Origin of the sequence: Leptospira ainlahdjerensis (assembly GCF_016919175.1) — a bacterium.
Classification (GTDB): Bacteria; Spirochaetota; Leptospiria; order Leptospirales; family Leptospiraceae; genus Leptospira; species Leptospira ainlahdjerensis.
In genome coordinates, this window is sequence record NZ_JAFFPU010000074.1 from 57,672 (window position 1) to 107,758 (window position 50,087).

General features: G+C 41.0%; 46 protein-coding genes, 3 tRNA genes and 1 pseudogene (1 of these 50 only partly in view). 30 read left to right on the forward strand and 20 right to left on the reverse strand.

What is annotated here, in order from left to right; all coding sequences use genetic code 11:
* The 4 genes from thpR to JWG45_RS18345 form a co-directional block, all read left to right on the forward strand.
* Positions 1 to 507, forward strand: partial view of an RNA 2',3'-cyclic phosphodiesterase gene (gene thpR, locus JWG45_RS18330; protein ID WP_205281070.1) — the 3' portion only. Its footprint begins 57 nt before the window's first position; 507 of the gene's 564 nt are visible here — the last part of the coding sequence; its start codon lies beyond the left edge, outside the window; its stop codon occupies positions 505 to 507.
* A complete protein-coding gene (gene aat, locus JWG45_RS18335) occupies positions 504 to 1,163 on the forward strand; it encodes a leucyl/phenylalanyl-tRNA--protein transferase (RefSeq protein WP_205281071.1) in 660 nt (219 codons plus the stop codon). Before thpR ends, aat begins: the two co-directional genes overlap by 4 nt.
* A gap of 77 nt (positions 1,164 to 1,240) precedes the next feature.
* Complete coding sequence (locus JWG45_RS18340) at positions 1,241 to 1,531, forward strand: hypothetical protein (RefSeq protein ID WP_205281072.1); 291 nt, start codon at positions 1,241 to 1,243, stop codon at positions 1,529 to 1,531.
* A gap of 181 nt (positions 1,532 to 1,712) precedes the next feature.
* Entirely contained in the window at positions 1,713 to 3,764 is a 2,052-nt protein-coding gene (locus tag JWG45_RS18345; protein WP_205281073.1) for an AMP-dependent synthetase/ligase, read from the forward strand.
* Positions 3,765 to 4,023: 259 nt separating this feature from the next.
* Here the strand turns inward: JWG45_RS18345 and JWG45_RS18350 are convergent, their stop codons facing one another.
* From JWG45_RS18350 to JWG45_RS18380, 7 genes are all read right to left on the reverse strand, one after another.
* On the reverse strand, positions 4,024 to 4,866 hold the full coding sequence (locus JWG45_RS18350; RefSeq protein ID WP_408611655.1) for an N-acyl homoserine lactonase family protein: 843 nt from the start codon (positions 4,864 to 4,866) through the stop codon (positions 4,024 to 4,026).
* An 11-nt stretch (positions 4,867 to 4,877) separates the two neighbouring features.
* On the reverse strand, positions 4,878 to 5,921 hold the full coding sequence (locus JWG45_RS18355; RefSeq protein WP_205281075.1) for an LIC_10091 family lipoprotein: 1,044 nt from the start codon (positions 5,919 to 5,921) through the stop codon (positions 4,878 to 4,880).
* 8 nt (positions 5,922 to 5,929) lie between these two features.
* Positions 5,930 to 7,477, reverse strand: a complete 1,548-nt coding sequence (locus JWG45_RS18360) for a HEAT repeat domain-containing protein (protein WP_205281076.1) — start codon at positions 7,475 to 7,477, stop codon at positions 5,930 to 5,932.
* A 48-nt stretch (positions 7,478 to 7,525) separates the two neighbouring features.
* Positions 7,526 to 8,212, reverse strand: coding sequence for a hypothetical protein (locus JWG45_RS18365; protein ID WP_205281077.1), 687 nt, complete (start codon positions 8,210 to 8,212; stop codon positions 7,526 to 7,528).
* A 90-nt stretch (positions 8,213 to 8,302) separates the two neighbouring features.
* The gene (locus JWG45_RS18370; RefSeq protein ID WP_205281078.1) at positions 8,303 to 9,574 is read right to left on the reverse strand and encodes a hypothetical protein; all 1,272 of its coding nucleotides are present in this window, start codon (positions 9,572 to 9,574) and stop codon (positions 8,303 to 8,305) included.
* Between the two features lie 670 nt (positions 9,575 to 10,244).
* Positions 10,245 to 10,847: a hypothetical protein gene (locus tag JWG45_RS18375; RefSeq protein ID WP_205281079.1), complete on the reverse strand. Its 603-nt coding sequence runs from the start codon at positions 10,845 to 10,847 to the stop codon at positions 10,245 to 10,247.
* Between the two features lie 91 nt (positions 10,848 to 10,938).
* Positions 10,939 to 12,216, reverse strand: a complete 1,278-nt coding sequence (locus JWG45_RS18380; RefSeq protein WP_205281080.1) for a class I SAM-dependent RNA methyltransferase — start codon at positions 12,214 to 12,216, stop codon at positions 10,939 to 10,941.
* Between the two features lie 103 nt (positions 12,217 to 12,319).
* Here JWG45_RS18380 and JWG45_RS18385 point away from each other — a divergent pair.
* The 5 genes from JWG45_RS18385 (at position 12,320) to JWG45_RS18405 (ending at position 13,441) form a co-directional block, all read left to right on the forward strand.
* Positions 12,320 to 12,403 (forward strand) — tRNA-Ser (locus tag JWG45_RS18385).
* Positions 12,404 to 12,414: 11 nt separating this feature from the next.
* A tRNA-Ser gene (locus tag JWG45_RS18390) sits at positions 12,415 to 12,501 on the forward strand.
* A 45-nt stretch (positions 12,502 to 12,546) separates the two neighbouring features.
* Positions 12,547 to 12,993: a hypothetical protein gene (locus JWG45_RS18395; protein WP_205281081.1), complete on the forward strand. Its 447-nt coding sequence runs from the start codon at positions 12,547 to 12,549 to the stop codon at positions 12,991 to 12,993.
* A complete protein-coding gene (locus tag JWG45_RS18400; RefSeq protein WP_205281082.1) occupies positions 12,947 to 13,357 on the forward strand; it encodes a hypothetical protein in 411 nt (136 codons plus the stop codon). The genes JWG45_RS18395 and JWG45_RS18400 overlap by 47 nt, the downstream gene beginning before the upstream one ends.
* A gap of 7 nt (positions 13,358 to 13,364) precedes the next feature.
* Positions 13,365 to 13,441, forward strand: a tRNA-Arg gene (locus JWG45_RS18405).
* Between the two features lie 203 nt (positions 13,442 to 13,644).
* Here the strand turns inward: JWG45_RS18405 and JWG45_RS18410 are convergent.
* On the reverse strand, positions 13,645 to 14,424 hold the full coding sequence (locus JWG45_RS18410) for a hypothetical protein (RefSeq protein WP_205281083.1): 780 nt from the start codon (positions 14,422 to 14,424) through the stop codon (positions 13,645 to 13,647).
* A 692-nt stretch (positions 14,425 to 15,116) separates the two neighbouring features.
* Between JWG45_RS18410 and JWG45_RS18415 the strand changes: the two genes are divergently transcribed.
* Together JWG45_RS18415 and JWG45_RS18420 are read left to right on the forward strand one after the other, a co-directional pair.
* The gene (locus JWG45_RS18415) at positions 15,117 to 15,659 is read left to right on the forward strand and encodes a WbuC family cupin fold metalloprotein (protein WP_205281084.1); all 543 of its coding nucleotides are present in this window, start codon (positions 15,117 to 15,119) and stop codon (positions 15,657 to 15,659) included.
* A gap of 111 nt (positions 15,660 to 15,770) precedes the next feature.
* Complete coding sequence (locus JWG45_RS18420; RefSeq protein ID WP_205281085.1) at positions 15,771 to 16,352, forward strand: slr1658 superfamily regulator; 582 nt, start codon at positions 15,771 to 15,773, stop codon at positions 16,350 to 16,352.
* Positions 16,353 to 16,356: 4 nt separating this feature from the next.
* On the opposite strand, the gene JWG45_RS18425 is transcribed toward JWG45_RS18420, so the two are convergent.
* Positions 16,357 to 16,704 carry a slr1659 superfamily regulator gene (locus JWG45_RS18425; RefSeq protein WP_205281086.1) on the reverse strand — a complete coding sequence of 116 codons (348 nt, stop codon included), beginning with the start codon at positions 16,702 to 16,704 and terminating at the stop codon, positions 16,357 to 16,359.
* Between the two features lie 607 nt (positions 16,705 to 17,311).
* On the opposite strand from JWG45_RS18425, the gene JWG45_RS18430 reads away from it, so the two are divergent.
* Complete coding sequence (locus tag JWG45_RS18430) at positions 17,312 to 17,602, forward strand: hypothetical protein (protein ID WP_205281087.1); 291 nt, start codon at positions 17,312 to 17,314, stop codon at positions 17,600 to 17,602.
* Between the two features lie 39 nt (positions 17,603 to 17,641).
* Entirely contained in the window at positions 17,642 to 18,346 is a 705-nt protein-coding gene (locus tag JWG45_RS18435) for a lysophospholipid acyltransferase family protein (RefSeq protein ID WP_205281088.1), read from the forward strand.
* A gap of 28 nt (positions 18,347 to 18,374) precedes the next feature.
* Here JWG45_RS18435 and dapF read toward each other — a convergent pair whose 3' ends face one another.
* Entirely contained in the window at positions 18,375 to 19,220 is an 846-nt protein-coding gene (gene dapF, locus JWG45_RS18440) for a diaminopimelate epimerase (protein ID WP_205281115.1), read from the reverse strand.
* 149 nt (positions 19,221 to 19,369) lie between these two features.
* Between dapF and JWG45_RS18445 the strand changes: the two genes are divergently transcribed.
* Positions 19,370 to 20,221, forward strand: a complete 852-nt coding sequence (locus JWG45_RS18445; protein ID WP_205281089.1) for a class I SAM-dependent methyltransferase — start codon at positions 19,370 to 19,372, stop codon at positions 20,219 to 20,221.
* Here the strand turns inward: JWG45_RS18445 and JWG45_RS18450 are convergent.
* A complete protein-coding gene (locus JWG45_RS18450) occupies positions 20,210 to 20,959 on the reverse strand; it encodes an HAD family hydrolase (protein WP_205281116.1) in 750 nt (249 codons plus the stop codon). The two genes, JWG45_RS18445 and JWG45_RS18450, sit on opposite strands and share 12 nt — an antisense overlap.
* Positions 20,960 to 21,053: 94 nt before the next feature.
* Here JWG45_RS18450 and JWG45_RS18455 point away from each other — a divergent pair, with 94 nt between their 5' ends.
* The 3 genes from JWG45_RS18455 (at position 21,054) to JWG45_RS18465 (ending at position 24,260) form a co-directional block, all read left to right on the forward strand.
* The gene (locus JWG45_RS18455; RefSeq protein WP_205281090.1) at positions 21,054 to 22,694 is read left to right on the forward strand and encodes an NAD(P)-binding protein; all 1,641 of its coding nucleotides are present in this window, start codon (positions 21,054 to 21,056) and stop codon (positions 22,692 to 22,694) included.
* Complete coding sequence (locus JWG45_RS18460) at positions 22,691 to 23,776, forward strand: hypothetical protein (protein ID WP_205281091.1); 1,086 nt, start codon at positions 22,691 to 22,693, stop codon at positions 23,774 to 23,776. Before JWG45_RS18455 ends, JWG45_RS18460 begins: the two co-directional genes overlap by 4 nt.
* 115 nt (positions 23,777 to 23,891) lie before the next feature.
* Entirely contained in the window at positions 23,892 to 24,260 is a 369-nt protein-coding gene (locus tag JWG45_RS18465; RefSeq protein WP_205281092.1) for a VOC family protein, read from the forward strand.
* Positions 24,261 to 24,346: 86 nt separating this feature from the next.
* Here JWG45_RS18465 and JWG45_RS18470 read toward each other — a convergent pair whose 3' ends face one another.
* Together JWG45_RS18470 and JWG45_RS18475 are read right to left on the reverse strand one after the other, a co-directional pair.
* Complete coding sequence (locus tag JWG45_RS18470) at positions 24,347 to 24,556, reverse strand: hypothetical protein (RefSeq protein ID WP_003004233.1); 210 nt, start codon at positions 24,554 to 24,556, stop codon at positions 24,347 to 24,349.
* A gap of 53 nt (positions 24,557 to 24,609) precedes the next feature.
* On the reverse strand, positions 24,610 to 25,335 hold the full coding sequence (locus JWG45_RS18475; RefSeq protein ID WP_205281093.1) for an LIC10067 family putative lipoprotein: 726 nt from the start codon (positions 25,333 to 25,335) through the stop codon (positions 24,610 to 24,612).
* Positions 25,336 to 25,432: 97 nt separating this feature from the next.
* Between JWG45_RS18475 and JWG45_RS18480 the strand changes: the two genes are divergently transcribed.
* The 3 genes from JWG45_RS18480 (at position 25,433) to JWG45_RS18490 (ending at position 27,285) form a co-directional block, all read left to right on the forward strand.
* Positions 25,433 to 26,215 (forward strand): enoyl-CoA hydratase/isomerase family protein, encoded by a 783-nt coding sequence (locus JWG45_RS18480; protein ID WP_205281094.1) that lies wholly within the window; start codon positions 25,433 to 25,435, stop codon positions 26,213 to 26,215.
* The gene (gene dcd / locus JWG45_RS18485) at positions 26,216 to 26,737 is read left to right on the forward strand and encodes a dCTP deaminase (protein WP_205281095.1); all 522 of its coding nucleotides are present in this window, start codon (positions 26,216 to 26,218) and stop codon (positions 26,735 to 26,737) included. It abuts the gene before it with no gap.
* A gap of 77 nt (positions 26,738 to 26,814) precedes the next feature.
* Positions 26,815 to 27,285 (forward strand): DUF2147 domain-containing protein, encoded by a 471-nt coding sequence (locus tag JWG45_RS18490; protein WP_205281096.1) that lies wholly within the window; start codon positions 26,815 to 26,817, stop codon positions 27,283 to 27,285.
* A gap of 103 nt (positions 27,286 to 27,388) precedes the next feature.
* Here the strand turns inward: JWG45_RS18490 and JWG45_RS18495 are convergent, their stop codons facing one another.
* The 3 genes from JWG45_RS18495 to JWG45_RS18505 all read right to left on the reverse strand — a co-directional run bounded on the left by JWG45_RS18495 (position 27,389) and on the right by JWG45_RS18505 (position 34,841).
* Positions 27,389 to 30,589: a SpoIIE family protein phosphatase gene (locus JWG45_RS18495; protein ID WP_205281097.1), complete on the reverse strand. Its 3,201-nt coding sequence runs from the start codon at positions 30,587 to 30,589 to the stop codon at positions 27,389 to 27,391.
* A gap of 186 nt (positions 30,590 to 30,775) precedes the next feature.
* On the reverse strand, positions 30,776 to 31,666 hold the full coding sequence (locus JWG45_RS18500) for a gluzincin family metallopeptidase (protein WP_205281098.1): 891 nt from the start codon (positions 31,664 to 31,666) through the stop codon (positions 30,776 to 30,778).
* Positions 31,659 to 34,841: a SpoIIE family protein phosphatase gene (locus JWG45_RS18505; protein WP_205281099.1), complete on the reverse strand. Its 3,183-nt coding sequence runs from the start codon at positions 34,839 to 34,841 to the stop codon at positions 31,659 to 31,661. The genes JWG45_RS18500 and JWG45_RS18505 overlap by 8 nt, the downstream gene beginning before the upstream one ends.
* Positions 34,842 to 34,981: 140 nt before the next feature.
* Between JWG45_RS18505 and JWG45_RS18510 the strand changes: the two genes are divergently transcribed.
* Both JWG45_RS18510 and JWG45_RS18515 read left to right on the forward strand, forming a co-directional pair.
* Positions 34,982 to 36,265, forward strand: coding sequence for a dicarboxylate/amino acid:cation symporter (locus JWG45_RS18510; protein ID WP_205281100.1), 1,284 nt, complete (start codon positions 34,982 to 34,984; stop codon positions 36,263 to 36,265).
* Positions 36,266 to 37,606 carry an MATE family efflux transporter gene (locus JWG45_RS18515; RefSeq protein ID WP_205281101.1) on the forward strand — a complete coding sequence of 447 codons (1,341 nt, stop codon included), beginning with the start codon at positions 36,266 to 36,268 and terminating at the stop codon, positions 37,604 to 37,606.
* A 41-nt stretch (positions 37,607 to 37,647) separates the two neighbouring features.
* On the opposite strand, the gene JWG45_RS18520 is transcribed toward JWG45_RS18515, so the two are convergent.
* Positions 37,648 to 39,063: a Vgb family protein gene (locus JWG45_RS18520; protein ID WP_205281102.1), complete on the reverse strand. Its 1,416-nt coding sequence runs from the start codon at positions 39,061 to 39,063 to the stop codon at positions 37,648 to 37,650.
* Positions 39,027 to 39,920, reverse strand: a complete 894-nt coding sequence (locus JWG45_RS18525; protein WP_205281117.1) for a site-2 protease family protein — start codon at positions 39,918 to 39,920, stop codon at positions 39,027 to 39,029. Before JWG45_RS18525 ends, JWG45_RS18520 begins: the two co-directional genes overlap by 37 nt.
* A gap of 122 nt (positions 39,921 to 40,042) precedes the next feature.
* Between JWG45_RS18525 and cysE the strand changes: the two genes are divergently transcribed.
* Complete coding sequence (cysE, locus tag JWG45_RS18530; RefSeq protein ID WP_205281103.1) at positions 40,043 to 40,759, forward strand: serine O-acetyltransferase; 717 nt, start codon at positions 40,043 to 40,045, stop codon at positions 40,757 to 40,759.
* A 204-nt stretch (positions 40,760 to 40,963) separates the two neighbouring features.
* Complete coding sequence (locus JWG45_RS18535; RefSeq protein WP_232380764.1) at positions 40,964 to 41,134, forward strand: hypothetical protein; 171 nt, start codon at positions 40,964 to 40,966, stop codon at positions 41,132 to 41,134.
* 62 nt (positions 41,135 to 41,196) lie between these two features.
* Here JWG45_RS18535 and mpl36 read toward each other — a convergent pair whose 3' ends face one another.
* The gene (gene mpl36, locus JWG45_RS18540) at positions 41,197 to 42,123 is read right to left on the reverse strand and encodes an RlpA family plasminogen-binding lipoprotein MPL36 (RefSeq protein ID WP_205281105.1); all 927 of its coding nucleotides are present in this window, start codon (positions 42,121 to 42,123) and stop codon (positions 41,197 to 41,199) included.
* 106 nt (positions 42,124 to 42,229) lie between these two features.
* Here mpl36 and JWG45_RS18545 point away from each other — a divergent pair, with 106 nt between their 5' ends.
* Together JWG45_RS18545 and JWG45_RS18550 are read left to right on the forward strand one after the other, a co-directional pair.
* A complete protein-coding gene (locus JWG45_RS18545; RefSeq protein ID WP_205281106.1) occupies positions 42,230 to 43,138 on the forward strand; it encodes a tetratricopeptide repeat protein in 909 nt (302 codons plus the stop codon).
* A gap of 91 nt (positions 43,139 to 43,229) precedes the next feature.
* A complete protein-coding gene (locus JWG45_RS18550; protein WP_205281118.1) occupies positions 43,230 to 44,213 on the forward strand; it encodes a tetratricopeptide repeat protein in 984 nt (327 codons plus the stop codon).
* 3 nt (positions 44,214 to 44,216) lie between these two features.
* Here the strand turns inward: JWG45_RS18550 and folP are convergent, their stop codons facing one another.
* Positions 44,217 to 45,062, reverse strand: a complete 846-nt coding sequence (folP, locus tag JWG45_RS18555) for a dihydropteroate synthase (RefSeq protein WP_205281107.1) — start codon at positions 45,060 to 45,062, stop codon at positions 44,217 to 44,219.
* 93 nt (positions 45,063 to 45,155) lie between these two features.
* Here folP and JWG45_RS18560 point away from each other — a divergent pair, with 93 nt between their 5' ends.
* From JWG45_RS18560 to JWG45_RS18575, 4 genes and pseudogenes are all read left to right on the forward strand, one after another.
* Positions 45,156 to 47,231: an OmpA family protein gene (locus JWG45_RS18560; RefSeq protein ID WP_205281108.1), complete on the forward strand. Its 2,076-nt coding sequence runs from the start codon at positions 45,156 to 45,158 to the stop codon at positions 47,229 to 47,231.
* A gap of 9 nt (positions 47,232 to 47,240) precedes the next feature.
* Positions 47,241 to 48,389, forward strand: coding sequence for a DUF1577 domain-containing protein (locus tag JWG45_RS18565; protein WP_205281109.1), 1,149 nt, complete (start codon positions 47,241 to 47,243; stop codon positions 48,387 to 48,389).
* 6 nt (positions 48,390 to 48,395) lie between these two features.
* A complete protein-coding gene (gene hisS / locus JWG45_RS18570) occupies positions 48,396 to 49,715 on the forward strand; it encodes a histidine--tRNA ligase (protein ID WP_205281110.1) in 1,320 nt (439 codons plus the stop codon).
* Positions 49,712 to 50,087: pseudogene (locus JWG45_RS18575) on the forward strand (hypothetical protein); the annotation flags it as partial. The gene hisS and the pseudogene JWG45_RS18575, both read left to right, overlap by 4 nt.

Here is a 50,087-nt window from a genome sequence, read left to right on the forward strand (position 1 = left end):
ATCTGTTACGGATTGCCCGATATCAAGTGGGTGCGGGAAGAGAATTTTCATATTACCTTGGTTTTTTTAGGGGAACAAGGTTCCGATGATATCGATCGCATCTCGGAATTCTGTTCCAGGATTTCACTTCCGGACTTCGACTTGAGGCTTCAGTCCGTGGGTTTTTTCGGAAAACAAAAATCGCCTTCGATTCTTTTTGCAAACGTGGAAAAAAACTCGAACTTACTCCAATTACAGAAAACTCTGGATTCCGGTCTTCGAAAACGAGGTTTTAACCCGGAACGTCAAGAATACCATCCCCACGTTACGATTGGGAGATTCAAAAATGCGAACGGAGAACGAATATCTCTTTACTTGGAAGAATTCACCGGCTTTTCCTCTTCGCGTTTTCCTGTTTTAGAATTTCATATCTACTCCTCCAAATCGTCCTCGGACGGACCGATTTATACGATTGAAGAATCCTTTTCACTTCTTCCGTCTTACAGGGATTATGGGAAAACACTTTGAAAGACTTTTCCGACTTTTTTAGAAATCCACACGTCTGGGACCGTGAGATCGTCGCGGTCGGTGGCGATCTTTCCCCCGAAAGACTTCTTTATGCTTATAAGAATGGAATCTTTCCTTGGTCCGATCAGCCTATCCTTTGGTATTGTCTGGATCCTCGCGGAATTTTTGATCTCAATCAATTGCATATTTCAAAACGTGTAAAACGTAAAATCAACCAGAAGAAATATACGATTACTTTCAACAGAGCATTCGAACAAGTTATGCGTTGTTGCGCCTATCGACCGGGTGAAGAAACCTGGATTACCGAACTTTTTATCAAAGGTTACAACGAGTTTCACAAACTCGGCTACGCGCATTCAGTCGAAGTCTGGGATGAGAACGGGAAACTCGGAGGCGGAGTCTACGGAGTTGCCATCGGCAACTTTTTTGCAGGCGAGTCGATGTTCTCCTTCGTGCCGGATTTCGGAAAAATCGGATTGTATCATTTATTTGAGGCGCTCAAAAAAGATGGGTTTTTTCTTTTCGATACTCAGCAGCTAAACATCGTTACTCTGGGACTCGGTGCGTATCAAATTCCAAAAAAAGAATATCTCCGAAGACTGGAACCCGCCGTTGCTTCGGGAAAAAAATGGTCCCCTCCTCATTCCATTCTTTAAAAAAAACGTATTTACTTTTTTCGGAAGGATGTTGCACTTCTCAGAATCAATCATTCTATTCAATAGGAAACTTTAAAATGACCCTTTTTAAGAAAATTCTTGCCCAACTTTTGATCGCTTCAATGGCGCTAACTGGATTTGCAGGACTCGTTGCAGAAGAACCTGCCGCTGAAACACCGACTACTCAGACTGAAACTCCGAAAGAAACTAAGTCTGAAAAGAAAGGAAAAAAAGCTAAGAAATCCAAAAAGGCGAAAAAGGCAAAGAAATCTAAGAAAAAATCCAAGAAGGAAAAAGCAGAAACTAAAAAAGAAGAATCTGCCCCAGCAACTGAATCCTCTTCTACTCCTGCAGGAGAAGAGCAATAATCACTGCTTCCCGTCTATCTCTTCCGAGGTAGACGGTCCTTTCTTTTCCTCGTTTTTGCACTGCACCCTCTCCTCTCTCACCTGAAAATTTGGTTGACTCATTCCTTTTTTCTCTTAGCTTTATTCAGCCTTTAACCTACCGGAAATCATTCCGGTAAAACTCATTAAAGAGGAATTGGAAATGTATAAAAACCTCGCGGATATGTTAATACAATCCACCGAGAAATTTGGAGATCGACCCGTATTTTGGAGCAAAGGAGAGGATAAAGAATTCCATCCTACTTCTTACAAACAGCTTTATGATATGGGAATTGCACTCGCTGAAGCTTTGATCCATTTAGGATTGAAGGCGAGAGAGCACGTTGCCGTATTAGCGGACAACCGACTCGAATGGATGGTCGCGGATTATGCCGTTCAGTTTTCCGGTGCAGCTAACGTACCGAGAGGAACTGATGTTACTGAATCTGAATTGGAATATATTCTAAACCATTCGGAGGCAAAAATCGTTTTTATCGAAAACGATAAGATGCTCGAAAAGTTTAACAAGGTTAAATCCAAAATTCCTAAAATTGAATCGATCATAATTATGGATAAAGCCTCCACTGCAAAAGGAAAGAATATCCATAAGATTTACGACTTGATCGAAGAAGGAAAAGAACTCAGAGCGAAAGGCGGAAGAAAAGCTGAAAAAAGAATCGAGGAAATTAAACCCGACGATCTTTTTACCCTTATCTATACATCCGGAACCACTGGAATGCCGAAAGGTGTGATGCTCATGCACTCCAACATGATTCACCAAATGATTTATGTTGTTCCGATGCTTTTGACGGATATCAAACCTTCAGACAGTATGCTTTCTATATTACCGATTTGGCATATATTCGAAAGAGTAAACGAATATGGTGCTATTTCGAGCGGAATTCAGACTTATTACACCAAAGTATCGGATCTGAAAAACGATCTAGCAAAAGCAAAACCGTCTTTTATGGCTTCCGCTCCTCGTGTTTGGGAAAGTGTTTACACTGGAATTTACAACAAAGTAAACGATCCAAAACAAACACCTCCCGTAAGAAGAGCCTTGTTCAAGTTGGCGTATTTCTTTTCAAAACATTACAACGCTTCTCTCAGATTCTTAAAAGGACTAGAAGTGGATTATGAAAACAGAAATATTTTCAAATCCTTAGCGATTGGAATCAAATCCCTGATTCTCGTGCTTCTGATGGGTCCGTTTACCGTAAGTGCGATGGCAATTTTGGCGTATTTGACACTGCCGGCCTACGGAGTTCAAGTGCCAAGTGGGCTCTTGTTTACGATCGCCGGTCTTGGTTTGATCTTTAACGCAAAAACTTTGGATGCGATCGTCCTTTCCAAGATCCGCGCCGCTACCGGCGGAAGACTGAAAGGATCTATGTCGGGCGGGGGCGCTCTGCAATCGCACGTGGATAACTTCTTCAACGACATTGGAATGCTCGTTCTCGAGGGTTATGGAATGACGGAAACTTCTCCCGTAATTTCCGTTCGCCCTTTCGTGAAGCCGATCATTGGATCCGTTGGTTTCTTGGTGCCCAAATCGGAATTGATGATCAAAGATGATAATGGACATGTTCTAACTCACATCAACGACAAGTACGAAGTCCTTGCCGGAAAGTTAGGACAGAAAGGAGTTGTCTTTGTAAAAGGGCCTCAGGTAATGAAAGGTTATTTTAAGAATCCTGAAGTTACCAAGAAGACCATTGTAGACGGCTGGATGAACACCGGAGATATCGGGTTTATCAACTACAAGAAGACTCTCACGCTGACGGGAAGAGCAAAAGACACCGTAGTTCTTCTTGGGGGAGAAAACGTGGAACCGGTTCCAATCGAGAATAAAATGGACGAATCACCTTTTATTAAACAATCGATGGTAATCGGTCAGGACCAGAAAGTTCTTGGTGCAATCATCGTGCCGGACGTGGATCAGTTGACCGAATGGTGCAAGGAAAATGGAATCGATGTTTCCCAAGTGGAAGAATTGATCAAACATCCTAAGGTTATAGACTTCTACAAAAAGGAAGTTCGTAGCTATAACAGCACAAAAACCGGATTCAAATCTTTTGAGCAGGTTCAACACGTGATTCTCACTAAAAAACCTTTTGAAGTGGGAGACGAATTGACCAACCTTCTCAAAATGAAACGTCACGTGATCACGGAAAAATACAGCAAAGAAATCAAAAAGGTCTACGACAAAGACTGATTTTAAAATTCTCTTTCTTATAAAAAAGCCTGAAGTAAAACTTTGCTTCAGGCTTTTTTTGTCAGGACAGCCGATCAAGGTAGAATTCTATACAAGTCAAACCCATTACTAAAAAGTATTTAAAACACGCTCCCCTTATGTTTTGTAAATATAGCTAACTTTCGATCGATCTGCAATCGACTTTATCGAGAACGTCGAGTCGAACGCAAAATTCTTATCAAAGGAGGTCTTACAAAAACGAGAAATTCTAATTCTCCTTCTAAAGTGAAAATAGAATTCGAACTCCTGAAAAAATCTCTTCCCCTTCTTCTAAAATAGCCGGATCATGCAATGTCAAAATTTTCGTTCCTTTGCGGTTTAGGATCTGAACGTATTCGAGAAAGTCCCGATTCCTTTTGATTGAAAACGCGGCGACTTTGGGAAGTCCGATTCCATTTTTACATTCTTGAATGAGATAACATTCGTCGCCGGTTATCAAAAACTGATTTTCGGAAGAAGCGATCCATTCTAACGCTTGAGAACCGGGAGTATGTCCGCCGGTAAATAAAAGCCTCATTCCAGGAACAACCGAATAGGGTCCGTTAAAGGAATGAAGCCGGTTTTGATTTTTTAATCCGCTTAGATAGGCAGATTGTTTCGGAAAATAAGACTGCTTTTCCAAAATATCAAAATCATGATTTTGAATATGAATTCTTGCCGATTGGAAAAGAGAAATTGCACCAGCGTGATCAAAATGAAAATGCGTGAGAACGATATCCGAAATATCTTTCGGATCGATACCACATCTTTTCAATAGATCTTCGGGGCTCTCAAAGGAAACAAAGCCGAATTTTTTTCTGTAAGAATCGTTCACAAATCCCGAATCCACAAGGATGTTCTTTCCGGGAATTCTTATCAGATAGAACAAAAAGACGATCTCTCGACTCCCGTCGCCCTCTTCCACGTTTAAAAATTGATTCGGATATGAACTTCGTCCATAAGAGAAAACATAAAGGCCGTAACTCGACTTACAGTTTTTTGAAAATGTCCGAGAGGAAAAATCCCGATTCTGATCTCCGGCACCGACACAAAAAACGGAAAAACAAAAAAGAAAAAAAACGATCCAAGTTCCTTTCATTTGAGAATTTCGGAAGGACTACTTTTGATTTCCGAAAAACCTTTTTGTAATTGAGTTCTAAATTGCATTAGAATTCCCTTATGAAGATGTCCCGGCAAAAGCATCCATTGCTGAAGATTCTTTAAAGACTGAACGTTGTAGTGCAATGGATAATCCACGGGAATTTTTTCTCCGTCCGGAGATCCGTATTCTTCTTTGGTTCCGTTTTGCATCGTTCTTAAAACGATTCCTTTGTCGTCCGTAGGTAAGCTTAAAAGATTATCTCGAAAACCCGGAGTGTAAGAAAAGTAATCTTCGATGTTAGAAAGATAAACAACTCGAATCGGAACATTCAAACGTGATGCTCTTTCTGAAACTGATCTCATACTTTTGTCAGCGTTGATGTCCCCCTTTAAGATTTGGATTCTTCCTTGAAGAACCATGTTTCGGATGTAGTTATATTCTTCTTTGGAATGAATAAACGTCTTAAGTCCGAATTTTTGAGAAGTCCGATCCAGTTCATTCCATCTTTGCGGAATATCCGATTTTCCTCGGTGCGCGACTTCCCAAGCCTCTCGAATGAGATTCCATTCAGGATCATTACCCCATTCTTTTTTTAATAATTCATAGGAAGAATTTTTATTCTTCCGAGACCAAAGCTCTCGGTAAGAATCCGGATCTAACGCCAACTTAAAAAATAGTAAATGAATTCGATTGATGATGCAAATCGTGTAATCAAAATCCATGAGCCAAGCATATTTGCTTTTGGCCCAAATGATAAACGTAAAGTTTTGATCAGTTCCCGCTCCGAGATAGCCGCCTTCTACGTTTTCAATATACGGTTTAAAAAGATCGATCCTCAGCTCGTTCGAAGCCGGATAGTGCCTGCCGCCAAGGTCCTTAGAATCAAAATCGTCGGTGATCAAAGGAACGAGAAAAAATTTTTCTTTCTCGTTCAAAGGAGGTACATCCCAAGGATCTCTGGGAGGGGGAGCTTTGCAGAATGAAGTAAAGACGAGCAATCCCGATAAAAACATCGGGATTATTTTATTATGAAACATAAACCTGGTTACTTTGAATTGAGTTTATACCAGTTCAACCATTCGTTCCGAGAGTAAAAGTTCTTTCCTGTAATTGAAGACAAGGAGGCAATTAAAAGTTTTGAGCTCGCTGCTTGGTTTTCTTCTAATATTTGAATTAAGGCGGGAATACTTGCGGACTCCTTTCTTTTCCCCAATTCAGAAATTGCCACTTGTTGAAGGGCGACGTTCTCCTTTTTCGCAAATGTCTCGAGGATTTTACGGGATTCTTCTCCGGGGATAGACGCGATCGCCGGAATCACAATCGAAGCGGAGTTCGGTTTATTTTCGGCCAAACTTATCAAGGTAGGAAGCGCTTTAGGAGAACGAAGTAATCCCAAGGATTCGACAGCCAAAGCTGAAAGTTTCGGATCGGTTGAGTTGGATGCCGATATTAAAGCTTCGAGCGCTTCCGTTGCTTGTAGAACTCCTAAAGACCAAGCCGCGCCGTAACGACCTTCTCCACTTGACTCCTTGAGAACATTCAATAAAGCCGGAATGCTTTTTTTATCGCCCATATAACCGAGGGATTGTCCGATCACTTCGCGATCCGGAATTTTAGAATCCGATAACCTTTGCTCGATCAGAGCTCTCGCGGAAATAAAATGAATTCTACCCAAGACAAGAGAGGCCGGAGCGGAAGATTCAGGCTCGTTCTCTTCGAGTATTTTTAATGTCAAAGGCCCTGTTTCCGAAGATGGAATTTCGGAAAGTACGTTAACCGCCCGAAAACGAATTTCACGATTCTTATTTTTTAGAATCGGAACTACTGGCTTAATCGAAGAAGAATCTTTTACTTCGATCAAAGCGAGCATCGAATTTTCGCTTCCCTTATCGAATTCGCTCGCTAACCCTTGGATCAGAAGCGGAATCGCATTCTTACTCGAAATTCTTCCCAATGCCAAGTAAGCGGCGGCTAAAGTCGGAGACGGTTCGGTGGTTTTCGCTAGTTCTATAAGATATGGTTCCGCGTTCCGTACTTTCAATTTTCCTAATGCCATCGCGTATGTTTTGGAAAACTCGGGGTCCTTGTTTTTTTTCGCCAAACTGAGAATCGATTCTCCGGAAGAACGCGCGCCGATTCTTACCAAAGTATCAACCGCGATCAAACGAAGTGTAGAATCCTCCGATTGCAAAAAAGGAATGACTGCGGATGCGGAAGAGGGATTTTCCATTCTGGACAGAGCTTCCATAACGATATCAGGAGTTACTCCCGATTCCGGTTTAAAAAGTTGAATCACTTCGGAAAGCGAAGAATTATCCTTCCAGGTTCCGAGTGCTATCGCCGCAGTCCCTTTTACTGCAGGATTAGAATCTTTTTTGAGTAATTCACGAATTGTATTCAAGGAAGCCCTGTGGTTTCTATTAGAAAGTTCTAAAATAGCCTGAGCTCTCAATTGAGGGTTTTCAGACTTTAGTTCGCTTAAAATTTGTTCTAAAGGAATTTCCTTTCTTTCATCCGCAATCGGTAGTAAGTCCGGTCTTGGCGGTCCACCGCAACTCAGAATAAAAATAAGAACGATCAAAAATAACGGCATGTTTTCTCCTTTGTTTTAAGTGACTTTTTGCAATGGGTCGATAGCGAACTAAGAACGAGGAATCATACTCTGAACTTGCTTTAAATCTGCGAGTTCCTTTTTCCATACTGCGATGTCCTGGTTCGCAGTTCCGACCTGGGAAGGGTCCAGCTTTCCCTGCTGGATCGTATATTCAATCAGTTGAATTCTAGATTCCAATTCTTCAATTTTATAGTTCACATAGGCCAACTGTTCTTTGGGATTTACGCTTGCCTCCGAAGGGGGTTTCGGTTCCTTACCGGGTTCCGCATATTTGCTCAGGGATCTAGAGACTGCGTTCATGGCTTCTACGCTCCCGATACTGTCCAATCTATCTCTTGCTTCCTTCTCTTCGGCTTCCGTCAAAGCGGGCTTAAACTCGGAGGGAATGTAGATATTCTTAGGATATCGCGCGACAAAATCGGACCATTCTTTTCGAATCTGTTCTTTTTCTTCGGGAGTTTTTTTAGGACGAAACGCTTCCGGCCAAAGCCTTTTTGCCTGGCCTTCCAATTCCGGATCCTCGTTGAAAGGATGGGGTGCATCGGGAAAATAAGGATCCATCTCGGAATAGTATTTAGTTTTTAGCACGGCCTCACTTTCTTCCACAATGGAAATTGAATTCTTCTTTCGATCTTCCGGCCAAAAAATAATAAACAAAATTAGGATGAATGCAAATACAAATGCGGCTAAAATATATATCTTTCTAAGTTCCATAAAACTCGCTTTAAATAAAAAACGCCGCCTTAAATAGGCGACGTTCCAAATTTGCTGTCTTCTTCCTCAAAAATCGAGGAGGAATTTTTGTTAAACGAAAATTCCGATTACCCAAGAAATGAACTGTCCGAAAATTGTATCGGTCAGGAATTTCTTCAAGTCGATCGGATTTCTGTTTAGAGTGTCGTAGTACCAAGCGGTATATTCGCTTACTTGAGCCAGATTTAAGCCATAACGCGCGTTGATGACTTTGATCAGTTCGTTCGCGAATACCGAGTGTCCGAACATGTTCGGGTGTACTCCGTCTAAACCAAAAACTCCCGGTTGGTTCGGTAAAGGCCAGTTTGCACGTGCGTAACCAGGACTCCAACCGGACGGGCTTTTTACAATACGTCCGTTTTCTTTGATGTCATCAAAGACAACTTTCAGATCAGCCACGGCAAATCCCATCGCCGCACCTTGCGCTTTGACTTCGTTGTTCAACATCGCCAAAAAGTTGGTGATAGTCGCGACTTCACTCGCGTCTAAAACTTGATTCGGATCTGATACCGAGTTTCTGAAGAATGCTTTCAGGCCGGAGTAGTTAGCTCTTCCTTGAGGATCCTTATATGGTTCCAAAAAGGCAATCGCAGTCACGTTAGGAATAGTAAAGAGAACACCTCCCTTCAAACTTCCCATCGCAGCCAGTCTTCTCATTACTTCACGAATATCTCTTTTGTATCGAGCCTCGTCCAAACAAGCTGTTGTTGTAGAAAGCGCAGTACAAAGAACGTGGTTCGCCGCTACAGTTCCGAAAAGGAAAGAGGGTCTGACTTTTTCCATAATTTCAATCTGAGTTCCGGAACTCCGAAGACCAAATTGGTGAAACTTATCAGGTTCTTTACAATCTTGAACTTGTACCCAACGGTAAGTATACCAGTACCACTTTGCCCAATACCACTCTTTGTCCCACTTAGTTGCGGTAACGTCTTCGCATTTTCCGGAAGTTCTCAAAACGGAAGTATATTCCGCTCCTGTAATTCCCGCATGAGTAGGAAGGCTCACCGTAGAGCCGTTACCACCGATGATAGAACCAGCGATGCAGAAAACACCACAATCCCCTTTCAGAACGTCTTCCAAGTTGATAAACGGTCCTTTCAGAACGTTATACGAAACGGAAGATCCGGCTTGTTTGCTGACCAGAACCGGATAAGCCCAATCCTGAGTTTTTTTCTCTACTGTCGCTCCGAAGAAACCATGACTCAAAGAGTCCCCAATTACCCCAGGCTTTGCAAAAAGTTGAGCCTGAGTCTGCGCAGACAAAGATCCTACGCCGAAACCGAGCACGAACAGAAGAGTCGCAATCCAATTAGCTTTTTTCATCTTTCACTATTCTCCATTTTCATTTATGGCCCTGGAGAACGACATATCCTATAAGGAATCCCACCTCTCGTTCTTCTGCCGGCCCGGGATTTAACCCAGAACAATCGTAAGGTTGTAACGAACAGTCAGTCAACTTGAATTAAGAAATAATGACTAACGCGGAAAATTTTTTTATCGTTTTACATAACGTTCGATATAAAAAATTCCGGCACCCGTCCATCGAAAACGCGTAAATATTCAATTTGATATCTAATGGCTGAGGGAAAATCAGATTGGCCTTATTCCGAAACATTTATAAACCGATATAAATTTTTTATGAAACCGAGAAATCCCTAAATTTTTAAGAGTGGGGATTATTTTTCAGAGGAGAAGAAGGCGTTCTGGGAGAGTCCTGCCCAAAAATCGAGTCAATCCGATCCACTTTCATTCGAACAAAAGGTGAAACCCAGAGAAAACCTCGGATGAGAAGAAAAAAGAAACGGAGAGAAATTGCATTAGAAATTTCTAAAGTAGAAAGATGAGGAAAGATAACAATTCTAAATTTCCAAAACTTTTCTACCTTCGCAATTTCAGTAAGTCAAAAAGAGAAATTTTTTGATGAAAGTTTAAGAAAAAACCGGAGAGTTGTTCTCCGGTTTTGAGATTTGAAAAATGAGAAACGATCAAAAGATCAGTCCTTATCTTTTTTCTTCTTCTTTTTGGATTTTTTATCGGACTTGTCGTCGTCTTTATCTTTCTTTTTCTTAGATTTCTTTTCCTCTTTATCGTCATCGTCCTTTTCTTTTTTCTTGGACTTCTTCTCTTTCTTTACTTCATCACCGTCGTCTTCTTTATCTTTCTTTTTCTTTTTGGATTTTTTAGAATCATCGTCTTTATCAGACTCCTCTTCGTCCTTATCCTTATCCTTTTTCTTTTTACGTTTTGACTTTTCGTCTTCGTCGCCCGCGTCATCGCCTTTGTCCTTTTTCTTCTTAGATTTCTTTTCTTTTACGGAAGAATCTTCATCGTCGTCTTTATCTTTGCTTTTTTTAACCGGTTTACGATCTCCATCATCGCTTCCTTTTCCGGGTTTCGCTCTGCAATAATCATCAACGGAAACCCCGTCTTGTCTCGTGTAACCGCTTACCCAAGTACAATCATCGTTTGACTTGCAAGAAGAAGCAGAAAGACCCTGACACGCGCTATCTGCAGAAACAGGGGTAAAGATAAAAAAACCGAGAGTTAGGGCAATCGAGATCACCAAAACACGGCGAAAAATAAGTTTCGTCAGCATAATATCTCCTAAGAACTTTTTGTTTTATAAATTCAAAGAGATACTTTATCTTATACTTAGCTTAATCAATAAATTTTCGATTGTTCTTACTTTAATTTTTGGAAAAGGAGGAAGAGGTGTTTCTTTTTTCTATTTTAGCGATAACTTCGAAGTGTTTGGTTCTTGGAAAAAAATCCAAGAGAACTACGTTTGTAATCCAATACGAATCTCCGCATAATTCGGCTAAGTCCCTTGCTAAAGTTGTGTGGTTACAACTCGAATATAAAAATCCGCTCGGTTTATTCTTTTGAAAGGACTGAACAACCTTTTTAGACAATCCGGCCCTTGGTGGATTCGCAATCCAAAAAGTAGAATTCAGATCTTCCATCGGAATCGATTCCGTTTCTAAATTTAATGATTTGAAATCACGAGCAGATAAACCGTTTGTCGAAAGATTTTTCTTAGCTTGTTTTACGGAATCGTTGGAAAGTTCATATCCGATCCAATTCTTGCTTTTATCATGAAGAGCGATCGAAATCAATCCGGATCCACAATATAATTCTAATATAGAATCCTGACCTTCCGGAACAAGTTCATATATTTTTTCCAACCAGAGAGGAACGAGGAAACGATTGATTTGTGAGAAACCGCCGCGTGGAATTTCCCAAACGATCTCTTTCGGTTTCGGGATTCTTATAGTCTCGCGAAAAACCACGGTTTCTTGTTTATAAGGAACGACTCTTTCGCCGTCCAGACGATACGAAAGAGTTTTTGCTTTTGAAATCGGAGCTGAACCGGTTTTTTCTTTTTGAAAGAATTCTAAAAAGGCAAGATTCATTTCGTTCGGAAGATTTTTACAACCGTAGCTGGGAAGAGGCACGATGGAATGTGAAAATTCTTCGTAAAAACCCGCGATTCTTTTAGAACCCGCAAAGCCCAACTGAATCTGTGCGGTGTTTCTGTAGCCGATTGGGTCTCTACTCAAGATTTCAATTTCAGGAATTTGAATATGATTTTTTAAAAAAGAACGTTCTAAGGTTTCCTGGAGAAGAAATTTTTTTACTTCCAATTCTTTCTCGTAAGAAATGTGTCGATACGAACAACCACCGCATTTTGGAAAAGAGGAACAATCCGAAACAATTCTCTCAGGAGAATATTTGATAATTTCGGAGGCGACTCCCCAAAAAAGGGAACCGGACTTTTTAAGCGGAAACGCGCTGACGGCTTCACCTGGAATTGCATTTTTTAAAAAGAAGGTTCCTTCTTTTGAATTAGCAATTGAGTAACCAAGGTTGACCCAAGCCCTCGGCTCGAGTAAGATTTTTTCGGAGGATCTTTTCTCATCCCCTTTTTTGGGACTCCCATTCTGCCCCTCAGATTCGGTTTTCATCCTACTCTAACACCTCCCTCCAGGAAAAACAAAGAACCGAGAGCGCAAAGAACAATTCACCTTGACACAGGGGGGTTTTCTCACGGTAAAGTAATTCTCGTCGGGAGAAGTGGCTGAGTGGTCTAAAGCAGCGGTCTTGAAAACCGTCGTGGTAATCCCACCGTGGGTTCGAATCCTACCTTCTCCGCGACATCCTTTGGAGACGTGCCTGAGTGGCCGAAAGGAGCAGTTTGCTAAACTGTCGTACGGGTAACTGTACCCAGGGTTCGAATCCCTGCGTCTCCGGTATTTTTGTTTTCATTCTACCCATTAACCGGAATCCTCGCCTCTATGTCCTCTGAGCGGTTTAAAACCCAGGAATTTATTCAGGAAACTCTGAGAATTTTAAAGAGCGAAGAATTTCCCGGTTCCATCGCCGGACTTTCTTACGTTCCATTCTTCGGTTGGCTTTTCGTCTGGGTATTTCGGAAAGCACAAGATTTTGCATCTTTCCACATCGTTCAAGCGATGAAATTGAATATCGCCTTCATCGCGATTTATTCTTTCGTTTGGTTCTTAAGAGAATTTCCGGTCATAAGCTGGCTTTTATCTTTGATTCGAGTGAATCCGATCGTTACCGATTTTATCAGTTATGTTTCCTGGATCGCTTTTTTAGGTTATAGTGCGCTCGGCGCTTTCAAAGCGTACCAGGAAAAAAAATTCGTCCTGCCTTTTTTTCCGGAGTTAGAGAATGAAATTCAAAGAATATTTAAAAAAATACGAACCGGTTCTCCGTAATCTTCCCGAGACGACCAATCGATTTCTCAGGTCCGAAAGGTTTCTCGTGTATTTAGTCTCCTTGCCTTTTTTCGGAACCTGGCTGGTGGGATTTACTTTCTATTGGGAAAATCAAACGGTTCGAAAGTATTCAGGACTTTCCTTTGTCAATTTTCTCTACTTCCTTTTCTTCCTTTTGATCAGCGTTCCCGTGTCTTGGATTCCCATTGTCGGTCCTTGGCTCGGGCATCTGGTACATCTCTCTGGGATTTTGATTTATCTCGGAATCTCCGGATTACTGCTATACAATTACACAAGTGGAAAAAACATTGCACTCAGGATTCCTGAGGAACACCTTTCTCGATTGGAATCTTATATTCATTAAACGACACGCGCCCATAGCTCAGCTGGATAGAGCGTCTGACTACGGATCAGAAGGTCGGAGGTTCGACTCCTTCTGGGCGCACCACTTTTTCCCCAGTCAATCAGTAGAAAAGAATTCGGTCGATTCCGACCGAATCGATTTTTGAAAACGAATTCTAGATTTTATCTTTCGGAAACCGTGACAAACATAGAATCGATTCTAGAATGATCCCGAATCGCTTTGTTAGCGAAGGAAGGAACTCTATTCTTCCGGCTCTGAAGAATAGAGTTCAGTTGCGATTTAGAAAATTATTTTTTCTTCTTATTCGCCCAAGCTGGTAAATTCGGGAAAGTGGTAACTACGAATTTTTTCCAATCAATATTGGTTTCCGTAAAGTTATTATTCCGTACACAGACCATTCCGTTCTGAGTTTGATTCCATTGTGCACACTCGGTTTTATTTACGGTCGAGGGTAACCTTTTGATCGATTCATTCACGTCCGGGAAGTAAACTGCCTCTTCGAAATTTGCCTCTTTTGAAAGCGGGGTCTTATTGAGGGTAGCGATAGAATCCTTTAAGACTCTAAAAATAATTCCCTTATGGAGGTTATTTTTAACGTTTCCCAAGTTTGAGCCGTTTGCATAAACGCTAAAACGATCTGTGAACAGATTCTTTTTATTCGGATCACTGAGAGAATAAGTGATTTCCGTAACGCCGGCGCAGGTATCGTCATCATACGCTAAAAGATGATTTAGGATAATAAGATCCAGAGTATGATAAACTCCCGGCTGAACGTTTCCTTTCTCATCTTTAACCGGAAGCAAAAACAACTGATTTTCGGCAATTGTCTTCTGAAGAGAACGATTGAAGGATTCTGCGTCACTTTCACTGTAAACTCCGGGAGCCCCGTCTTTGCTTTTAGCATCAAAAACCATTTTTTTTCCGATCTTCTCATTGAGCGGCTGAGAATTCAGAGTTGCCTGTGCCGGTTGAACTCCGGGCATTTTTAATACGACATCCGATGCGGAAGAACAGTGGATCGTAAAGACGTATGTCATAAGTATACAAACTAAAGATTTATTTGTCATTTTTTTAAAAGAATCTCCTAAGGTTTAGAATTCCAAATCGAAGACCGAGCTATTTGGTAATTCTCTATTTTAGAATATTCTAAAACAAAAATATTTCAGACAGTAAGTTTGAAAAAAGTCAGAATTTTATTTTCAACCGAACATACAAATGAGATCGATCGGATTCTCAATCTTTTGAGATAAGGAAATGAACAAAACGTATCCTATTTTAACATCGGCCCGTTCGTTCGTGAATGAAAAAATTCACCAGAGAACTATCGACGCGAGAACGAGCATACCGTCGTAAAGAAATGTCTATCTAGAAAAGATGCGATCCAAAGAAATATGCCTATCTCCGTTTCGAAAAAGAAAACGTGAATCCAAAAAGAATTTCGATATAGATTCAATCCCTCCGTCTTTGATCCTTTCCGAACACGAACGAACTGGGATTCTAACTGAAATTCCAAAATAAAAGAATTCTCGAGGTCCAGCTTCCCTACCGAAATCGCCGATCCCAATCTGCCAAAAAAACGCAGAAAATGGATTGTACTAATTGACACTAAGACTGAGTCTCATTTACATTGTATAAGAATCCCAAATAGAGAGTTGGAACCAGATGGAAAAATGTCACTGCGCTCAAGTTGCTTTCGAAACGATCGTTGAAACCGCAAAATCGGAAGGCATTGATTATCGAGAAATTGTGGAAAGAGTAAATGCAGGAAATACTTGCACTGCGTGCAAATCGTATCTTATTGAGTACTGTGAATCAAGACTCGATCTCCTCCAAACCGCCTAAACAATTAATCACAGACTCTCTCTTTCAAGAGGTGTTGGAAAAAGCCGACACCTCTCTTCGCGGAAGAGCAAATCACAACTTTCACGAACTTTCCGAAGTCTACCAAAGATTTCTCAACGTTCTAACAAAAAACACCTACGTTCAAGCTCACAGGCATAAATCTCCGCCTAAACCGGAAACTTTTCTCGTTCTAAAAGGAAGCCTTGGTTTTGTTCTTTTTAACGATGACGGTTCCGTTCTGGAAACTCATCGGCTCAGCGCGGACGGCCCGACGTACGGCATAGATGTCGCTCCAGGAGTGTATCATACGCTTGTTTGTCTTTCGGAGAACGCGATTTGTTTTGAAGGAAAATCCGGTCCTTACAACCCAAATACGGATAAGGACTTTGCATCCTGGGCTCCTGCTGAAAACGAATCCGGAAAGGAAAAATATTTGGAACAATTGAGAGATCTTTTTTAGCACCTTTTATTTTTTTAGTTAAAAATCGATTTTTTTACTTTCCTATCCCGAAATCAGGGTTTCACTTTTGAAAATTGAAATCCGGTGATTTTCAACGTATAAACAAACGTTATGAGCTATCCAGTCAAATACGGACATTATAATCTTATACCGGATTCTCTTCCGTCGGAAAGCGAGTTTTCCCTCAAGCTGCGGCCGATGGATCTCCGGGTTCAGTGGAAACGTTGTTCCTTAACCGCAGACTATATTTCCAATTTTTGTTCCTTTCCTGAAAAGTTGGATCCGGATTCCTCAAATACAATCTCCATTGTATTAAACGAACTCATAGAGAATGCTGCAAAATTTTCCAAAGATCGAAAGGGAGAAATTCTTTTAGAACTGAAATACTATTCCGAAATTCTAAAAATTGAAATTAAGAATTCAATGGATGAAATCTCTAAGAATAAACTTGAGAATTCGATCTCCGTTCTGCTCAACCGAAACTCCGATGAAATTTATTTGAACAAATTGAAAGAATCTTCCTCAAAAGAAGTGAATTCGGGAATCGGACTTTTGCTTTTGTCGAAGGATTTTCCAGTTCGATTAGGATTTTTAATCAACGAAGTTTCTTTCGGAATTTATGAAATCACGGTGAGGGCTTATTTAGATCTGAATGAGGTCGAAAGAACCAAAAAGAATGCTCTCCGTTCTTAAATTTCTATTCCAAACTCGTTTTGATTTCGGAACGCAGCTTTTTTAGATTCTCCAAAAATTTGATCTGCCAGTAACGATCCTTGTTTCCTCGGATTTCAACGTTGTTGATGTTCTTTTTATCGTATCCGGCGACAAATCTTGAAATACTCGCAATTCCCGCGCTGTTCAAAAAATCCAAATTTTTTATATCGATGATTGCCTTACCTCGGCCTGCGCCTTCGAGGGTCGTTTCGATGAGCGTAATGATCGGTTCATATTCCTCCACATTGAGCAAGCGCAACGTTCCAGATATCTTGATTCTTCCACGATTTTTTTCCGTCTCAACGGAATAATCTTCTTTTGACATTTCCATTTTGTATAACTTGCCTAAAGGAACTTGATCCTTTCCAAAAGATGATATCCTAACTTTGTAAAAAGTCGGAAGGCATTTCTTTCATTTAAAAAAAAAGGACTTAGCCGAATCAAAACTTACTTTGCTCTTTATCAGAAAAAAATTTTTTCGCAAAGTTTCCGGATTTTTTCAGCGTTCCATAGTCTCTTTTTCGGAAATGGAACGATAATTCCTCTTTGTGCTTCATTTCGTCTTTGGTCTTGCACGACTTCCCCTTTTTTTTGATTATGTCGTTTTTCCGAATCGCTCTCTTTCTTCCCCATTGATAGTACTTTCGGTTTCGATAACGTGGATCTTCAGAAACTCTCTTGAAAAAACAAAACCACGAAGGCAAATTCCTCTGCTTTTTTTAGGGAAACCCTCCAAGCGGTTGGAATTTTTCAGAACCTATGAGCTCAGAGCCGAAAAAGAGACGATCTAAAAGTTTTCGGCTAATTCTTACCACATTTTTTAGAAGTATCTTTATGAAAACTGTTGCCACATTCCTTCCCCTAAGGAGACTATATGAGATTGCGGGAAATTTCCCGATCTATTATAATATAAAAATACGCCTGGAAAGAAGCTCTTTATGCCTGAGTTTGATTCGATTGATCTTATGAATTTTGCAGTCTACGGGAACGAACACGATCCCGAATGGGCCGATATAAGAAATTATATCAAGTCCAGCGCTTCCGCTCAAAAGGAGTTGGAAGAGTTAAGACGTTCCGTACCTCAGAATGCCAGAAAGAGAAGAGATTCGATGCGTTCTCATGAGTTAGGCGGTGATCGCTCTTACGGACAAGAAACCTCTTCCGATCCGAGAAATGCAAATTCTCCGGAGGAAAAAAAGAAATGGTGGTCTATTTTTACGGGGGAATAAAATGACTTCCCTCATTGTATAAGAACGAGGGAGAAGACGATGGAAAAGGAAGCGCAGACATATTTAAGACTGAAGCAGTTTGTGGCTCCTTTCTTGGGTTTCGCCGTTAACATCAACGCTTATGGAACGGAGAATATTGTCCAAGAAGGAAAGATAATCCTTGTGAGCAATCATCGATCGGACATGGACCCGTTCATTCTTTCCTATACATTTCCACGTTATATTTCCTGGATCGCGGCGGATTATACGTTTCGAATTCCCATCTTCAAAGATTTAGCAAAACTCGCCGGAGGAATCCCGATGGCGATCGACGGAAAAATTTCGATGGCGAGTATCAAGATGGTGCAACAAGTTTTTAAAAGAGACGGCGTTCTCGGAATTTTTCCCGAAGGTCATGACTACATGGTTAAGAATGACTTCTCCGGACCTATGGTGAAATTTCACGACGGTTTCGCGGCATTTTCGATCCGAAATAAAGTCGATATCCTTCCTTCCGTTATCGTACCCATCGAAGAAAGTTATTCCGACATTCCAATACCATCTCTTGTTCGTTCTTTTATGGGAATGCCGAAAGAAGTCTGTGATATTAAGAGAAGATCAATTTACAAAAAAGTCAAAGTTCTTTACGGACCTAAAATCGATCACAGACCGTATTTGGAGGGGAAGCTGGAGGATAATCTCAAAAAGCTTTCGTCAGAAGTCCGCCTCAGAATGGAAACTCTTCAAAAAGCGGACGTAGCTTAAAACGGTCGTCTTCTTAGATTAGAATATTCTAAACTTCTACTTCTCCTGAAAAAATTTCACGAGCAGGACCTGTCATCAAGACGTGACCCGACTCCTGCCATTGAATCCGAAGCGTTCCGCCTCTCAGGTCGATTCTTACGTCTTTTCCGGATCTTCCCGTCAAGTTTCCCGCGACCATCACGGAACAAGCGCCCGTTCCGCAAGCCAAGGTTTCGCCCGCGCCTCTTTCCCAGGTTCTTTGATAGAGATGATCTTTTCCACGAACGGTAACGAATTCGACATTCACCCTTTTTGGAAATATAGAATGGTGTTCGATCAACGGACCGATTTCTCTTACCGGAAATTGATCGGAATCATCGACAAAAATCACACAATGTGGATTGCCCATGCTAACCGCAGTGAATTCTAAATTCTTTCCCGCGATTTCCAATGTCTGATCGATAATAGTTTCTTCATTCTTCCAAAGAACCGGAATTTTTGAAGGAATCAGGATCGGTTTACCCATATCCACGCTTACCAGATCCACTTTGTTACCGGATCCGATTTTTAAATCCACTTCCAAAACGCCGGCGCCGGTTTCAATTTTTGGATTTTTAGAATTCGTTAGACCGTGATCGTAAATGTACTTCGCAACACAACGGATTCCATTGCCGCACATCTCGGAAGAACTTCCGTCCGAGTTGTACATATCCATCATAAAATCGCCTTGTTTAGAATTTCGGATAAAGATGACACCGTCGCTTCCGATCCCAAAGTTACGATCAGATAATTTCTGAATTTGTTCCGGTGTCAGGCGAACATCCGTTTGAGTAGCATCGATATAAACGTAATCGTTACCGATTCCTTCCATTTTTGTGAATTTAAGCGCGGCCACGGAAACTCCTGGTGATAAACTGAATTCTATCTTTTTTTTAGACACCTTCGGGGGAAATTCAAAAACAAGAAAAAGCCGGCTACTTTTTTCTGGCTTTTCCGGCTTCGACCGGAGACATTGAAAATCCGGCCATTCGCCTGGGGGCTTCTTTGAATCAAACCTGCTATCTTTGCGCAAGCACTCAAAATTCTACCGTCTTCGTCGAGAACGGAATTGATATCGTCCGTTGCTCCAACTGCGGACACGTGTTCTCTACGTACGAACAGGAAGAACACTACGAAGGCTACTGGGATGATGATTCTTCTTACGATTTGGGATGGTGGGACAATGCTCACAGAGAAATTTATCAGGACTTTATCGATGCATTCTTAAAAGCTCCGTCCGGAAAAATTTTAGACGTCGGTTGTGGACTCGGATTTTTTGTTAAACGAATCGGCGTGCAAAAACCGGGTTGGGAAGCAATCGGATACGAGATTTCAGAAAAAGCGGTTCAATTCGCGAGAGAAAAAAACGGACTCAAAAACGTTTTTCCGGGAATCGTTCAAAACTCGGGAATCGCAAAAGAATCCCTGGACATCATTACTCTTTGGGACGTTATCGAGCATATTCCAAAACCGCACAGTCTATTAGAATATTTGCATTCACTTTTAAAACCGGGTGGAATTCTTTTTTTACAAACTCCGAACTTTCCGGTTCAGTTGTTTAAGGCTCGTTTGAAAGTAATTCTGAAAGGAATGAAACCCGACGGACATTACTTGGAAGCAAAGGATCATATCAACGATTATACCGAGAAAACGATGAAGATGCTTTCCCGGCAAACCGGTTTCAAAGATTGCAAGTTTACGATTTTGAAACCGATCGCATCGGTTTCCGGAAGCCAAGGCGGAAACCTCGGAACCCTTTTTAAAAAAACCTATTATTATGCTACCAAGATATTCTGGCTTATCAGTTTTAAAACTTTGAACCTCAATAACACGTTATTTGCAATCTTAAAGAAATAACTTCAGAGCTACGCGGATATCGTTCGTTTCCAAATAAGAATATTCGTTCTTTTTGGGAACGTCTGCGAGAACGATTCTTCTTTCTTCTAAGTTGGTTTGCTTTTTAGAAAATATTGATTTTAGATGAATGGCCGGAATTCCATAACGAAGCGCGCCTTCTACGTCGTCTTTTAAAGAATCTCCGATCATAGAAACGGGGCTTTCGCCTTTTACAACTTCTCTCGCCTTTGTAAAAAATTTTTCCGAAGGTTTTTCCTTTCCAACCTCTTCCGAACTCAAAATCGAATATTTCATTTTTTTAGGAAATAATACGTTCATCTTGATCAACTGCGTTCTTAAGTTCTCGTTTGTACAAAAAAGAATCTTTTGTTTTTGAGAGATTTGTTCCAAGAGGGAAAATGTTTCCTTATATTCTTTCTCGTATTTCTGTTTGAAAGTTTGAATTCCGGTTTGAAAAAAAAGGAAATAATCTTTTTCCAATTTTAGAATCCACTTTGGTTTCAGTGTCCCCCATTTCTCAAGGCACATCTTTTTAAAATAGATCAAACGAAGACGATTGGATGGTGAATCCCGAAGTTCAATCTTAACTTCTTTACGAGCGGCGTCATAGAGTTGAGAAAATTCTTTCGTAGAGGTCAGGCCGTAGTCCTTTGCTCTTTTTGCAAGTTCTTGTATCGAGAATTCGTAAATAGCGACGGAATCTAAGAGCGTATTATCAAAATCTAAAAAAAGAGCCATTCCTTGCAAAAGAATCTTTCCGATTGCAAAGGCAATTCTTTTCCTTCATTTTTCCTTGCGCGATTTTAGATTCCCTTTAATCTTCCAATCGAACATGACTGAAAAACAAGATTTTATTTCGCGAAGATCGTTTCTTGCAATTTTTGGACTTTGTATTTCCGCAGTGATCGGCGGATTTTCTTTTTTAAAATTCAGACATAGAATTTCAGGTAGGATCGTCGGTCCAAATCGAGAGATAGGACATAGAATTCGAGAAAATTCAAAATCAACACTCAGTTCCAATATAAATCGAAACGTTTCTGAAAAAGTAAAAGTCCTGATCCTCGGTAGCGGCGTCGCCGGCTTGAGTTCGGGTTATTATCTTCACAAATCCGGTTTTTCTGACTTTCAAATTTTAGAATTGGAAAACAACGCCGGAGGAAATTCTAGATCCGGGAAAAATTCAATCGGCGCCTATCCGTGGGGAGCGCACTACCTTCCTCAGGTTGGAGAAGAAGCAGTTCTTGTTCGAAAATTCTTAGAAGAAAATCAAGTCATCGTCGGCAAGGACAATCGAGGCAAACCCGTTTACAACGAACGCTTTCTCTGTTTTGATCCGGAAGAAAGAATCTACTATCAAGGAAGGTGGAACGAAGGCTTATATCCTGGAGGAAACACACGATCGCCCGCAGGTTTAGAAGAAGAGAAATTCAAGCGGTGGATTCAGACTTGGAGAATTAAAAAAGGACGCGACGGAAGAAAAGCTTTCACGATTCCGATCGACCTTTCATCCAGAGATCCGGAAATTCTCAAATTAGATAAAATTAATTTTTTTGAATATATTAAGGAGCAAGGATTTCGAACCAAGGAGCTTTTATGGTTTTTGGATTATTCCGTTCGAGACGATTTTGGAGGTTCAATGGATACCGTTTCTGCTTGGATTGGACTTCATTATTTTTGTTCTCGTCCCGTGGATGAAAACGGCGAAGATCTCACTCTTCTTACTTGGCCACAGGGAAACGGGTTTTTAGTCGAGAAGCTCAGAACTCCGATTCTTCCTAAAATTCGAACAGGAACCCTTGTCGAAAAGGTGACAAATTCAAATTCCAAAAATTCGCGTTTTGAAGTTCAAATCTATTCGGTCGAAACGAAAGAACAAAAAATCATTCCTTGCGATTCGATCGTCTATGCGCTTCCCTCCTTCACGCGCAAATATGTTCTCGGAGAAAAAAACGGCGTCGCGGAAGGACTTACCTATTCTCCTTGGTTGGTCGCCAATCTCTCCGTGGATCAAGTCCCGACAGGAAAAGGAATTCCCCCGTGTTGGGATAACGTAATCTACCAAAGTCCGTCTCTTGGTTATATCGTTTCCACACATCAGGATCTGCGGGCTGGAAGAGAAGAATCCGTTCTTACCTACTATCAGGCGTTCGGTGATAAGGATACCGTTTCCGTACGCAAGAAGATGATGACGACCTCTTGGTCGGATTGGAAGAATGCGATTTTATTCGATCTCAAAAAGGCACATCCCGATATTGAAAGAAGAATCCAGAACATCGACATCATGACCTATGCACACGCGATGATCCGGCCCACACCCGGTTTGATTTGGGGAGGAAAGCGCGAACGTCTTGCGATTTCTTATCCACATCTTCATTTTGCTCATTCCGATTTAAGCGGAATTTCTATCTTTGAAGAGGCATTGATTCGAGGAAACAACGCTGCGATGAAAATTCTCGGTGAAGAAAAGATATGAAGTCAAAAGGCTGGATTTTCAATCCAAAACTGGATTTGTCGTTTATCATTTTGCCCGGAATTCTCTCCGTATCGCTTCTATTCATATTAAGAGAATGGAATATTCTTCCTTCTGAAATCGGTCCTTGGACTTGGTTTTGTGCGGTCCTCTTGATTGACGTAGCGCACGTTTATTCCACGCTTTTCCGATCTTATTTCAATGAAGAAGAATGGAGAGAAAAAAAAACTCTTCTCATAACGGCTCCGATAGTCTGTTTTCTATTTTCGGTTTTTCTCTATTCTTTCGGCTTGATTTGGTTTTGGAGAATCATGGCTTACGTCGCGGTATTCCATTTCATTCGTCAACAATTTGGATTCTTAGCGCTATATCGAAAGAAGAGCGATTCCATTCAGATTCCCTTTCTTCTGGATAAGATTACGATCTATTTAATGGCAGTAATTCCGATTCTCTATTGGCATCTTACGGATCAAAAGAGGGAATTCTCTTGGTTTATGGACGGAGACTTTTGGGTCTATCCAATCCCAAATGTAGCGATTGGTTTACTATGGTTGGAACAGATTTGGTTTTGTGTATATTTATTAACTCACGTTTTTTATTTTTTCAAATATCGTTCCCTTCCTTTGGGAAAAATTCTTCTCACAATCAACACTTGGGCGGTTTGGTTTTTTGGAATCGTATATTTTAATTCGGATTTTTCATTCACGATTACAAACGTCGTCAACCACGGCGTCCCTTATATCTTCTTACTTTTTTACTATGTGGTCCAAAATCCGAATGAAATGAAAGTGGGGGTTTTTAGATCCAAATCCTGGATCTGGATTCTAATTTGTTTTTTAGGAGTTTTATTCTTATTCTCTTTTATAGAAGAATGGACTTGGGACAGTTTTATCTGGAAAGATCACTTTCAAGTCTTTCGAAACGAGAGTTTTTATTCCGTTGAACTCCCAGAATTTGCAACCGCTCTTTTGGTATCCGCCCTCTTTTTACCGCAATTTACCCATTATATCCTCGACGCATTTCTTTGGAAGATAGGAAAACCGAATTTGCGGCTTTTTCATTTTTTTAGAATCGCTGAAAAATAGGTGAAACTTGCTTTCCCTTGAATTTCTATCACATTCAGATCTGGTTTTCGTTTTTAAATAGACAATCCAGGTTTTCCTTCCATAATGACGAAAAAGTTTAAACAGGAATTGATCCATGATTATCGTTGAAGGAATCGACTATTTCTTAATACCTGCGGAGAATCCGGAAGCCTCTGCGAAGTTTTATTCTGATATATTCGATTTTGAATCGGTAGATGAGAAATCGGGAGAATACGTTGTCATGGGACTCGATTCGATCAATATTAAACTTCAGAAAATTTCCGGATTTAAAAACTCTCTCGGAGACAGTAAAATCCCGGTTCTCAGTTTTATTTTGGATGTGGATGATTTTACCGAAGCCATAGCAGAATTAGAAGAGAATAAAATTTCCATCGTTCGCGGCCCGGAAACAAACAGTACTGGAGAATTTCTGCATTTCCTCGATCCATCCGGAAATGTTTTAGAAATCAGTTATAAAGATTAATTCTTCGAAAAGAATTTTGTACACAAAAAAGCCTCTCTTTGAGAGGCTTTTTTATTCTCTAAGGAACAGAACCATTTCCCCCTGATTCAGCCTACCTTGTCGATGAAAGTACCCTTAACTTTGTAGAAATCCCCGTTTTGACCTGCTTCAACCGCAAAGGCTCTTTTATCTGAAACGTTAGCCTGCTTATTTTCATACGGCTCGACGCGAACCATCCCTTCTTCTTTCGGGATTTTTCTTGTATCTTTGACCCCTTTTTCTGGAAGCCCAAGCTGAACTGAGGAAACTACCTTCATGATACAACTCCTATCTGAACTGTAACAGATCCCGAAAAAAAACCAAACATTTTTTATTGAAAGCTGATTTTGCAACTTCCTTTTGCGGAGGTGATAAAGTATTGAACTGCATAATTATCGGTGAAATTGATCGTCGGATTGTAAACCGGAGCAGCAAGAGTTCCATTATCCGTCGCCACACAGCTTGTCGAAAAATACTTCACAGCTACCAGGTTATCACATTCCAGAACCAGGATGGTACCTCCCGTTTCTCTCAAATTAGAACGGAACGCCTTTGTTCCAAAATCCGCAGTAAATTTAACGGTGGAAGAATCCGGATAGTTCACTGCGGTCTCATCCCCATAAATATTGTCATAGGCCTTGTAACAATCCACATAAAATCGTCGCGAAGAGCAGTTGTAACCGTCCGTTCCAAATACGGTATCACAGACCCCATCCGCCTTAGAAACCGTCAAAAAACCGGCTTTTGTGCCTGTAGGAACCGTCGTGATAATTTCGGTTGTAGTAATGGAAAAGATCGTCGCGACTAAGTCGTTAAACTTCACAATTGTATCCGTAGAATTTGGAGTAAAATTTCTCCCGGTAATTGTAATCTGAGTCCCGGTATACGAGACATCCGTAGTCTGGGGCGGAGAACCGGCAGGAGGATCGATTGTGGTGATCACCGGACTTCCTATTCCAAGATCCGCGAATAAATTGGCATTCGAGCTGCTTTCCTTACATTGAAGGAGCAAAAAGAAGAAAGTAATTAGAAAAAATTTTGTCGATTTATGTAGCATAACCTTACTTGGCTTGAAAATTTTACGACGGGCACCTAGTTTATCGGAACAAAAAGGTTTCGGCAAGAATTATTCTGCCCGAAAAATGGTGACTGAAATGAGCGAGTCCTCCACTGTAATCTACTCTATCGAAAATGAAACTGCGGTCCTGCTTCTCAATCGACCGGAAAAACGAAACGCAATCAGCAAAGAACTTTTATCGGCTCTTCACAGCTCGATTTTAAAGGCAAAGGAGAATCCATCGATTCGATCTCTTGTCTTAGGAGCAGTTGGACCTTCGTTTTGCGCCGGAGCCGACTTAAAGGAAAGGGTTAGTATGTCTCCGAAAGAGGTGACCGAATTCTTAGAAGGATTAAAAAATTGCTTTCTCGAACTTGAAAACTTTCCTTATCCAACCTTAGCCGCTTTGGACGGCGATGCGTTCGGAGGAGGCCTCGAGCTTGCATTGTGTTGCGATTTCATTCTACTTAAAAATGATATTCGGATCGGATTGACTGAAACTCGATTGGGCATTATTCCCGGGGGAGGAGGAACACAACGACTTCCTCAAAGAATCGGAATCGCAAAAGCGAAAGAAATGATTTTTACTGGAAAGACGATCGATGCAGAAACGGCTTTGAATTATGGACTCGCAAATTCGATCTGGCATGACTCTTCTCTTCCAGCCGCAAGAATGTTAGCCGAGGAGATCGCTTCGCATTCTGCTCCCATCGCTCTTCAGCTTGCAAAGAAAGCAATTACGGAAGGTTATGGTCAAGATATACAAGCGGCTCTCAAAACCGAAAGTAAATACTATAACGAGACCTTAAAGACAGAAGATCGGGTGGAAGCGCTGAAAGCGTTTCAAGAAAAACGAAAACCGATTTTTAAAGGAAAATAAATGATTCTCACAGGACAAGAAATTCAAAAACGAATCGGCAAAGACATCGTTATCACTCCTTATTCTGAAAAACTTCTCAATCCAAATTCTTACAATCTCAGACTTCACGAGGAACTTTTGGTTTATACCGAACTCCCTCTGGACATGAAAAAGCCGAACCCGGCTGAGAAGATTATCATCCCCGAAACGGGTCTTCTTTTAAAACCGGGAATTTTGTATTTAGGAAGAACCTTGGAATTTACCGAGACACATAACTTAGTTCCGATGCTCGAGGGTCGTTCCTCCATCGGTCGACTGGGAATGTTAGTTCACGTTACCGCAGGATTCGGAGACGTGGGCTTTAAAGGATTTTGGACCCTTGAAATTTCAGTGATCCAACCTTTAATCGTTTATCCGGGCGTAGAAGTTTGTCAGATTTTCTATCATACCGTCGAAGGACAGATAACGGAATATTCATCGGGCAAATATCAGGCCAACCAAGGAATTCAACCTTCGATGTTATATAAAGATTTCGAGAAATAGAAACCCCCTCTTTTTTGTTGACTTTATCCGTTATCACTCCAGAATTTTGACCTCAAAACACTTTTTTGGAGAATGGAATGACCAGATTTAAATCGATCGCAATTTTTCTAGCCTTTGCATTTCTTTCTGCGCCTGTATTTGCGGGTGAAGAAGATGCAATCCTTGGAAAATGGTGGAACAAAGAAAAAGACGCTCAAGTAGACTTGCAAAAATGCGGAGCAAAAATTTGCGGAAAAATCGTTTGGCTAAAAGAGCCCCTTTATCCTGCGGGAAGCACCGAAGGAACTCCTGGAACTCCAAAGTTAGATATTCACAACAAAGATGAAAGTCTTCGTTCTCGCCCGACTCTCGGTCTGGTTTTCCTTACCGGATTCTCCTATGAAGGAGAACAAGTTTGGTCCGGTGGAAGAGTTTACGATCCAAAAGGTGGTAAAACTTACGATGGGAGACTTACTTTAAGAAATGCCGATACGTTAGATCTCAAAGGCGGCTATAAAGTCGGATTTATGATGATCGGTAAAGAATCTACTTGGACAAGAGTGAAGTAAAAACAAAAAACGGTTTCTAAACCTTAGAAGCCGTTTTCAAGATCCTTTTTGCAATTCAATCTCTCCGATCAAAAGGAGAGATTTTCTAATTCCTCACTTTTCTTCAGGCGTGATTTTCAATCTTCTTTAAAATTTTCTTTGCACTCTCATTTTGCGGATCCAGCTCCAAAGCCTTATCGGCAAATTCCTTTGCTTCTCCGTATTTGTGTTGTAAACGATACAAATCGGAAAGATTGACCAGATTATTTGCGTTGTCGGGCTGTTTGGATGCCACCCTTTCGGAAGCAGTGATCGCTTCGGAAAATCGTCCTAACTTTTTATTCGCCACGGAAAGATAATACCAGTACTCGCTCAACTCCGGATCCAACTCCAAATATTTCCCTAAAATTTCGACGGCTTTAACGTAATCCTTGTCTTTAAAACTTAAGAGCCCTAAGAGTTTGATCACCTTTGAATCCTCGGGCGTTTTCGAATAAAGGTCCATCAGCTCGTCGATCGCTTCTTTTGTGTTCCCGTCTTTATACAATTGCCGCGCATGTGAATACGATATGCTCCAATCCGGCACATCATCTATCGCGGAGGTCATTCCCATCTTATCGGAATCTTCAGAAAAACTATGAGGTTCTTCTTCGGTTCGAATTCCGTATTCAATTCTCAACAAAGAAAGGTCGTCCGTGATTTCCCCATTCTTATAGATCAAATGTTCGATTTGGTCTATATCACCTTTTCCCGCCTCCACCGTTTTCAAAAAGAGGGTTTCATCCTCGTTGATAGATCGAGTATCTTTTTCAGGGGTAAGATCCAAATCGTCTTTTCCGTCCGATCCGAGAATCAAAACATCTCCTTCTCTCAGGCTTGTTGTAAAAACTTTAAATGGATATTCGGATTCCAATCCGATCTTACGCAGGTTTAAAGTAGTATCTAGAAAAGTCGCCCTTGCATCGCGATATAGTACTGTAAAAGGATGTTCTGCATTGAAATAAAATGCCTTACCCGATTCTTCCTCTATTAAAAAAACGGTCGCGGAGATCACCATACTTCCGTTAAACGATTTGAATACGGCGTTAACTTCTTCATAAGTTTCGGTAAGCCATTGTTCCGGTGAAACATCCAAGATCCGATTGTTAGCCGCCGAACGCGCAAGAATCGAGTTGATCACGACACCCATAACAAGAGAACCTCCGGCTCCCTGCATTGATTTACCCATCGCGTCGCCGTTCATGGCGAAAATATAACGTTTGAAATTGTCAGGAACACCTAAACGTAAATTTCCAGTAACACAAATGTCTCCGCCCAGGTCGGCGCGTTTTCCCTTAAATTCAAACTGTTTCTTTTGTCTTAGCAGAAAGTATGTCGAAATTTTAGTCGACTTACTAGCGTTGTAATTCAGCGGTTTTGCAAGAAGAGAAGTTAGAAAATAATCTCCATCCTGTTGAATTTTAAGTCTTTGGAATTCATCGATCTTTTCGGAAAGCTCTTCGGTTCTTTCTCGGACCTTGAGAGCAAGATGTTCCGCATAGTCTTCAAGTTCTTTACGAGCGTCTCGAATCGAGGTCACCATATTATTAAACGAATCGGCTAAGAATCCGATCTCATCCTTTACCCGAATCGGAACCTGGACTTCAAAACTTCCTTCGTTTACCTTTTCCACTCCACTCAACAAATCGTTAAGAGGGGAAACAAGACTGCCTCTAAAAAAGAGAGGGAAAAGCAGAATGATAACTACAATCACCACTCCTAAGACTATAATTTGTTTCAGCGCGGTAGGATGCATAAATTCGCGATAAGCCCTATAAGAGAATCCGACTTCGCTGACCTTATCGGTCTCGGAATCATACTTTATAAAACCGATGTAATGATTGCTGGAATCGCCGACGTCTTTTTTACGATAGTATCTCGTAAGAGAAGGAACAAAAGGGCGAAAGTAATTGAGAACCTCCTCCTTAAGTTTGGCGGGACTCACGGATTTACCGTCCCATTTACAAAAATTCCAACGATACTCCAAAGAAATTCGAAACATCTTTACCTCTTTGGCTCCATCGAGATAAGTTCTACCCTTAGCGCAAAAATCTTCCGGAAAAATATTATCAAGTTTGTTAGAGGCGACAAACACATAGAGTCCCAATCTCGATAATTCTTTATTAAGAGCTGCTTTGAGAGGAGCTCCGTCCAAGTCCGGATGATCTTTTAGAAAGTTTACGATAGAGTATCGATACCCGCCGAAATTCTCATGTGAATTTTCAACGAGTTTAATTAAAGAATCCCGAAAGTTTTCTTCCTTGAGATTGAAAATTCTTTCGTATAAGAGCGTGTTTTTAAAATCGATGCTAAGTTGTTCTTCGTCAGGGTGGATAGAAGAATCGTATTTCTTCTTATCGAAGGAGTTCTCATTCTGATCCCATTTGATCATATAAGAGATTCCTTCTTCGATGGCGCCACCTTCCAAAGCTCGCTCCATGTGAATCTGACTCAAAGTGTCGTATTCCGATTCTTTATCCTGATTCGAGATATAAACGAGGGCTTGCATTATGATCAAAACCGTGACGAAAGTGATTCCTACGATCTTGAGCATAAAAGAAGTTTTTTCAACGGAGAAATTCAAATATAAGATAAGAATGATAAAGAAAGCCACCATAAAAAGGAGAACGATCGAAGTGAGATATATCGACCTTTCGATATAACCGTCTCTGCTCAAGAGGTTTGCGATCACGGGAACCGTTCCACCCACAAGAAAGGACAACATGAATCCGAAAATAATCCAACGCGACTTTCCTTTGAGAACGATAATTCTCCAAATAGGGATCGCGATAAAGTTAATAAAGACGTAAGTAAAAATGATAATCGCAACCGTTCTACTTACATTCTCCGCATTGAAGTCCCAGTGATGTGCGGTGAAGTGGTATTTTACCGGAGCGTTCCATGTGGAAAAACAAAAGTAACCGACGGAAACTACGGCCACCGTCCAGAGTACGATCGTAGTGATCAGATTGAACTTGGGATTATCGTTCTCCGGATATCTTGCAACAAACTGACCGATATGAAGAATCGCAGGCAATATCAAACCCGCAGTGATCCATCGATGATAAGCTGCCAAGGGATGATAGAGCACGGCCGCAAACACATAACCGAATTGGAATATTCCAAGTAAAAAAGCGCCAAAAGCCAGGTGTTTTGTACTCGATACCTTTTGATCGATAAAAAGAAAAACTCCCGAAATTAACATGGAAGTCAAAAAGGAAAGTAAACTTCCGAATGAATAATAATTGAGAAGGACGTTGTTCCAGATGGTTTCGGTTTCACCCATAATTTCTATTAACCTTTCTTTTAGAAAAAATCTCTAACGGTTGTTCTATTCGGATTTATATTTTTTTCCAAACAGACGTTACTCTAAAGATAGGAAGGTTCTTTTCAATGATAAAACGGGAATGAATTGGAACCCAGAAGGAAGTTTTATTTGAGAACGCGCGTTTTTCCGAAACAAGCGTTCAATTTAGGGAATGGAAACGAAGTTCCGAAAAATGGATTCTTTTTGAAAGGTCTTCCAGGAATAGACCTCATACGGACCGGAGGTCACCCAACCACGAAGTAGACTCGACCAATTCTTATCTCTAATCGATTTGAGAATCAAGATTACTTCCCCCGTTGTCTTCGGGGAGTTTTCAAAAACGAGTTTCTTCACGAATTCCCGATATCCAGCCGGTCCTAATTCCTTATAAAGAATGAACTGAACTTTCAGCGCTTTATTGTAAAAAGTCGGAGTCGCCGAAGCCGTCTTTGCTCGAAAATCAGGATCGAGCGGAAAATCCTTTCCTCCCTGTAAATCCTCTTCCATGTTCCATTCTTCCGCCATCGAGATCAGCTCTTCCTTCGAAAGATTGATTTTCTTTTCCTTATAAAGAACGAACGGTAAAAAAGAAACAAGCCCCTCGCTCAACCAAGCGATATCGGCAAAATAAAAATGACCTAACTCATGAAAGAGAAGCGCGGGAAATCCGGGTGGAGCAAGGTCGGGCTCGAAAAAAATTCCCCTCACGGGTCCAAGATCACCCGAGATATTATTGAATCCCCCAACGCGAGTTCCGTTTAAAAAAACCTGATCTTGTAAAAAAAGGAGGACCTTGAATTTTTCCGAGGATTTCCGACCCTCAAATACGGGAGCGCTAGCCTCGTGGAATGAAATTCCTGAATAAGATTCTAAAGCCTTAAACAGATCTACGGTTTTGTGATACGCAAACTCGTTCCATTCTTTGTCCTTGGAAGAATTTCGAATCTCAAGAATCAATTCCCCTCTGGAAAGTGGAATTCTTCGGATCCAGGAATTCTTTTCCGAAAACAGCTCGAAAGAAATTAGAATTAAAATTCCAAAAAAGAATTTATGCACGATCTCTTTCGATGAGTTTTAGGAGCCTTTCACCGTTTTGATTTCCCGGATCCAGATGCATGATTTGATTCGCAACCTCTTCGGCTAAATCGAACTGGTCCATCAGACGATAGATATCGGAAAGATTGATCAAGTTTGAAAGATTCTCCGGTTGAATTTCTTTAAGTTTCAAACTAGCGTGAAGTGCGTGATCGTATTTTCCGACTTTCTTGTTTGCTATTGAAAGATAGAACCAGTATTCATGTAGTCCCGGATCGGTTTTTAGATAATTATCCAAAACTTCAATCGCAGTCGTATAATCTTTTCCTTTGAAACTCAATAGACCGAGAAGTTTGTTGATCTTCTGATTAGCAGTGTCGTGCGTATAACCTGTCTTTAAGAGTTCGAGCGCTTGTTCGACTTTTCCATTCTTATAGAGTTGTTTTGCGTCCTCATAGATTACATCAGGATTGAGAGCGACTTCGATTCTATCTCCGCCGGTAAACATTTCATCGAGTTCGTCTTTTTTCTTTTCGAGCTGAAATTCTACTTTGAGCATCGAAAGGTCATCGGTCAGTTCGCCGTATTTTCGAATTTCGACTTCAATATCCTCTAGGTTTCCTTTTCCTTTTTCGACATTGCGTAAGAAAAGATTTTCATCCTCGTTGATCGTTCTTACGGTTTCTTCCGGAGTCAGATCGATATCGTCACGTCCGTCCGATCCAAGAATCAGAACGTCCCCCTTCTTCAATTCAAAAGTTCTAATTTGAAAATCGAACTCGGAATCCAATCCGAGTTTTCTAAGTTGCAAACCTTCTTCCAAAAAGCTGGCCTTCCCATCCCTATAAAGAACTGTGAAAGGATGTTCCGCATTGAAATAAAAACATTTTCCGGTTTCTTCCTCGATTAAGAAAATCGTCGCCGAGATTACCATACTTCCATTGAAAGATTTAAAAACGGAATGAATCTCTTGATAAACTTCGCTCAACCATTCAGTCGGAGTTTTTTCTAAAATACGATTGTTTGCCGCTGATCGCGCCATGATGGAATTCATGACAACTCCCATCACGAGGGCTCCACCGGCTCCTTGCATGGATTTACCCATAGCGTCACCGTTCATCGCCATCGTATAACGTTTATAACTATCGGGAGTTCCTAAACGTAGATTCCCCGTAACGCAGATATCACCGCCTAAGTCGGAATGTTTTCCTCTAAATTCGAATTGTTTTTTCTGTTTGAGTATAAAATCCGTATTTACGAGTTTCGACTTATTGGCGTTGTAAAAAAGAGGTTTCGCCAAAAGAGATGTAAGGAAGTAATCCCCATCCTGCTGAACTTTCAACCTCTGGACTTCCTCCATCTTCTCCTGAACTTCTTGAGTCCTTTCTTTAACTTTTTCTTCGAGGTTTTCCGCGTAATCTTGCAATTCTCTTCTGGCTTGTTTAATCGAAGAAACCATCGAGTTGAACGAATCCGCTAAAAATCCGATCTCATCCCGAACCTTTACAGGAACCTGGACGTCCAGGTCGCCTTTATTTACTTTTTCCACACCGGAAAGTAAACTATTCAACGGATTCACAAGACTGCTTTTAAAAAAGAGCGGGAATAATACCAGAACAACGAAGATCACTACCAATAGAATGATGGTTTGTTTTACGGAAGTCGGATGCATAAACTCTCGATACTTTTTATAAGAGAATCCGAGTTCGACAACCTGCTTCTTTGCGGGATTGTATTTCATAAAAGCTACGTGATGACCCATCCCATCCACACTTCTTCTGTAGTGTCTTGTTTCTGCCGGTTTGAAATAACTGAAGTATTTTAGAAATTCCGCTTTGAGCTCCTTGCCCGAAATTTCTTTTCCCTTCCAAGAACAGTCGTTTAAGTTTTTAAGAATTCCAGTTTTGAAGGATTCCAACTCTTTATTTTTTTCTAAATAGGATCTTCCCTCTTCGCAGAATGATTCATGACGAAGCCCTTGAAGTTTGTTCGTATTCACGAACGCGTTCTTGTTGAGTTTTTCGGCGAGCGCTAAGAGTCCGACCTTCAGCTCTTTCGTTTTTAAGGAAGAATTTTCTTTTACAAATTTATAGATCGCGTCTTTATAACCGGCAAAATATTCAGGCGAAGAATCTAAAATACTTTTGAGATTCTCTCGAAAATTATCTTCTTTGAGACCGGCGATCTCCTCGTAGATCAGTGTATTTTGTAAGTCGACCTTTACGAGAGAGAGATCCAAAGCATATTTTGGATCATAATCGTTCGTGACCAATTCTCCGCTCTTTTCATCGTAGCGCAAAATATATTGAACTTCGTCGTTTGTACGACCGCTTTCTAAAACTCTTTCACTATTTACAAGGTGAAGACTATCGTATTCCGATTCTTTGTCTTGGTTAGAGATAAAAACGAGCGCTTGCATGATCAAACAAATCGTAAAAAGGGTAATACCCACAATCTTAACCATGAAAGTGGTGCGTTCTGTACTGTTATTTATAAAAACGATTGCGACGACTGAAAAGGCAGCGATAAAGAAAATCAGAGTCGATGTCATGTATGTCGATCGGTCCATGACACCGTCTCTACTCAAAACGTTGGCTATGTTCGGATAAAAAGCGGCTATCATAAAGCCGACTGCGAAAAGAAAAATTGCGAAACGTTTTTTATCCTTGTCGGTAATGATTCTCCAAATTGGTACAATAATAAAGGCGATTACGGAGTAAAAAGCGATACTAAAAGCAAGATATCTGCTCGAAGCGAGCGCGTTAAAATCCCAGTGGTGCGCGGTGAAGTGATAAATTTTTTCGGAAATATACGTTAAATAGATAAAAGCACATGCCACAAAAAAACTAAAAACATGTTGGGAATATAACAACCAAGTTCCTAATTTCTTATTATAATTGCTTGGATAACGGATAAAAAATTGAGTAAAATGAGTAATGGCCGGCAGAATCAATCCTCCGGTCAACCACCGATGATACGCCGCTAACGGGTGATAATAGAACGCCGCAAGAAAGTAGCCGATCTCAAAAAATCCAAGGATAAAAAATCCGATTCCGAGATGATAGGTTGCAACGGTCTTTCTTCTTAAACTAATAAAGAAGACTGCGAGGAAAAAAGTCGTAAATGTTACTAATAGACTTCCAAAAGAATAATAGTTGAAGAGAATCAAATCTGATCTCAGAAAATCTAATCCCATAATCTCCAGTCCGTCTTTTTAATTCTATATTTTGTTCGAAAAAGCACGGGTTTAATCAAAAATCTCGAAAACGGTTTCAATAATTCACACCAAAACTAAAAATCAATAGAAAAAATAACGATTCAAAAGAGTTTTCCCAAATGGCCGTTTTTGAAAAGCTAAGATCCCTTAATACCAAGATTTCCGGACATTTAAGGGAAAAACTTTGGCTAAAAATTCTCATCGGAATGGCGGCCGGCGTTCTTGCGGGCACTTTGCTCGGAACCGATGTATCTCTCTTCAGTAGAGATGTCGCTCAACTTACTACTTCTTGGCTTGTTATTCCCGGGCTCGTGTTCATCAGCCTTTTGCAGATGATCATGGTTCCTTTAATCTTCTCTTCTATTATTCTCGGAATTTGTTCAGCCGAAAATCTGGAGAACGTAAAAAAACTTGGAATAAGAACGGTTATTTATTTTGTTTTAACCACGTTCGCAGCCGTTGCGATCGGAATTTTTTTAGCGACTTGGTTGGAACCCGGAAAATCGGCGATTCGTCTAGAACATCTTCAAAGTTCCAAAATTCCTTCTCCGGTCGCAATCCCAAGTTTGGATAAATATCCAGAACTCTTAATGTCCTTTTTTCCGAAAAACCCGGTACTTTCTATTACTCAGGGAGAAATGTTAAACGTCATCGTTTTTTCTTGTTTGATCGGAATCGCGATTCTTTCCGTTTCAAAGGAACTTTCAAAACCGATTTTAGAAATTCTGAATTCGATTTTTCAAATCAGTATGAAAATTGTAAACTGGGCTATGGGTTTAACGCCCTTCGCGGTTTTCGGTCTCATGGCAAAAGCAATTTCCTCAATCGGTATGGAACTTCTTCTTACGCTGGGAATGTATATGAGTACGGTTTTGCTCGGATTGATTTCTGTTCTGGCAATGTATTCTATCATTCTCATTATAGTCGCGAGAAGGAACCCAATCGATTTTTTCAAAAAAATTGCAAGTCTCCAATTACTTGCTTTCTCTACCTCAAGTTCCGCCGCAGTGATGCCGGTCTCGATTCAGACCGCTACCGAAGGATTAGGAGTAAAAAAGAACATTGCGGAATTTATCATTCCGGTCGGCGCCACCGTAAACATGGACGGAACAGCATTATATCAAGCGGTGGCATCCATCTTCTTAGCTCAGTATTATGGAATTAACCTTGGACCGACACAACTCGTCTTTCTTTTGTTTACGACAGTAGGCGCTTCCATCGGAACTCCAAGTACGCCAGGCATTGGAATCGTAATTTTAGCGACCATTCTCGCTGGGTTAGGAATCCCGCCGGAAGGAATCGGAATCATCCTAGGAGTGGATCGCTTTTTGGATATGTGCAGAACGACAATCAATGTCACTGGCGACATTACAGCGGCCTGTGTGATGGACAAATTGACCTGATTGAAATCTAAATTTTATAAACTCACCTTTTACAACATTCTCGCGAACATCACCGTTCCTTTAACCGGATTGGTGGACACCGCTATATTAGGAAATTTAGATACACATATCTTTATGGCCGGCGCGGCGTTATCCGGAATTCTTTTCGATTTTATCTTTTGGATGTTCGGATTTTTAAGAATGGGAACCACGGGTCTAACCGCACAAGCCTCCGGAGAAAAGAATGAAAAAGAATCTCTCTTTATTCTCATTCGATCCATTTGTTTAGCGTGTTTTTTTGGGATCGGAATTCTTCTTCTTTCTCCTTGGATCAAAGAATTCGGATTTAGAATTTTAGAAGGAGAATCCTCCGTAAAATCAGCTGGTATTACTTATTTCGATGCAAGAATTCCCGGCTCGATCGCCGTTCTTTGCAATTACGTTTTTACCGGTTGGTTTTTAGGAAGGGAGAAAAGTTCTTACGTCCTCATCGCAACCGTCATTGCAAATGGAATCAATATCCTTTTAGACGCTTATTTTATTCTGGAGTTAGGTTGGGAAGCTTACGGCGCAGGCCTCGCAACAACGATCAGTCAGTTTGGAATGTTATCTGTTTTTATACTTCTGTTTCTTCGAAAATGGAAACAAACCTCTTCGTTCGAGCTTTCTTGGATCCGAGAAAGGGCCCTACTTTCAGTTTCCGGTTTTTCTTCGCTCCTTCATCTAAACAGAGACATTTTTTTAAGAACTCTCTTCCTCATCGTAACGTTTAGTCTGTTTCGAAATTTCAGTTCGGAAGCTGGAACCGAAATATTGGCGGCCAATTCGATTCTTCTGCAATTGATTCTTGTGAGCGCTTATTTGGTTGATGGGGCGGCTCTTTCTACGGAAAGTTTAGCAGGTAATCTTTATGCTGAAAAAAACTGGAAGGATTTGAAATCCCTTCTCTCTTTGGCGCTTTCCGTGAGTTTCCTTTTTACTACGAGCTTCTTAATTTTTCTCTTTCAATTTCCGAAAATGACTTTCGGACTGATTACAAAAAGTTCGGAAATACTTTCCATTATACGAAATTATCAATTCTGGCTCATTCCCGTTTTGGAAATCGGAACCGTAGCTTTTATTCTCGACGGTTTTTTTATCGGCTTAACTCAAGGGAGAATTCTGAGAAACTCCATGCTTTTCAGTACGACCATGTTCTTTTTGCCGATTGCATATTTTGGAAAAGTCACAAAAAGCAATCATCTCCTTTGGCTCGCCCTAACCATGCTTATGATCGGAAGGGCATTTACACTTTCGATACAGGCCAAAAGGGTTTTTAGAAATGCGCGGGAATCCGCTATTCTTTTGCCGAGAGAGAGTTAAGCCGATAAAAAAATCGTATTACGAACCGAATACGTTAGACATCATTCAAAACTAACCTGAATTTCAGAAGGAATGGATTTCCATTCTTCCGAATTTCGGCTTTTGTAAAAAATCGGAGAAACGATGTCCTCCCAATTTTCTCCCCGAAACAAATCCAAACTTTCTTCCCCTTTTTTAAAGACACGGGAGGATTCATCCGAAGCGGGTTTTACGTTTTGAATCGGAGCCCATCCGAAACCGGGAATATAGAATTCTAAAGTTTCTTTAAACGTAACCGAATCCTTTTCGGCTCTGGTTGCCGAATATAAGGAACGAACTGGAATTCCAGAATCGATTAAGTTCCTTTTCAAAGCGGGAATCGAATTTCGAAACAACCTCGCATCGAAAACCTTATCCACATAGTATGAATTCTTTTGCTTTTCGAGCGGTTCTCCCTTTAGAAAGGGCTTGATATCGTCTCCGATTCTTTCCTTCTTTTCGAGAAAGTCGTCCGTAACGTAGTAACGTATATTTTGAGTTCTAACTTCGAAAGAATATTCTAAGGTCTGGGTTCCTTTTTTATCGTCCACTCCGAGATTTTTTACAAAGGCTCTTCCATTTCCGATAAAATCCTGTTTGAATCCGGATTCTCCCATCTTTAGATTTCGAACCCTTTGGTGTTCCGTAGTTGGAGGTTGAAAAAGACCGAGCATTCCTCCGGCAATCGAAAGTTCGTTCAAAGAAAAAGTAAGTTTCACTTTTACCTGATGGGTTGTTTCACCCGACGCGATAAAACGATCCGTTTCCACAAAAGAAACTCGTCTCACTTCTTTACCCGTACGATCAACGACGTAGATTCTGCTTCCTAAAAAAACCATCCCTCTGATTTCTTTCGAAGGAGTTTTGACGGAACCCGTAATGGCTCCGTTATTCGGATTGTACCGGTAGATATTTCCATCGGAAGAATCTGAAATCCAAAGTGAATCCCTCGCAAAAACGAGATCTTTCGGTTGCGCCCTATCCGTAAGAAAACCTCCGATGATCCTTCCGGTTGCCTTATCTAGAATGGAAATTTTTCCATTCTCCTGATCGAGAATGTATAAAAGGGAATCTTGGCTTGCGATGCCTCCGATTTTCTCGATCGGAACCGAAATACGTTCCGTTACTCCGCCAGTATTCGGTTCTACTTTGAGAATGAGTTTCCTAGATGCGATGTAGATCCTACCCTCTCTCGGATCAAAATTGATTCCGGTTAGAAATGGAATGTTTAACGGAAACGATTCCTGTCTTCCGGAAGGATCGACACGATACAAAGAACGTTGTGAAGAATCGATGTACCAAAAGTTAGTACCGTCGTAGGTAAATCCATACGCATTGTCCGTAAGTTTGATTTCCTGATCCTGCGCGAATATCGGAAATGAAAAGAAATATCCGAGTAAAATTAAATACCTGAAAAAACTGACTTGAGTGAAATCCATAGCTCCTCTGCAAGACCGGGTTTATTTATATCAGTTCCAAGTTGAATCGGCGACGGTACAAAAATAAGAATCAGCGAGAATAAAATCAATATACCGCCGATTTTCCGAAATCGATCCAGAGGAACTACCGGGTCAGGGACAAACGGGTGTTCTACCTTTATGATGAAATAAATGAGAAAACCCCACAACAACCATGAGAAATTCCAAAAACATAAAAGTAAAAACCCTGTAAAAAGATAATAAATCCACTTCCGATATTTTTCACCAAAAACGGAATAAATTACGTGCCCTCCATCCAACTGACCAAAGGGAAGAAGATTGATCGCGGTGACAAGCAGACCGACCCAACCCGCCCGCGCAAGAGGATGAATCCAAACGTCTTGAATCGAAGAATCAAAAGGTCCATGAACCCATTGATTTACAAAAATGGTAAAAAGAGACTCTCCGAAGGAAATAACTCCAGGATTTCCTTTTAACGATTCCATAGGTACCAGCGAGGACCAATAAATTCCGAGAATGTAACAAGGAACGGAAAGAATCAAGCTCATCAGAGGTCCCCAAATGCCGATGTCGAAGAGTTGTTTTTTGTTTCGAATGGGTTCCAGAATTCTGATCACGGCGCCCATTGTTCCGATTGGTCCAAACGGAATCGGAATAAAGTAAGGCCAAGTCGCTTTAACACCGTAATGACGTGCGGCCAAATAATGACCCATTTCGTGCGCCAAAAGAATTGTGATTAAAGAGAGGGAATAAGGAAGTCTAAGATAAAATAATTCTTTTATATAGTGCACAGGTAAAAAAGGAATCTCAAAGAACTCACTCTGAAAAGTCAGAGTCAAAAAAGTGAGGATAAACAGGATTAAGTGCGTTGAAAATCTGGACTGGTTCAATCGTTATTCTATTCTTCTTGGAAAGAATCCTCTTTACATGGTATTGCGAATTTTTAGCCTCTTACTAATCAGGGCCCGGAGAGAATCACTTGTTTGAAAATATTAAATTTATTAAGAAGTATGACCCAGCCGCTAAATCGTATTTGGAAATCGTACTTTGTTATCCGGGTCTTCACGCTCTCTGGTTCCATAAGGTGGCTCATCTTCTCTATCGGATGAGACTCTCTCTTATCCCAAGGATGATCAATACTTTTTCCAGATTCATCACTGGAATAGACATTCATCCCGGAGCGCAGATTGCGAACGGGATTATGATCGATCACGGACATGGAATCGTAATCGGGGAAACAGCAACTATCGCCAAAGGATGTCTTATCTATCAAGGTGTGACTTTGGGTGGAACCGGCAAAGAATCAGGGAAACGTCATCCGTCATTGCTCGAAAACGTCGTCGTCGGGGCAGGTGCCAAAATACTAGGAAATATCACGATCGGAAAAAACGTTCGTGTCGGCGCCGGCTCGGTTGTCATGAGGGACGTACCGAACGATACGACCGTGGTCGGAATTCCCGCGAAGATAGTTCGTTCTAAAATGCCGATCGGCGAAGAAGGCGAGCACATGCTCGATCACAACGAAATTCCCGATCCGGTCGCAAGAGTTTTTTCCATTCTTCTCGAAAGAATAGAAACTCTTCAAAAGGAGGTCCATTCCATAAATCAGATCGGTGGAAATCAAATTCGTCCTAACTACGGAAAGGACAACCTAGAAGAAATCCTGGACGAATTCATTCATGGTAGTGGAATCTAAAACTAAGTTCGGCTAAGCCGATTTTCAAAACTTTTTCAAAAAGATTCCGCGCCTTCGAGAGTAAAAAGAAATTTCGGAATTGATTTTTTTGATTCACGGAATTCTCATATCAAGCCTATGAAAAAGAAAATTCTTTCCTTGGTGCTATTCTTAATTTTTTCGTTCGGAATTTTTGATTGTAATTTGCTCGTTTCAAACGAGCAAATGTGTTCGAAAGATATGGAAGAATTCGATAAGTGTTTGCCTACACTTCTTCTTGTTATCCCCGGGTGTGTAGATTCGAGTCTCAACACTTGCGGAATCGCGGTTGTGGAAACCGCCAAAGAAATCTGTCGTGGAAGAATGAAACAGGATAACTGTAGGGCGCACCGTTAAAACCTAAAACCCCGTGACAATTCACGGGGTTTGGCTCCGAGGAAGCACCGTTTATAAGAATCTTATTTTTTCGGAACGAAACAATCGATTCCGTCGGTTTTCAATTTGGACTTAAAGGAATCCGCAGCGGTACGATTTCCAAAATCACCCAACTGAATCACGAACAATCCGTCTCTCGTAAACATGAAAGTCTTCTCTCCGTATTCTTGTCCAAGATTCGATTTGTAAGTTTCCGCTCTTCCTTGATCGCGAAAAACTCCGACCTGAACGGTATAACCTTTTGGAGCGCCTTTGATGTATTTCCCAGCAGCAACCGGCTTATTCGGGTAATCCGTTTTTTGAGGATTTAATTTTTCCGGTTTTCCATTTTCATCACCTAACAAAGCTTCTTCGTCATCGGAATTTTCAAGATCTTCCGATTCTTCTCCGGCAGCCCCACCGCGTTTGATGACTTTGATCCCGACTTTCGCGACCCCCGTGTCTTTGAACTCAAGAGTGTCGGCGGCTTTTTCGGAAAGGTCAATGATTCTATCCTTCACAAAAGGGCCTCTGTCGTTCACACGAACTAAAACTTCTTTTTGATTATCTAAATTCTGAACCTTGATAATGGATCCCAATGGTAGAGTGGGATGTGCGGCGGTGAGTTTTGTTTTATCAAACTTCTCTCCGCTCGCAGTGGGTTTCCCGTGGAACTTTCCGCCATACCAAGAAGACATTCCAATTTCATCAAAATCTCCGGAAGAAGAATTCGATTTTTCAGGAGGTTGAGCCTTTGCGAATTTTTCAACGTTCAATTCTTCTTCAAAAGATCTTCTATTCGGTTTTTGCGAACTCGAAGAATTGGAACCGGATTCTCTATCCATTGGAGCGATTTCCTTTTCGAAGAAAATCTCCGACGGATCTCCGGAAGCGCTTACACTCCGTTTCGATTCAACGGATGCACAAGATGTAAAAATAATCAGGGCAACTAAGATTGCTATTTGTTTCATGGTTCCCTCGGGTCCTAGTGATTCCTTTAATCAATCGGAAGAATCGAAAAATTTCATTACTACTTTTTCAGTTGTCCGAGAGAGATTTCGGTCCGATAATTCCTGTATGACCGGGACCGACATCAGCAGAGTATTTAACCAAGCGCTTTCATTGGAAAAGGAAGGCAAACTCCCGGAGGCAATTCAGCACTATGAAAAAATCATAAATGCACAACCTAAGTATCAAAAATCCTATCTGAACCTCGGAGCCCTTTATTCAAAACAAGGGAACTCGGGAAAGGCGATTGAGGTTTACCAAAAAGCTCTCGGCGTGGGTAAAACACCCGAACTTTACTACAACATCGGAGTTGAACTCTATCGTATGGGGGAAATCGAAACTTCGATTCGTTCCCTCAAAAAATCACTCGAACTCGAAAAACGTTTTTTGAAATCCCACATTCTTTTGGCCTACTGTTATCGCCAACTGGAGAAGGACGAAAAAACCGAGCTCTATTTAACGAACGCAATTCGAATCGATCCAAACAATAGGATGGCGTTGACCGCTTTAGCGACTTTTCATTTTGAAAAAGAACGTTGGAAGGAATGTCTAGAAATCGCGAACAAAGTAAATCAACTGTATCCGGGAGATTCACGGATGCAGGTTTTGATCTCCGAGGTCCACACTCGGCTTGGAAACTTTAAGCAATCTTTTGAAATTCTGAAACAAGCGACTTCTCAAGCAAAAGGATTTACTCGTTTTTCTGACGCGATAGATGAATCTAAAAAGAATCCGGAAGAAGCGGCTTTCTTTGCATCCTTGGAAAAACTTACCAAAAACAAACTGGATGAATTCCGCTCAAAGTTCGAAATGAGCAAGGAGAATCCGGAAGACTTCACACCTCCGAGTCCTCAGGATGCACTTGATCTTTCACTCATGTATCTGTTTCATGGTGATAAAGAACGGGCTCTGAAGTATATGCTCTATGCTCAGAAACAATTGGAAGAAACTGGTGCACAGGAAGCGAGCGATCCATAGAGAGCGAGCTTGCCAAAAGCAGCAAAGCCTTCGCGTTGACCCCGAACAAAGTTTGGAAATTCAAACGAGCCATCATAAATGGCCTACTAAAATGTTTTGGAATTTATTCATAGTCTTAGTCATTTCCTTTTTTAGTTCTTGCATCTATCCGATCCGAGAAGCGGAAATTTTGGAAACGGATTCTTCCTTTTTGTATTTGAACTCCGTCGAATTCTCTCAAACCGAATTGGAAAAAGTGAGTTCTCTTTGGGCAGTGAGGAAATTTAGAGGCAAAGGTACGAGCGCAGAGGATAAGAATAACTTAGGAATTCTTTTCGCAAAAAATTCCTTTTTAGACGATGCAGAATTTTCTTGGAAAGAATGTCTGAAACTTTCCCCGGCAAATCCGATCTGTTTTTCCAATTTGCTCCGAATGCATTTTCTGATCGACGAATACGATCCCGCAAAAGAAGAAATCGACCTTTTTTTGAAAACGGCGAAAAAGGATCAGGTTCAACAACTTAGAAAAATTCTAAATTCTCAAAATCGAAAAGAAGAGACCGTTCTGATACTCGACGTTCAGTCCAAAATTCCGGGTTTGGAGCTCGCTTCCTGGGAGGAATTGAGTGTTTACTTTTTGGAAAAACAGGATTTCGAAAAGGCGTATTTTTATTTGGAAAAAATTCTTCAAATCAATCCTTACCATAAAAACGCCCGTGCTTCTATGGTTCTTCTGGCCCATGATATGGAAAAATGGGACGATCTTCTGATGTTTGCGATGAATCTTCAATCGACCGACGATAAAATTCCGGATCTGACTTACTACATTGCAAAAGCATATTATGAAAAAAGAAATTACTCCGAGGCTATGGAATGGATCCGTAAAACACCCGACCTCGAAAGGGAAACACTTCCTTTTATAGAACTTTGGAAACGAGTTTTACTGTCGATCCATCCAAACAACGATCTTAGTCCTATCGTTCCTTACGTTCGTAAATTACAAAACAGAGGACTTCAAATTCGAGAAGAGGAAATTTTACCTACTCTAAATTCTTCCGGAAAAAAAACCGTAGAAGATATCAAAGTCGGGCGTTAACTTTTATCTTGATTGCAAAAACTTCCAAATCGTAAGCGCTTGTTTTAAATTTTTAGGTTCGTGAGTTCGAATGTATTCTACGTTTTTAAGGGAAAGATAGAGTTCAGCGATCACAGTCGCGATTTCTCTTTCGGAAACCTCAAGACCGCCTAACGCATTTCCCAGAAAGGACTTTTTAGTCACGGAAACCATCATTGGCGAGAATTCTTCTCGAAGTTCTTCGATCTTTCTCAGAACCTCAAAACTGATCTGAAAATCGGGACTCAAAAAAAAGCCCATTCCAGGATCAAAGATCAATTGTTCGTTGGAAATTCCGGATTCTAACATTTCCTTTTTTCTTTCTCTAAAAAAATTTCGAATCTCTTGAATGACGTTTTCTTCGGTGAGATGAGAAAACGTTTCCGGTCGATTGGAATGATTGTGAGAATACATTACGATGAACTTCCGATCCGTCCCGGAGAATTTGGAAGCTTCCCGGATCGATTCCTTGTCTACAAAACCTCGGATATGATTGATAAATTCAACACCGGCTTCCAATGACTTTCGGATCACTTCCGGTTGAAACGAATCGACGGAAACACGAACCTTGTTGTTTATCAATTTTGGAACAAGATCCTTCATTCGAGCCCATTCTATCTCCGGACCGACCAGATCGGATTTGACGTTCGAAGACTGAGCTCCGATATCTACGACGTCCGCACCTTGAGAAAGCAAAGAATCTACTTTGTTTTGAGCGGCGGTAAGAGCGAGGTATTTCCCCCCATCGGAAAAAGAATCCTCTGTGATATTTAGAACCCCGAAGATTACCGGAGAATGTGGGGAAGAATTCGGATCCTTGCTAGTTTCCATCTTTAAAAACTCTTGTTCAAGACCGATACTCTAAGAGAGATCCTGAAATTAAACTAAAAACGGCCTTCTCTGACTTTCTTTTTGGAGCGATTCATGCGTACTTTTTCTAAATTCTTTTTATACTTATTTTTTTGCGCTCTCTCTCCTATCCTTTCACAACCTCTGCCCGATTTACCGGAAAAACAATTCGGCCAACCTCTAAACACACAAAACGACGAATACAATCCTCTGATTAGTCCGGATGGAAAGTATATCGTCTTTCAATCAAATCGACCCGGCGGTGAAGGCGGAATGGATATCTGGATCTCGGAGAACGTTCAGTATCTAGATAAGGAAGCTCCGGCGGAATGGACAAAGCCGGTAAACATGAATCAAAACATTCGAGAAGAATTAAAACGCGCATCCGTTGCCGGAGTTCGCAAGCCGAATCTTTTTAACTCGAACGCTTTTGAAGGCGGAATCTCGATCCTTTTTGATCCGAATCACGCTCCTTCGGAAATTTATTTTACATCCACTCTCAATCCTTCGATCGGAAGGACCGGTTTTGAAGGACTAAACATCTACAGAACGATCAAAGATAAAAAGACAGGTCGGTGGAGTGATCCGGAACACTTAAACGAAATCAACTCCAACTTCAACGATAAGATGCCGGCAATTTCGCCGGACGGAAATTTTTTGATCTTCTCTTCGGATCGCCCCGGAGGTTACGGAGATTTTGATCTTTGGATTTCAACGCGAAATATGAAGAATGGAACCTGGTCTCAACCAAAAAATTTAGGCTCTCCTTTGAATTCTTCGGAGAGCGAAATTCTTCCCTTCATCCATCAAGACGGGGAACAACTTTACTTTAGCTCCAATCGGGAAGATGAAAGAAAGAAGTTTAAGATTTATAGAATCTTTTTAAAATACAAATCCGCGTTAGACAATATGCTCGAGGACGAGGAAGACGTCGAAGAAAAAACCGAAATAAACGCTACGGAATCTATCATTCCAAAAGTGGACCAGTCTTCTCTTTTTCTATTACCAAAACCGTTTAACTCGGAAAAATGGGAAGGTTTTGATAACGAGGGAATCAGCTTTGATCGTGACGGAATCTGGGCTTACATTTCCTCAAACCGAACTGGCGGAGAAGGTCAGTTTGACATTTATCGATTCCAGGTTCCGGAAGCGCTTCGTAATTCTTACAATCTCAATTTCAAAGGTCTTGTACTGGATGGATCCGAAAAGACGATGATCGGACTCGATGCAACGCTAAAAATTTACGATGGAAGCAAACCTGCAATGGTAGTCACTTCGAAAAGGATCGGAGGAGATCTCAGCAAAGGAAGGCCGTCTAACTTTACAACTGCGCTTCAGACCGGTAAAGTTTATAAGATCGAGATCAGCTCGCCGGGTTTTCATCCTCAGGAAGACCTTTTAGACCTTCGTGGGAACATAGGCAAAAATCGCAAAGTTTATCGGACTTATGTCTTACTACCGATCAAAACTGGGGAAGGAAAAACGGAAGAGACGGCGAAGACGGAAGAAACTCGCGTTACGAACAATCAACAAACCGCAGTTGCTTCCGGTTTGAGAGTCGTTGTGGCCGATGAAAAAACGAAAGAAATTCTCCAAGAGGCAAAGGTAACCCTTTTTACACCGATCAATCGCAAAGGAGAGTCGCTCCCTCAAGAATCCGATAAAAAATCCTTTTTAGTAAATAAATTACCTGAATCCGATTTCGAATTATTTGCGATTGCTCCGAAATACATCTCCGAAAGCGTGAATCTTAGTCAAAAAAATATTTCCAAAAACGGAACAGTGACAATTTTCCTTAAAGCTGAGAAGGACGTAGATCCGATCTATAATCTACGCATTTATTTCGAATTTAATAAAACAAAAATCACAGAAGAGAATAAAAAGTTCTTAAATCCCCTTGTAGAGTATCTGTTGAAAAATGCGTCCGATAAAATTGAAGTTGGGGGACACACGGATAACGTGGCCTCTAAGGAATACAACACGAGGTTGAGCGCGAAAAGGGCTCGTAACGTTTATGAATATCTCATCTCAAAAGGAATTTCTGAGAAAAGAGTCAAAGCAAGAGCTTATTGGTATTCGCAGCCGGAATCAGAAAATGAAACAGAAACAGGAAGAGCAAAAAATAGAAGGGTTAGCTTTCGAAAGCTCTAAGGAGTTTTCATGAACGTAATGTATCAAGAATTTTTGCAGGCGCCAAGATCCTGGGAAATCATCGAAGACCTGAATAAGATAAAATACATTCTGAAAGAGTACATTCACTTTCAAGGATTGTTGGTAAAAGAATCGCCGTTTCATCAAGAATTAAAACCGATCGAGATTAAAGAAGACGGCACGTTTATTTTTCCGATCGATACTACGCTGACCAATCTGGACGGTGAACTCGTATTATATAGAACCCTTTCCAAACACATTGAAATTGGATTTCACGTAACGGAAAAGACTGACTCTCAGATCATCTGTAAACCGGTTTTCGCAAGAATCGCCAAAACTCAAAGAATGTCTCCGCGGATAGAAGGTTTGATCGGCAAGGTAGTAGCTCACAAGTTTCTCATTCCTCGGAAGGAATTGGAAGTCAGTAAAGTGTTGGGAACTTCCGGACAAATCATTCTGAACGATCTCAATCGTAAAATAAAACAAATTTACCCGAGCGCACATTTGGTGTTCAGTTCTTCCAAAGATCTTTCACCCGAGGAAGAATTGGTAAAAAAACATAAAAGACCGATTTATATCAGTGATACGAATACGATGGATTCGAACGCTGAAAACGATCTTAAGGATTTGGACGTACTTCCTATAAAACAAATTCTTCAAGAAGAGTTGATCTTGGAAGATAGAATACGATTTTTCAAAAGCGGTAAGGTTCGCTCTCTTTTGATTTTTCCAATTCTTTTCAGAACCGGCGGCGAGACGCAAATCTTTGCGATGGGCGTCATCGAGTCCAGTGACGGGCCTGTTTCCGAAAAAGTAGTTCCTCTTTACCTTGAAATGGAAGAAATCTTCAATTCAAGAATGGGAGATTCCAATACGAAGGCTCTGGATGTTAGACAGAATGTTCTTAACATCTCGGAAGGCGGCATTCTTTTGGAAGTCACCGAGTCCGAATTGATCGAGTCTTTTTTACACAAACCTTCTTTCACGGCGGACATCACTTTTAAAATGCAGGCGCCCTTACGTTTTGCATTCCATATCCGACATATTTTTCAGGTCGGAGAAATCTACCACGTAGGTGCAGAAATAGTTGGCTCCAATGATGCTAAGGCAAATATGACTCTATTGAAGAAAAATATGAACTTCATTAAGACTCAGTAATTTGCCTTGGAAAATCAGAAGAATTTTTTAACCACAGCCCCTTACAAGGGGACTAGAGACTTTTACCCGGAAGAAATGCGTCTCCGCAACTGGATGTTTTCCATCATGCGCGAGACCGTTCTCTCGTTCGGTTATCAAGAATATGACGGCCCCATCTTAGAATCTTTCGATCTCTACAAGGCCAAAAGCGGCGAGGAGATCGTCGAACGTCAGTTATATGACTTCATAGATAAAGGTGAGAGGCGGGTAGCGATTCGTCCTGAAATGACCCCGACTCTCGCGAGAATGGTTGCGGGAAATCTTCGCAACCTACCGAGACCGGTTCGCTGGTTTTCCATTCCGAACTTGTGGCGATACGAACAGCCCGGTAAGGGGCGACTCCGCGAACACTGGCAGCTAAACGTGGATCTTTTCGGCGTGGATACCTATCGCGCTGAACTCGAAATTCTACTCATAGCGGATTCTATCCTCAAGAAGTTCGGAGCTCCGGAAGGAAGTTATCAGATCAAGGTTTCGCACAGAAAACTTCTCGATAGCTTTTTAAAGATAACTTTGAAGTTAAATGCGGATCAGATTCACGGTGTATCCAAACTTTTGGATAAAAAATCTAAAATTACGGCGGAAGCATTTGAAGCGGAAATTAAACCGCTTCTAAACAATGCTCAGGAACAATTACCTCTGATTGAGACCTATCTCTCTTCATCATTGGAGAATGTTTCTGAAATCCCCGGCATCGACTCTGAATCCGTTTCTTTTATTCGAAATTTATTCGGTGAATTAGGAGAATTGGGAGTTGGAAAACAGCTTACCTTTGATCCTTCAATCATTCGCGGATTTGATTATTACACAGGATTTATCTTTGAAGTTTTTGATACAAACCCAGAGAACAGAAGATCTCTTTACGGAGGAGGTCGTTACGATAACCTGATCGGCCTCTTTTCAAAAGAACAACTTTCCGGAATCGGATTCGGTTTAGGGGATGTCACCCTCAAAAATTTTCTCGAGGGTCATAACTTGATTCCCGAGTTAGGAAGACAAACTACCGTATTTCTGCCTATTATGGATGAGTCCTTATTCTTAGAAACTTCCAAACTTTCTAAAGAGTTACGTGAGAATGGAATTCTCACCGAAACCATGTTAGATTCCGCAAAAATAGGAAAACAAATTCAAGTCGCGGAAAAAAAAGGTTATCGCTACGTATTGTTTCTCGGAGAATCGGAAATCCAATCGGAATCCGTTCAGATAAAGGATCTGGTTTCCGGAGAACAGAAAAGCCTGCCGAGAAAAGGCCTCTCTGAAATTCTGAAGAAAGACTTTCAACTTTGATAGAAATCGTAGATAAGATCGACTTTTCACTTTCAACTTGGATCCGTGAAAATCTGCACAATCCTAAACTGAGCCATATTCTCTCCAAGATCAATCGCGGAGAAGTCTTCCTCGTTATTCTTCTTCCGTTTCTTTTCTTAAAAAATGATCTACCGATCGCGTGGTATTGGGTCCTTTTATTTACTGGAACGATCACGTATGCAAACGATCGATTCGTATTATTCCTAAAAAAACTAATCGCGAGAAAGCGGCCCTTGATCACGGTCGCCGGAAAAGTTGATTCCAATCCGGATATGAAACTGATAAGAATCAAGGCCGGAGAAAATTTAAATAAAAATACAAGAATTAAGACCGCTGTCATCGAGTTTGCGG

Bases quoted from the DNA above. Each gene is read 5' to 3' on its own strand.
- JWG45_RS18340 (WP_205281072.1), top strand. From the start codon at position 1,241: ATGACCCTTTTTAAGAAAATTCTTGCCCAACTTTTGATCGCTTCAATG.
- JWG45_RS18345 (WP_205281073.1), top strand. From the start codon at position 1,713: ATGTATAAAAACCTCGCGGATATGTTAATACAATCCACCGAGAAATTT.
- JWG45_RS18355 (WP_205281075.1), bottom strand. From the start codon at position 5,921: ATGTTTCATAATAAAATAATCCCGATGTTTTTATCGGGATTGCTCGTC.
- JWG45_RS18360 (WP_205281076.1), bottom strand. From the start codon at position 7,477: ATGCCGTTATTTTTGATCGTTCTTATTTTTATTCTGAGTTGCGGTGGA.
- JWG45_RS18365 (WP_205281077.1), bottom strand. From the start codon at position 8,212: ATGGAACTTAGAAAGATATATATTTTAGCCGCATTTGTATTTGCATTC.
- JWG45_RS18370 (WP_205281078.1), bottom strand. From the start codon at position 9,574: ATGAAAAAAGCTAATTGGATTGCGACTCTTCTGTTCGTGCTCGGTTTC.
- JWG45_RS18375 (WP_205281079.1), bottom strand. From the start codon at position 10,847: ATGCTGACGAAACTTATTTTTCGCCGTGTTTTGGTGATCTCGATTGCC.
- JWG45_RS18380 (WP_205281080.1), bottom strand. From the start codon at position 12,216: ATGAAAACCGAATCTGAGGGGCAGAATGGGAGTCCCAAAAAAGGGGAT.
- JWG45_RS18395 (WP_205281081.1), top strand. From the start codon at position 12,547: ATGTCCTCTGAGCGGTTTAAAACCCAGGAATTTATTCAGGAAACTCTG.
- JWG45_RS18400 (WP_205281082.1), top strand. From the start codon at position 12,947: ATGAAATTCAAAGAATATTTAAAAAAATACGAACCGGTTCTCCGTAAT.
- JWG45_RS18410 (WP_205281083.1), bottom strand. From the start codon at position 14,424: ATGACAAATAAATCTTTAGTTTGTATACTTATGACATACGTCTTTACG.
- JWG45_RS18415 (WP_205281084.1), top strand. From the start codon at position 15,117: ATGCAGGAAATACTTGCACTGCGTGCAAATCGTATCTTATTGAGTACT.
- JWG45_RS18420 (WP_205281085.1), top strand. From the start codon at position 15,771: ATGAGCTATCCAGTCAAATACGGACATTATAATCTTATACCGGATTCT.
- JWG45_RS18425 (WP_205281086.1), bottom strand. From the start codon at position 16,704: ATGGAAATGTCAAAAGAAGATTATTCCGTTGAGACGGAAAAAAATCGT.
- JWG45_RS18430 (WP_205281087.1), top strand. From the start codon at position 17,312: ATGCCTGAGTTTGATTCGATTGATCTTATGAATTTTGCAGTCTACGGG.
- JWG45_RS18435 (WP_205281088.1), top strand. From the start codon at position 17,642: ATGGAAAAGGAAGCGCAGACATATTTAAGACTGAAGCAGTTTGTGGCT.
- JWG45_RS18450 (WP_205281116.1), bottom strand. From the start codon at position 20,959: ATGGCTCTTTTTTTAGATTTTGATAATACGCTCTTAGATTCCGTCGCT.
- JWG45_RS18455 (WP_205281090.1), top strand. From the start codon at position 21,054: ATGACTGAAAAACAAGATTTTATTTCGCGAAGATCGTTTCTTGCAATT.
- JWG45_RS18460 (WP_205281091.1), top strand. From the start codon at position 22,691: ATGAAGTCAAAAGGCTGGATTTTCAATCCAAAACTGGATTTGTCGTTT.
- JWG45_RS18465 (WP_205281092.1), top strand. From the start codon at position 23,892: ATGATTATCGTTGAAGGAATCGACTATTTCTTAATACCTGCGGAGAAT.
- JWG45_RS18470 (WP_003004233.1), bottom strand. From the start codon at position 24,556: ATGAAGGTAGTTTCCTCAGTTCAGCTTGGGCTTCCAGAAAAAGGGGTC.
- JWG45_RS18475 (WP_205281093.1), bottom strand. From the start codon at position 25,335: ATGCTACATAAATCGACAAAATTTTTTCTAATTACTTTCTTCTTTTTG.
- JWG45_RS18480 (WP_205281094.1), top strand. From the start codon at position 25,433: ATGAGCGAGTCCTCCACTGTAATCTACTCTATCGAAAATGAAACTGCG.
- dcd (WP_205281095.1), top strand. From the start codon at position 26,216: ATGATTCTCACAGGACAAGAAATTCAAAAACGAATCGGCAAAGACATC.
- JWG45_RS18490 (WP_205281096.1), top strand. From the start codon at position 26,815: ATGACCAGATTTAAATCGATCGCAATTTTTCTAGCCTTTGCATTTCTT.
- JWG45_RS18495 (WP_205281097.1), bottom strand. From the start codon at position 30,589: ATGGGTGAAACCGAAACCATCTGGAACAACGTCCTTCTCAATTATTAT.
- JWG45_RS18505 (WP_205281099.1), bottom strand. From the start codon at position 34,841: ATGGGATTAGATTTTCTGAGATCAGATTTGATTCTCTTCAACTATTAT.
- JWG45_RS18510 (WP_205281100.1), top strand. From the start codon at position 34,982: ATGGCCGTTTTTGAAAAGCTAAGATCCCTTAATACCAAGATTTCCGGA.
- JWG45_RS18520 (WP_205281102.1), bottom strand. From the start codon at position 39,063: ATGGATTTCACTCAAGTCAGTTTTTTCAGGTATTTAATTTTACTCGGA.
- JWG45_RS18535 (WP_232380764.1), top strand. From the start codon at position 40,964: ATGTGTTCGAAAGATATGGAAGAATTCGATAAGTGTTTGCCTACACTT.
- mpl36 (WP_205281105.1), bottom strand. From the start codon at position 42,123: ATGAAACAAATAGCAATCTTAGTTGCCCTGATTATTTTTACATCTTGT.
- JWG45_RS18545 (WP_205281106.1), top strand. From the start codon at position 42,230: ATGACCGGGACCGACATCAGCAGAGTATTTAACCAAGCGCTTTCATTG.
- JWG45_RS18550 (WP_205281118.1), top strand. From the start codon at position 43,230: ATGTTTTGGAATTTATTCATAGTCTTAGTCATTTCCTTTTTTAGTTCT.
- folP (WP_205281107.1), bottom strand. From the start codon at position 45,062: ATGGAAACTAGCAAGGATCCGAATTCTTCCCCACATTCTCCGGTAATC.
- JWG45_RS18560 (WP_205281108.1), top strand. From the start codon at position 45,156: ATGCGTACTTTTTCTAAATTCTTTTTATACTTATTTTTTTGCGCTCTC.
- JWG45_RS18565 (WP_205281109.1), top strand. From the start codon at position 47,241: ATGAACGTAATGTATCAAGAATTTTTGCAGGCGCCAAGATCCTGGGAA.